Raw genomic sequence first — 55,470 nt, 5'->3', positions numbered from 1 at the left:
CAAGTCTATAGCTTGCCATGCGCCTTCAGGTCGTTGAGCAATTCTTCGTAGGTCATTGTGGGCTCGGCCACACGCTCCTGAAAGGCCGCCAGGTCCTCCTGATCCTCGAGCAGCGCCGCTCGCACCGCGTCGTTGACGATTTCGGAGATGGATTGATGTGTATGCGCAGCCTTCAGGCGCAGAGCCTCGTGGAGCTGCTCGTCGAAATAGATGGTGGAGCGCTTGGTTGCACTATTCATGGCATGGTACCTCTTGCCGATGAATATAACGCCGTGACGTCATGACATCAAGGCGTCGCGACGTCTTTCACTCCACCGTCACCGACTTCGCCAGATTCCTCGGCTGATCGACATCCGTGCCCTTGAGCACGGCCGTGTGGTACGCCAGCAGCTGCAGCGGGATGGTGTAGACGATGGGCGCGGTGCTGGGGCAGATGTCGGCCAGGGTCAGGCTGTGGTAGTGGTCCAGGTTGATCCTGATGCGCTCGTCGCTGAACAGGAACAGCTCACCACCGCGGGCGCGGACCTCCTGGAGGTTGGAGAGCACCTTCTCCAGCAACGGGTCGTTGGGCAGGGCGCAGATCACGGGCATGTCCGCGTCCACCAGGGCCAGGGGGCCGTGCTTGAGTTCTCCGGCGGGATAGGCCTCGGCGTGGATGTAGGAGATCTCTTTGAGCTTCAGCGCTCCCTCCATGGCCACGGGATAGAAGGTGCCACGGCCCAGGAACAGGGCATGGGTCTTCTCGGCGAAGGCGTTGGCCATCTCTTCGATGGCCTCGCTCAGGGACAGGGCCACTTCCACCTGGCGGGGCAGGGACTCCAGTTCCTCCACCAGGGTCTTTTCCTTTTCCCGGTCCATGCCATGGCGTCGCGCCAGGGCCAGGGCCAGCAGGCGCAGGGCCACCAGCTGGGTGGTGAAGGCCTTGGTGGAGGCCACACCGATCTCGGGGCCGGCGCGGGTCATCACGGCCACGTCTGATTCGCGCACTAGCGAACTCTCGGGCACGTTGCAGACGGAGAGGCTGCCGAGATATCCCATCTTCTTTGATTCGCGCAGGGCCGCCAGGGTGTCTGCGGTCTCACCGGACTGGGAGATGGTGACGAACAGGGTGTCCTTCGGCACCACCACGTGGCGGTAGCGGAATTCGCTGGCCACTTCCACGCTGCAGGGCACGCCCACCTCTTCCAGCCAGTAACGGGCCACCAGGCCGGCGTGGTAGCTGGTGCCGCAGGCGATGATGTGCACGCCTTTCGCGGCATCCAGCAGCCGCTTGGCCTCGTGGCCGAAACTCTCCTCCAGCAACCTGCCCTTGTAGATGCGCCCCTCCAGGGTCTCGGCGATCACGGCGGGCTGCTCGAAGATCTCCTTGAGCATGTAATGCCGGTACGGGCCCTTGTCGGCGGTGGCGGCCGTGAGCTGGGAGATGCGTATCGGGCGCTCGACTTCATGGCCCTGGGCGTCCAGCACCCGCACCGAACCCCTGCGGATCTCTGCGATGTCGCCTTCCTCCAGAAAGATGAACCGCTGGGTCACCGGCAGCAGGGCGAAGACGTCGGAGGCGATGAAGTTTTCCTCCACGCCGATGCCGATCACCAGCGGGCTGCCCAGGCGCGCGACGATCAGCCGCTCGGCCTCGTCGGGGCATGCGACGGCCAGCGCATAGGCGCCGACCATTCTGCTGGTCGAGGACCTGACTGCGCTGAGCAGGTCCTCGCCTTCACCCAGGTGATGGGCAAGCAGGTGGGCGATCACCTCGGTGTCGGTCTCGGAGGTGAAGCTGAAGCCTTGTGCGCTCAGCTCGGCGCGCAGGTCCGCGTGGTTCTCGATGATGCCGTTGTGCACCACCGCGACCCGCTCGCCGCTCATGTGCGGATGGGCATTGCGCTCGGCCGGGATGCCGTGGGTGGCCCAGCGGGTGTGGGCGATGCCCAGACGGCCCACCAGGGGCTGTGCGTCCAGCCGGTGCTGCAGTTCACCCACCTTGCCCACGGAGCGGATGCGCTGGATGTGGCCATCGTCCGCGCGCACGGCGATGCCGGCGGAGTCGTAGCCGCGATACTCCAGTCGTCGCAGGCCCTCCATCAGGATGGGGACCACGTTGCGTTCAGCGATGGCTCCGACAATTCCGCACATAGGAAGGCTCTAGATACAAGTGGAAAGAGACAAAATACAAGTGGAACGGAAAAGCCAATGGACAGGATTTACAGGATTAACATGGCCATCAAGACCAACGGCTTATGATAAGTCTCGCTTTCGCCTTTTCATCATGTAAATCCTGTTAATCCTGTCCAAGCTTTTCATTCCTTCGGTTTCTTCACCGGGCGCTTCCAGCCCGGGATGGTGATGGCCTTGGCGCGGGCGACGGTCAGTTCACCCGGGGGGGCGTCCTTGTTCAGTGTCGTCCCGGCGCCGATGGTGGCGCCCTCGCCCACGGTGAGCGGTGCCACCAGCGCGGTGTTCGAGCCGATGAAGGCGCGGTCACCGATGATGGTCTTGTGCTTGTTGGCGCCATCGTAGTTGCAGGTGATGGTGCCGGCGCCGATGTTCACGTCGCGGCCCAATTCGCTATCGCCCACGTAGCTCAGGTGATTGATCTTCGAGCCCTCGCCCACCCGGGCGTTCTTCACTTCCACGAAGTTGCCGATCTTGGCGTTGCTGTCCGTGTGCGTGCCGGGCCGGATGCGCGCGAAGGGACCCACGCTGGCACCGGCGCCGATGACCGCGCCTTCGATGACCGTGTGCGGCAGGATTTGCACCCCGGGGCCGATCTCGGAATCGATGATGACGCAGCCGGCGCCCACCTGGGCGCCCTCACCGAGCTTCACGCGACCCTGCAGGATCACGTTCACATCGAGGCACACGTCCCGTCCTGCCTCCACCTCGCCGCGGACATCCAGGCGCGACGGATCGATGACGGTCACACCCTGGACCATGAGGCGCTCCGCCTCACGCCTTTGATAGGCGCGCTCCTGCTCGGCGAGCTGGCGCTTGTCGTTCACGCCCATCAGTTCAATGGCCTCGTGTCCGACCACTGCTTCCACGCGCCTGCCTTCCGTGTTTGCCAGCGCGACGCAGTCCGTCAGGTAAAACTCGCCCTGGGCATTGTCGTTCGTCACCTTCGACAGCCAGCGGGTGAAGTCCCTGGACCGCGCGGCCATGATGCCGGTGTTCACCTCGTTGACGCGCCTTTCGGAATCGCTGGCGTCCTTCTCTTCCACGATGCGCTGCACCCGTCCGCTGTCATCGCGCAGGATGCGTCCGTAGCCGGTGGGGGATTTGAGCGCTGCCGTGAGGATCACCAGGTCGGCCCCTTCATCCAGTTGCGTCAGCAGGCGCCTGACCGTCTCGCCACGGACCAGGGGCACATCCCCGTAGAGGATCAGGACCCGGTCATCCGCATCGGTCTCCGGCAGGGCCACCTGCACGGCGTGGCCGGTGCCGCGCTGCTCGGCCTGGTGCACCCAGCGGATGTCGGTTTCGGGGAAGGCCTCGCGCACCCGGTCACCGCCATGGCCGTAGACCACGACGAGGCGATGGGGATCGAGGGTTCGGGCGGTCTCCAGTACATGGGAGAGCAGCGGACGTCCGGCCAGGGGCTGCAGCACCTTGGGCAGGGATGAGCGCATCCGGGTGCCCTGGCCCGCGGCGAGGATGAGGATACTGGTGGGGGTCGTCATACCTGACAGTCTACGTGTTCCTGATGAAGCTATGTAGTGCGGGGTGATGTCCGCTGGGATCTGTGATGGGGGGAGTTTACCGCCTTTGCATCCGACTGGTCCGGGTGGCGGCGACAGGCATCGTTGTCGGGCTGAAGCCCGACCGAACGGACATGGCGCGTGCGGCATCCTGCATCATTAAAGGCGCGCCATGTCCGCCCCTCACCCCAACCCTCTCCCACTGGGAGAGGGAGATGATATAAGGTGTCGCTGCGCGACTTACACGTTAAGGGACGCCCGTACCCCGACTCGGATCAGGCTGCCATGCCAGGCGGACACAAAAAAGGGGCGTATCCACCGGCAGCGGATGGTTCCGTGCGGGTGGGACACGCCCCCGGGTCCTGCAACGTCTGCGCGCGTCAGCGGGTGTGGCGGCGCAGCTTCTCGATCATGCGCAGGCGCGCGGCGGCCTCGATCAGCTCGGCCTGGGCCTTGGCGTAGTCGAAGTCGGCCTTGCGGTCCGACAGGGCTTCCTCGGCGCGGCGCATGGCCTCCTTGGCCTCGGCCTCGTCCAGGTCCTTGGCGCGCACGGCGGTGTCGGCCAGCACGGTCACCACATGGGGCTGCACCTCCAGCAGGCCCCCGGAGATGAAGATGCTGTGCTCCTCGCCGGAGTCGCTGACCTTCACCCGCACCTCGCCCGGCTTGAGCTGGGCGATGTACTGGGAATGCCGGGGCAGGATGCCCACCTCGCCGCCCTCGGCGGGTGCGACCACCATCTGGGCGGTGCCGGAGTAGATGGACTCCTCGGCACTGACGATATCCACGTGAAAAGTCATGGCCATGGGTTACCCCTGATTACTTGAGCTTGCCGGCCTTTTCGACAGCTTCGTCAATGGTGCCGACCATGTAGAAGGCCTGCTCGGGCAGATGGTCGTACTCGCCGGCCACGATCGCCTGGAACCCGCGGATGGTGTCCTTGAGGGACACGTACTTGCCGGGGGCGCCGGTGAACACTTCCGCCACGAAGAACGGCTGGGACAGGAAGCGCTGGATCTTACGGGCGCGGGCCACGATCAGCTTGTCGTCCTCGGACAGTTCGTCCATGCCCAGGATGGCGATGATGTCCTTCAGCTCCTTGTAGCGCTGCAGGGTGTTCTGCACGGCACGGGCGGTGTCGTAGTGCTCGTTGCCGATCACCTGGGGATCCAGCTGACGGGAGGTGGAGTCCAGCGGGTCCACGGCCGGGTAGATACCCAGCTCGGCGATCTGTCGGGACAGCACCACGGTGGCGTCCAGGTGAGCGAAGGTGGTGGCCGGAGACGGGTCGGTGAGGTCGTCCGCGGGCACGTACACGGCCTGGATGGAGGTGATGGAACCCTTCTTGGTGGAGGTGATGCGCTCCTGGAGCACACCCATCTCTTCGGCCAGGGTCGGCTGGTAACCCACCGCGGAGGGCATACGGCCCAGCAGTGCGGACACCTCGGTACCGGCCAGGGTGTAACGGTAGATGTTGTCGATGAACATCAGCACGTCGCGGCCTTCGTCGCGGAAGAACTCGGCCATGGTCAGACCGGTCAGCGCCACGCGCAGACGGTTGCCCGGGGGCTCGTTCATCTGGCCGTACACCAGGGCCACCTTATCGAGCACGTTGGAGTCCTTCATCTCGTGGTAGAAGTCGTTACCCTCACGGGTACGCTCACCCACGCCTGCGAACACGGAGTAACCGCTGTGCTCGATGGCGATGTTGCGGATCAGCTCCATCATGTTCACGGTCTTGCCCACGCCAGCGCCGCCGAACAGGCCGACCTTACCGCCCTTGGCGAACGGGCAGAGCAGGTCGATCACCTTGATGCCGGTCTCGAGCAGCTCGGTGGAACCGGCCTGCTCGTCGAAGCTGGGGGCGGGGCGGTGGATGGACCAGCGCTCTTCGGTCTGCACGTCACCGGCGTTGTCCACCGGGTTGCCGAGCACGTCCATGACCCGGCCCAGGGTGCCCTTGCCGACGGGAACGGAGATCGGGGCGCCGGTGTTGGACACCTTCACGCCGCGACGCATGCCGTCGGTGGAACCCATGGCGATGGTACGCACCACGCCGTCACCCAGCTGCTGCTGCACCTCAAGGGTCAGGCCGCTGTCATCGACGCGCAGGGCATCGTAGACATTGGGCACGGCGTCACGCGGGAATTCCACGTCCACCACCGCGCCGATGATTTCAACGATGTTTCCAGCACTCATGATGTTGATCCTCTAAGTCTGCAATTCTGTCGGGTTCGGGCCAGGGTCAGACGGCGGCCGCGCCGCTCACGATCTCGGAGATTTCCTGGGTGATGGCTGCCTGGCGGGCCTTGTTGTAGACCAGCTGAAGTTCCTTGATCAGGTCACCCGCGTTGTCGGACGCGGACTTCATGGCCACCATGCGCGCGGCCATCTCGCAGGCCACGTTTTCCACCACGCCCTGGTACACCACGGATTCGATGTAGCGGGTCAGGAGGGTATCCAGCACCGGCTTGGTATCGGGCTCGTAGATGTAGTCCCAGTGGTGTTTGAGCTCGTCTTCCTCGCTCGGCACCAGGGGCAGCAGGGTGGTCACCCGCGGCTTCTGGGTCATGGTGTTGACGAACTCGTTCTCCACCAGGACCAGGCGGTCGATCCTGCCCTCGTCGTAGGCGTCGAGCATGACCTTGATGGTGCCGATCAGGTCGTTCATGCGGGGCTGGTCACCCAGATGGTTGACCTTGCCCACCACGTTGCCACCCAGGCGCTTGAAGAAACCCAGCGCCTTGTTGCCCACCAGGCAGAGATCCACATCCACACCCTTGTCGTGCCACTCGCGCATGGCAAGGACGGCCTTCTTGAACAGGTTGATGTTCAGGCCGCCGCACAGACCGCGGTCGGTGGAGATGATGATCATGCCGACCCGCTTGACCTCACGCTCTTCGAGGTAAGGATGCTTGTACTCGGCCTTGGCCATCGCCACGTGACCGATCACCTGGCGGATCTTCTCCGCATAAGGGCGGGTCGCCAGCATGCGATCCTGCGCCTTGCGCATCTTGCTGGCGGCCACCATCTCCATGGCCTTGGTGATCTTCTGAGTATTCTTGATACTCTTGATCTGGGTGCGGATCTCTTTTGCGCCTGCCATGAGTGACCCCGCTTACCAGCTGTGCTTGGCTTTGAACTCGTCCAGAGCGGCCTTCATACCGGCCTGGATTTCGTCGTTGTAGTCACCCTTCTCGTTGATCTTGGCCAGCAGATCCGTCTTGCTGGAGCGCAGGAAATCGAGCATGGCCTTTTCGAAGTCCACCACCTTCTTGGCATCCACGTCGTCCAGGTAGCCTTCGTTGGCGGCGAACAGGGAGAACGCCATCTCGGCCACGGACATGGGCGAGAACTGGCCCTGCTTCATCAGCTCGGTGACGCGCTTGCCGCGCTCCAGCTGCTTGCGGGTCAGTTCATCCAGGTCGGAGGCGAACTGGGAGAAGGCCGCCAGCTCGCGGTACTGGGCCAGGGCCAGACGCACGCCGCCGCCGAGCTTCTTGATGATCTTGGTCTGGGCCGCGCCACCCACTCGGGACACGGACAGACCGGCGTTGATGGCCGGACGGATACCCGCGTTGAACAGGTCAGTTTCCAGGAAGATCTGACCGTCGGTGATGGAGATCACGTTGGTGGGCACGAACGCGGACACGTCGCCAGCCTGGGTCTCGATGATCGGCAGGGCGGTCAGAGAACCGGTCTTGCCCTTCACTTCACCGTTGGTGAACTTCTCGACGTACTCGGCGTTCACGCGGGAGGCGCGCTCCAGCAGACGGGAGTGCAGGTAGAACACGTCACCGGGATAGGCTTCACGGCCCGGGGGACGACGCAGCAGCAGGGACACCTGGCGATAGGCCCAGGCCTGCTTGGTGAGGTCGTCATAGATGATCAGGGCGTCCTGGCCGCGGTCACGGAAGTACTCGCCCATGGCACAACCGGCGTAGGGGGCGATGAACTGCATGGCCGCGGATTCGGAGGCGGTGGCCGCCACGATGATGGTGTGCTCCAGCGCGCCGTGTTGTTCCAGCTTGGTCACCACGTTGGCGATGGAGGAGGCCTTTTGGCCCACCGCCACGTAGATGCATTTCACACCGGTGCCCTTCTGGTTGATGATGGCGTCCACGGCCACGGCGGTCTTGCCGGTCTGGCGGTCGCCGATGATCAGCTCACGCTGGCCGCGGCCGATCGGCACCATGGCGTCGATGGCCTTCAGACCGGTCTGCACCGGCTGGTCCACCGACTGACGCTCGATCACGCCGGGGGCGATCTTCTCGATGGGGGAAGTCAGGCTGGTGTCGATGGCACCCTTGCCGTCCACCGCCATGCCCAGGGAGTTCACCACGCGACCCAGCAGGGCCTCGCCCACGGGCACTTCCAGGATGCGGCCGGTGCAGCGCGCCGTGTCTCCTTCCTTGATGTGCTTGTAGTCACCCAGCACCACCGCGCCCACGGAGTCGCGCTCCAGGTTGAGCGCCAGGCCGTAGGTGTTGCCGGGGAATTCGATCATCTCACCCTGCATCACGTCGGCCAGGCCGTGCAGACGCACGATGCCGTCGGAGAGGCTCACCACGGTACCCTCGGTGCGCGCCTGAGCCGCCGCATCGTAACTGGCGATGCGCTTCTTGATCAGTTCACTGATTTCGGTCGGATTGAGTTGCATTGGATAAATCCTCTTAGCGGCTCAGGTTGGCGGCCATGCGTTCCAGACGCCCGCGCACTGAACCATCGATGACCAGGTCGCCCGCTCGGATCACGGCACCGCCGATGAGACTCTCGTCCACCTCGCAGACCAGCTCCACCTCGCGCCCGAGGCGCTTGGCGAGGGACTGGGCAATGGCGGACTTCTGCGCATCGCTGACGGGCTGCGCGGAGACGACCAGCGCCTCCACCTTGCCTTCCGCTTCGGCGCGCATCACTTCATAGATGGCGGCGATCTCGGGGAGCAGGGTCAGGCGGCCGTTCTCGGCCAGCAGGCGAACGAAGTTCTTACCCTGGTCGTCGATGCGGCCTTCGCAGACACCGATGATGGTATCGGCTGCGGCTTCGCGGGTGAGCTTCGGGCTGTCCAGGAAGGCCTTCATGGTGGGGTCGCGGACGACGGCGGCCATGAAGCCCAGCTGGTCGGACCAGCGGGCCAGGTCACCGGCGCCCTGCGCCACTTCGAAGACCGCCTTGGCGTAAGGCCGAGCAAGCGTGGTGAGTTCAGACATATGGAATCACCTAGATCTGTGCCACCAGGTCCTGAATCACCTGGTCGTGGGCCTTGGGATCGATTTCCTTCTTCAGGATACGCTCGGCCCCGACGACTGCGATGGCACCCACCTGCTTGCGCAGTTCTTCGCGCGCGCGGTGGACTTCCTGCTCGATCTCGGACTGCGCGGTTGCCTTGATACGCTCGCCTTCGATGCGGGCGGTATCCTTCGAGGCCTCGACGATCTCGTTGGCGCGTTTCTGCGCCTGGGCGATGATCTCCGCGGCCTGCTGCTTGGCTTCCTGCAGGACCTGCTTGGCTTTTTCCTCGGCGAGCTGCTGTTCGTGCTTGCCACGCTCGGCGGCGGCAAGGCCGTCAGCGATCTTCTTCTGACGTTCCTGCATCGCCTGGATGATGGGGGGCCACACGAACTTCATCGTGACCCACACCAGCAAACCGAAGGTGATCATCTGGCCGAGCAGCGTGAGATTGATGTTCACGTTGCTACCCCCTGGTATGACGGTTCATAACGGATGAATGACTGGAGTTCTGTCAGTTCCGTTAGCCGGTGATGACGCCCAGGAAGGGGTTGGCGAAGGTGAAGAACAGGGCCAGACCCACACCGATCATGGTCACGGCGTCGAGCAGACCGGCGACGATGAACATCTTCACCTGCAGCATCGGCACCATTTCGGGCTGACGGGCAGCGCCTTCCAGGAAGCGGCCACCCAGCAGACCGAAGCCGATAGCGGTACCCAGGGCACCCATGCCGAGGATCAGACCCACAGCGATCGCGGTCATGCCCTGAACGTTAGCGAGAGCGAGTTCCATAACTTCCTCCAGTGTATCGAGACAAGGTTGTTAAAACAGTTTGCAAAAATGCCTGCCCCGGCGAACCAGGGCTGGCGCCAAATCAATGATCTTCGTGGGCCATGCTCAGGTAGACGATGGTCAGCACCATGAAGATGAACGCCTGCAGGGTGATGATCAGCAGCTTGAACAGGGACCAGGACAGGCCGAGCGTCCACTGGATCCACCAGGGCAGCAGCGCGATCAGGGTGAAGATCAGGCCGCCGGCGTACATGTTGCCGAACAGTCGCAGTGCGAGAGACACGGGCTTGGCGATCTCTTCCACCACCTTCAGCACGAAGTTGAAGGGCAGGAACCAGATGCCGAAGGGCTTGAGGAAGATCTCCTTGGAGAATCCGGTCACGCCCTTGATGTAGAAGCTGTAGAAGATGATCAGGAAGAACACGGCGATGGACATGCCGAGCGTCGCGTTCACGTCCGAGGTCGGGTTGATGCGCAGGTATTCAAGACCAGCCATGTGAGCCAGGTAGGGCAGAAGATCGTATGGCAGCAGCTTGACGATGTTCATGAGGAAGATCCACACGAACAGGGTCAGGGCCAGGGGGGCAATCACCTTGCTGCGGCCGTGGAAGGAGTCTTTGACCTGCTGGTCGACGAACTCCACCAGGATCTCGACGAAATTCTGCAGGCCTCCGGGTACGCCGGTGGTCATGCGCCGGGCGGCGCGGATGAAGATGAACAGGAACACGGCGCCGAGCAGGATGGAGAAGAACATGGTGTCCACGTGAATGGCCCAGAACGTCTCCTTGTCACCCAGGGTCAGGTGGCCCAGGTGGTGCTTGATGTATTCCGAAGCGTTCGCGTATTCCGCTGCCATGTGTGCTCGAGCCTCTAGTCTTGCGTGCCGGAGAGTGCCGGTAACAGGACGATCCAGAATGCCATCAGGCTAACCATGTACGTGACGAACATAGGCAGGAAGCTGACCTCCAGCCACAGGATTGCCACCACGAACAAAGCCACCGTCAGCAGGATCTTCTGGGATTCGCCGACATAAAATGTTCTTACTATGACCTTCGCCGGGCGCTTGGCGCCTCCGGCAAAGACCCGCAGGGCGAAAAAGGCGGTCGTGATGAAGCCAATGCCTCCCCCGGCCAGCGCTGACCATGCTGCGTAGGGACCTGACAACCAGCTGAACGCCAGGAAGCCGGCTGCCGCCACGCAGGCCTGAATGACGAGAAGTCGCCGGGTCGTGCTGTTGATCAAGGCCACGGGCGTTCTCTATGTCTTCGGGCAAATTCGCTGTTCCCCCCCGGTTATGACCCCCCCCCGGGAGCGTCGCCAGGGCACTAATCGCGTGTCCATTCGCGAAATACCGCTGGCGGTCTGAAGGCGCCGGATTATAAGAGAACGCTGATCATGCGGTCAAATGCGGTCTAGCGGATGTGCTCCAGGATGCCGTCCAGTTCATCCAGAGAGTTGTACTGGATCACCAGCTTGCCCTTGCCCTTGTTGTTGTACTGGATGTTCACGGGCGCGCCCAGGCGCTCGGACAGGGATTCCTCCAGGCGGCGCACGTCCGGGTTGCCCGCCGGGGACTTTACCTCGGTCTTGTGACGATCCTGTTTCAGGAGGTTCTGCACCAGGCGCTCGGTCTCGCGCACCGACAGGCCCTTGGCCACCACCTTGCGGGCGGTCTCGTCCTGCAGCTCGGCGGGCAGTACCAGCAGGGCGCGGGCATGCCCCATCTCCATCTGGCCCTCGTCCAGCAGTCGGCTGGCCACCTCGCCCAGCTCCAGCAGGCGCAGCAGGTTGGTCACGCCGGTGCGGGAGCGGCCCACGGATTCCGCCGCCTGCTGGTGGGTCATCTCGAATTCCTGGATGAGCCGGTGCAGGGCGCGGGCCTCCTCGATGGGGTTGAGGTTCTCCCGCTGGATGTTCTCGATCAGGGCCATGGCGGCGGCGGCCTGGTCGGGGATGTCGCGCACCACCGCCGGGACCTCGTGCAGGCCCGCCAGCTGGGCGGCGCGCCAGCGCCGTTCGCCGGCGATCAGCTCGTAGCCCTGGCCCATGGGCCGCACCACCACCGGCTGCACCACGCCCTGGGCGCGGATGGAGGCGGCCAGATCCTCGAGGGCCTCTTGCTTGATGTGGATGCGGGGCTGGTACTTGCCGCGGCGGATCTGATCCACCGGGATCTGGCGCAGGTTGGAATCCTCCTGCTCACGCTGGGCGGCGCCGGCGCTGCTCAGCAGCACGTCCAGTCCGCGGCCCAGTCCGGTCTTCCTTCTAGCCATGGCTCTTCAGTCTCGGTTTTTCGGAGAAATTCGCGCGGGTGGCGATGCGTGATGCTCAGGCGCTGGCGGCGGGGGCCGGCGTGGTGCCGCGCTCCCGTCGCAGGATCTCGCCGGCCAGGGCCAGGTAGGCCATGGCGCCGCGGGACGGCTTATCATACAGGAGGATCGGCAGCCCGTAGCTGGGCGCCTCGGCCAGACGCACGTTGCGCGGGATGATGGTGCGGTAGACCCGCTCGCCGAAGTGCTGCTCGAGCTGCGCGGAGACATCGGTGGCCAGGTTGTTGCGCGGGTCGTACATGGTGCGCAGCACGCCTTCCACCTGCAGGTCCGGATTCACGGACTGGCGGATGCTCTCGATGGTGCGGGTCAGGGCCGAGAGGCCTTCCAGGGCGTAGTACTCGCACTGCATGGGGATCAGCACGCCGGTGGCCGCCACCAGGGCGTTGACCGTGAGCATGTTCAGGGACGGCGGGCAGTCGATGATGATGTAGTCGAACTCGGCGACCACCGGCGCGAGGGCCTCCTTGAGCCGGAACTCGCGGCGCTCCGCCTGCATCAGGCTCACCTCCGCCTCGGTGAGGTCGGCATTGGCCGGCAGGATGCTGTAGCCCACCGCCTCCACGTACTGGATGGCCTCGCGTATCGGCGTGCGGCCCATGAGTACGTCACCGCTGGTGAATTCCAGGTCGTGCTTGTCCACGGCGCTGCCCATGGTGGCATTGCCCTGGGGATCCAGATCGATCATCAGCACCCGGCGCTTGGTGGCCGCGAGTGAAGCCGCCAGGTTGACGCTGGTGGTGGTCTTGCCCACCCCGCCCTTCTGGTTGGCGATGGTCAGGATCTTGGCCATGGGTGTACCCTCATCGTGATCTTCATTCGGACACCTGCACGGCATCCGTAGGTCGGGCTTCAGCCCGATATGCTGCCTGTCAAAACCACTGCTGTCGGGCTGAAGCCCGACCTGCGGGTCAGTTTCGGCGCAGTTCCACCAGGTGTCGTTCGGCTGTCAGACCCGGCACCCGGATCTGGTGGACGTCCACCACCACCCAGGGTTCGGGCAGCGCCTTCAGTTCGTCGCCCGGATCGCGGCCCTTCATGGCGAGCATCCTTCCCCCGGCGCTCACCAGGTGTCCGGCCAGGGCCACGAAATCCGCCGTGGCCGCAAAGGCACGGCTGATGACTGTATCAAAGGGCTCATCCGGGCGATAGTTTTCCACCCGGGCGTGCACCGCGCTCGCATTCGCCAGACCCAGTTCCAGGATGGCCTGTTTCTGGAAACGCACCTTCTTGCCCACGGTGTCCACCAGCACCACCGTCAGATCCGGCCGGGCGATGGCCAGCGGGATGCCCGGAAGGCCAGCCCCGCTGCCGATATCCGCGATGCGCGAACCGTGTATCCAGGGCAGGACTGCCAGACTGTCGAGGAGATGGTGGGTGACCATCCGGCGGGGCTCGGTCACCGCCGTGAGGTTGTAGGCCTTGTTCCAGCGCAACAGCAGTTCCAGGTAGGCACCCAGCAGCTGGCCCAGGTTCGCTGGCAGGCCCAGTGCCTCCATTCCGCGCACCAGGTCCGCGCGGGCGGTCTCGTCGAGTGCGGTCACGCCCGGGCGCGGCCGTCATCGGGCCGGGGTGACTGCGGCCCGTTGGCCCCCTGGCGCTTGATGTGCACCAGCAGCAGGGATACGGCCGCCGGGGTCACGCCGGGGATGCGCGCCGCCTGGCCCAGGGTGTGGGGCCGGTGGGCGGCGAGCTTCTGGCGCACCTCCATGGACAGGCCGGTGATGGCGGCATAGTCCAGGCCCTCCGGCAGGGCCAGATGCTCGTGGCGCTGCTGGCGGGCCACCTCGTCCTGCTGGCGCTGGATGTAGCCGGCGTACTTGGCGCCGATCTCCACCTGCTCCGCCACCAGGGGGTCCTCCACCCCGGGACCTGCCCCTGCCAGGCCCATGAGCGCGGCATAGTCCACTTCCGGCCGGCGCAGCAGATCCAGCAGGTTCTGCTCGCGGCTGAGAGGTCCGCCGATGACCCGCTCGGCGGCCTCCCGGTCCACGCGCTCCGGATCCAGGCGGGTGGCGGCGAGCCGCTGCGTCTCCCGCTCCACCGCCTCGCGCTTGGTGCAGAAGGCGGCCCAGCGCGCGTCGTCCACCAGGCCCAGGTCCCGGCCCAGGGGGGTAAGGCGCAGGTCCGCGTTGTCCTCGCGCAGCATGAGCCGGTACTCGGCGCGGCTGGTGAACATGCGGTAGGGCTCGGCGGTGCCCCGGGTGATCAGGTCGTCGATGAGCACGCCGATGTAGGCCTCGTCCCGGCGCGGGCACCAGGGGGCCAGCTCGCGCACGCTGCGCGCCGCGTTGAGCCCCGCCACCAGACCCTGGGCGGCTGCCTCCTCGTAACCGGTGGTGCCGTTGATCTGGCCGGCGAAGAAGAGGCCGGCGAGGCATCGGGTCTCGAGACTGGGCTTTAAGTCCCGGGGATCGAAGTAGTCGTACTCGATGGCATAGCCGGGGCGCGTGATGTGCGCCTGCTCGAAGCCGGGGATGGAGCGCACCAGCTCGAACTGCACGTCGAAGGGCAGGCTGGTGGAGATGCCGTTGGGGTAGACCTCGTGGGTGTCCAGGCCCTCGGGCTCGATGAACACCTGGTGGCTGTCCTTGTCGGCAAAGCGCACCACCTTGTCCTCGATGGACGGGCAGTAGCGCGGCCCCACCCCCTCGATGGCGCCGCTGTACATGGGCGAACGATGCAGGGCGCCGCGGATGATGCCGTGGGTGCGGTCGGTGGTGCGCGCGATCCAGCAGCTCACCTGGGGCGGGTGTTCGTCCCGGGAGCCGACGAAAGAGAACACCGGGCGTGGATCGTCGCCGGGCTGTTCGGTGAGCTGTGCATAATCGATGCTGCGCCCGTCGATGCGCGGCGGGGTGCCGGTCTTGAGCCGGCCCACCCGGGGGGCCAGTTCCCGCAGGCGCGCAGCCAGGGCGATGGACGGCGGATCGCCGGCCCGTCCCCCGGCATGCTGGGCCTCGCCCACATGGATGCGTCCGCCCAGGAAGGTGCCCACGGTGAGCACCACGGCCGGGGCGCGAAAGCGCAGACCGGTCTGGGTGATGACGCCCGCGACCCGTTCGCCTTCCACGATCAGGTCATCCACCGCCTGCTGGAACAGGAACAGGTGCGGCGTGTTCTCCACCACGGATCGAACCGCGGCCTTGTAGCGCACCCGGTCCGCCTGGGCGCGGGTGGCGCGCACCGCCGGCCCCTTGCGGCTGTTGAGGGTGCGGAAATGGATGCCGCCCCGGTCCGCCGCCCGGGCCATGAGTCCGCCCAGGGCATCGATCTCCTTGACCAGGTGTCCCTTGCCGATGCCGCCGATGGCCGGGTTGCAGCTCATCTGGCCGATGGTCTCGATGTTGTGGGTGAGCAGCAGGGTGCGCGCGCCCGTGCGCGCCGAGGCGAGCGCCGCCTCGGTCCCGGCGTGGCCGCCGCCGACCACGATCACGTCATAGCTTGCTTCGAATCCCATACATCCGGACCTTATTCGCAGGAAAAGTCTTGGAATTTTACGCCCGGGGGGCCGTCTGCACCAAGGACCGGCTATTTGCCGATGCAGAAGGTGGAGAAGATCCGACCCAGCAGGTCGTCGGAGGAGAAGCGTCCGGTGATCTCGCCCAGGGTCTCCTGGGCCAGGCGCAGGTCCTCGGCCACTAGCTCCGGTCCGGCACCGGCGGCCAGGGCATCCCGGGCGGTGGCCACGTGACCGACGGTGCGGCTCAGGGCATCCAGGTGCCGGCGCCGGGCCAGGAACAGGCCTTCGCCGCCGGAGAATCCTGCCCGTGCCTTGAGATGCTCGCGCAGGCTGTCCACCCCCTGCCCGTCCTGGGCGCTGAGGTAGAGGATGCCACCCTGCTCGCCCGGCGCCCGGGCGGTGAGGTCGATCTTGTTGTGCACGCAGATCACCGGTAGATGGGCGGGCAGGCGCGCGCGGATGGCGGCCTCCTCCTCGCCCTCCCCCAAGGCGTCGTCCACCACCAGCAGCACCGCGTCGGCGGCCTCGATCTCGGCCCAGGCGCGGCGGATGCCTTCCTGTTCCACCGGGTCGTCGGAGTCGCGCAGGCCTGCGGTGTCCACCAGGTGCAGGGGCAGGCCGTCCAGGCTCACGGTCTCGCGCAACACGTCCCGGGTGGTGCCGGGGATGTGGGTGACGATGGCCGCCTCGCGGCGCACCAGGCGGTTGAGCAGGCTGGACTTGCCGGCGTTGGGCCGCCCGGCGATCACCAGGCGCAGGCCCTCGCGCAGCAGCGCGCCCTGGGCGGCGCCCCGGATGAGCCGATCGATTCTCCCGGACAGATCTTCAAGACGCGCCTGCACCTGCGCCTCGCGCAGGATGTCCACGTCCTCGTCGGGAAAATCCAGGGCCGCCTCCACCGAGACCCGCAGGCCGGTCAGGGCATCCAGCAGGTCATTCACCTCGTGGGAGAGCGCACCTTCCAGGGCGCGTCTTGCCGAGCGCGCCGCCTGGGCGGAGCCGGCCTCGATGAGATCGGCGACCGCTTCCGCCTGGGCCAGGTCCAGGCGACCGTTCAGAAACGCCCGTTCGGTGAATTCCCCGGGCCGGGCCGCGCGGCAGCCCAGGGACAGGCAGCGGGTGAGCAGCAGGTCGAGCACCACCGGGCCGCCATGGCCCTGGAGTTCCAGGGTGTCCTCTCCGGTGTAGGAACGGGGGCCGGGGAAGAACAGCGCGATGCCGTCGTCCAGAGTCTCGCCCTGTTCGCCCAGGAAAGGTGCGTAGGTGGCATGACGGGGGGCGGGGACTCGGCCCAGGAGGGCCTTGGCGACGGCGGTGACCCTCGGACCGGAGACCCGCACCACCCCCACCCCGCCGAAGCCCGGGGGCGTGGCGATGGCGGCGATGGTGTCCTCGGGGGAATCGGCCATGGAAGATCCGGATACCGTGGGTCGGCCTTCAGGCCGACTTGCGGGGCCAGGCGCACATCGCTGTCGGCCTGAAGGCCGACCTACGGGGAACCAGGCCCATCAGCCCTTCTTGCCGGCCTTCTCGATGTTGCGCGTGATGTACCACTGCTGGGCGATGGACAGCAGGTTGTTCACGAACCAGTACAGCACCAGGCCCGCCGGGAAGAAGGCGAAGAACACGGTGAACACGAACGGCAGGGCCATCATCAGTTTCTGCTGGATCGGGTCCATAGGCGCCGGGTTGAGCTTGTACTGGGCGATCATGGTCAGGCCCATGAGGATGGGCAGGATGAAGTAGGGGTCACGCACGGAGAGATCCTGGATCCACAGGATCCACGGCGCCTGGCGCAGCTCCACGCTTTCCAGCAGCACCCAGTACAGGGCGATGAACACCGGGATCTGCACCAGAATCGGCAGGCAGCCGCCCAGTGGGTTGATCTTCTCCTTCTTGTACAGCTCCATGAGCGCCTGGTTCATGCGCTGCTTGTCGTCGCCGTAACGGTCCTTGAGCTGCATCATCTTGGGCTGCACGGCGCGCATCTTCGCCATGGAGCGGTAGCTGGTCTCGGAGAGCTTGTAGAACACCAGCTTGATGAGGATGGTCAGGATGATGATGGCCCAGCCCCAGTTGCCCACCACGTTGTGGATCCAGTCCAGCACCCAGAACAGCGGCTTCGCCAGGAAGGACAGCATGCCGTAGTCCACGGTCAGTTCCAGCCCCGGCTGGATGGCCTTCAGTGCCGCCTGCTCCTTGGGACCCACCCAGAATCGGCTGGTGAACACCGTCTCCTCGCCGGGGGCCGCCGTCTGGGGTTCGGAGCGCATGCCGATGATATGCTCGGGGCGCGCCGGTGTGCCCAGCACCCGGGTGTAGAACTGGTTGATCTCGTGCTCGAAGGGCACCCAGGCGGTCAGGAAGTAGTGCTGGATGATGGAGATCCAGCCACCCTGCACATCCTTGTCCAGGGACCTGCCGGCCATGTCCTCCAGGGACAGCTTCTCGTAGCGGCCGTCGTGATAGGCCACGCCGGTGAAGGTGTACAGGAACCAGGATTCACGGCTCGGGGTACTGCCGTGGCGGATCTGCCGGTACTGGCGACCCACCCAGGGCTGGTCGCTGTTGTTACGCACCGCGTGGTCCACATGGATGAGGAAGTCGCCGCGACGGAAGGTGTAGGTCTTGGTCACCTGCACACCATCCTCGCTGGTCCAGGTCAGGGGCACGCGCAGCTCGTTCTGGCCATCGGCCAGGCGGTACTCATCACGTTCGGCCTGGAATATGGCGTGGTGGCTGGGCGCGCGGCCCTCACCGGAGATCCCGGGCACCCGGTCGTGGATCAGACCGGACTGGGCCACGTACTGGCGAATGCGTTCATCCAGCAGGCGAATCGGCTGGTCGGGAGTGCGCAGGCTCACCGGATAGGTGGGCAGGTCGGCCCGCACCAGGTCACCGCCGCGGGTGTCGATCTCGATATCCAGCACGTCGGTCACCACCCGGATGCGGCGGCGGTCCGGTTCCGCGGGCGCCACTTCAATGGGCGCGTCCATGGCCTCGGAGACCGGTGCATCGGGCACGTCCGCCGGCGGTGCCGGAACACCATCGCGCTCCATCACCTGTTCCTGGGCACCGGGGGCGGCCACCGGCTGGGGGCCGTAATCGCGGTTCCAGGCCTGCCAGATCAGGAACAGCACCAACAGCATCGACAGGTAGAGTACGGGGCGAAGGTTATCCATGGCCGGCCTAGTTCTTTGTGTGGGTCTTTGAAGGGGAGGTGTCGGTATCGGGTACGGGATCATACCCGCCTTCGCACCAGGGATGGCAACGTCCCAGGCGCGTGACGGTCAGCCAGGTGCCGCGCAGGGCACCGTGGCGCTCGATGGCCTCGATGGCGTAGCAGGAACAGCTGGGCGTGAATCGGCAGTGCTGACCCAGGAAGGGGCTCAGCAGGAGACGGTAGGCCTGTATCAGCAGGATTAGGGGTTTGCGCATGGGGTGCTCAACCTTGCCCAGAATCGCTCCAGGGAGGCGCGGATCCGGGCGTTGTCCCAGCCGGTGACCGTCGGCCGGCACATGACCACCACGTCCACCGGGGCCAGGTGTTGTCTGTGCTGCCTGAATGTTTCCCGCACCAGGCGCTTGATGCGTTGCCGGTCCACGGCGCGCCGGGCGCACTTCTTGGAGATGGCCAGCCCGAGGCGGGCGCTGTCTCCACCGTTGTCCCGCACCAGCAGGGTGAAACCTGCGTCGCTGAGCTTGCGCGCGTCGCCGAAGACCTGCTTGTACTGCTCAGGTCGTGTCAACCGGACGGACCGGGGAAAGCCCTGGTCCACGGTCGCGATCAGGATGGAGCTTTCAGACTTTTGCAGCGATCAGGCGTCAGGGGCAGAGCCGGACGCGACCCTTGGCACGACGGGCGGCCAGGACCTTGCGGCCGCCGCGGGTAGCCATGCGGGCACGGAAACCATGGGTGCGCTTGCGCTTGAGAGTACTGGGCTGGAATGTTCTTTTCATGACGTTCGACCGTGTCTGCGGCGCCGGCAGGACACCCCCGCCAGGCCAAAGCCGGCTAAAGTAACCAGTCGGGGGCCCCGTGTCAATGCTGACGCGGCTTTCAGGACTTTTCAGGGGTGTGGATAAGTCTTCGGGTCGGGGGTAGACTCTTGCCCTCACCCGAAGTCCACGAATCCTCCCCGGAGACCCCAGATCTTGGCCGTCAGTCCACTTTGGCAACAGTGCGTGGCGAGGCTCGAGAGCGAGCTCTCCGAACAGCAGCTCAACACCTGGATCCGGCCCCTCCAGGCGGTGGAGGACGACCACGCCCTGCGTCTGCTGGCCCCCAACCGCTTCGTCATGGACTGGGTGCGGGACCATTTCTTCCAGCGCATCGACGCCATGGTCACGGACCTGGGCACCCAGCGGCGGGTGATGCTGGAGGTCGGTTCCGGCCGCCCGCCGGCCCCGGCCATGGAACCGGAACCCCGTCCGGCCCCGGCGCCAGTGACCGCCGCGGTGAACGTGCAGCCGGTCTCGCACCGGCCCGCCGCCAGCTCCGCGCAGTTCACCAACAACCTGAATCCCAATTTCACCTTCGACAACTTCGTCGAGGGCAAGTCCAACCAGCTGGCCCGTGCCGCGAGCCTGCAGGTGGCCGCGAACGTGGGGCTGGCTTACAACCCGCTGTTCCTGTACGGCGGCGTCGGCCTGGGCAAGACCCACCTGATGCATGCCATCGGCAACGCCATCCTGGCCCACCGGCCCGGTGCCAAGGTGGTGTACCTGCATTCCGAGCGCTTCGTGGCCGACATGATCAAGGCCCTGCAGCACAACGCCATCGACGAGTTCAAGGGCTACTACCGTTCCGTGGACGCGCTGCTGATCGACGACATCCAGTTCTTCGCCGGCAAGGAGCGTTCCCAGGAGGAGTTCTTCCACACCTTCAATGCACTGCTGGAGAGCCAGCAGCAGGTGATCCTGACCTGCGACCGTTACCCCAAGGAGGTGGACGGTCTGGAGGAGCGGCTCAAGTCCCGTTTCGGCTGGGGTCTCACGGTGGCCATCGAGCCGCCGGAACTGGAGACCCGGGTGGCGATCCTGCAGCGCAAGGCGGAGCAGGCCAACACGGAGCTGCCCAGCGAGGTGGCCTTCTTCATGGCCAAGCGCATCCGCTCCAACATTCGTGAACTGGAGGGCGCCCTGCGCCGCGTAGTCGCCAATGCCCATTTCACCGGACGGCCCATCACCCTGGACTTCGCCAAGGAGGCCCTGCGGGACCTGCTGGCGCTGCAGGACAAGCTGATCACCATCGACAACATCCAGAAGACCGTGGCGGAGTACTACAAGATCCGGGTCTCGGACCTGCACTCCACGCGGCGCAGCCGTTCCATCACCCGGCCGCGCCAGCTCGCCATGGCGCTCGCCAAGGAGCTGACGAACCACAGCCTGCCGGAGATCGGTGATGCCTTCGGCGGCCGGGACCACACCACCGTACTGCACGCCTGCCGCAAGGTGGTGGAGCTGCGCGAGGCCGACCCGCGCATCAACGAGGACTATGTGAACCTGCTGCGTACCCTGAGCAGCTGAGTCTCGTAGCAAGATAAACGATCGCGAACAAAGCTGTGGACAAGCTGTGTGGAAACCGGGGACAGCGCGCTCGTCGAGAGTTATCCACAATTCATGCACAGGCTGTTGAGCAGGATAATCACCCTCGGCCCACAGCCGGAACATCAGCAAGGCATTGATACCAAAAGAATAAAACGACTTATACCTGTCAATCAGCCGTGCTTATTACTATCATCATCCTATAAACACTTAATAACTATTCGGGACCCAGCCATGAGATTCAGCATCCAGCGAGAAGACCTGCTCAAACCCCTTCAGCAGGTCATCGGTGCGGTGGAGCGCCGTCAGACCATGCCCATTCTTGCCAATGTGCTGATCAAGGCTGACTCGGGAAGTTTGAGCGTGACAGGTACTGACCTGGAAGTGGAGCTGGTCGCCGAGGCCAGCGAGGTCAATGCCACGCCCGGCGAGGCCACGGTCCCCGCGAGGAAACTGCTGGACATCTGCCGGGCACTGCCGGACGAGGCAAGCCTGGATGTCCAGGCAGAGGGCGACCGGGTGGTGATTACTTCCGGTCGGGCACGTTTCACCCTGAGTTCCCTGCCCGCAGGTGACTTCCCTGCCCTGGACGAGATCTCCAGCAGCAAGGAGCTCACCCTCACGGAGCGGGAACTGCGCCACCTGATCCTGCGCACCAGCTTTGCCATGGCCAACCAGGATGTGCGCTACTACCTGAACGGCCTGATGCTGGAGGTGGGTCAGAACGTGATCCGTACCGTGGCCACCGACGGTCATCGCCTGGCCCTGTGTGAGCTGAATACCACGGTGGACACCGCCTCCTCCCAGCAGGTGATCATCCCGCGTAAGGGCGTGCAGGAACTGCTACGTCTGCTGGAGGACAGTGATGATCCGGTGCGCCTGCAGATCGGTGCCAATCACATCCGGGCCACCCTGCCCCGGCTGCGCTTCACCTCGAAGCTGATTGATGGCCGCTTCCCCGACTACGACCGGGTGATCCCCAAGGATGGCGACCAGGTCATGAAGGTCGAGCGGGAAGCCCTGCGCAAGGCCCTGGCCCGCGCCTCGATCCTCTCCAACGAGAAATACCGGGGCATCCGGCTGGTACTCGGTGACGGACTGCTGCGCATCCAGGCGCACAACCCGGAGCAGGAAGAGGCCGAGGACGAGATCGAGGCCCAGTACTCCGGCACTGCCATGGAGATCGGCTTCAACGTGACCTATTTGCTGGATGTGCTCAACACCGTCGAAGGTGATGTGATCGAGGCCACCTTCAAGGATGCCAACTCCAGCGTGCTGATGCGTGACCCGGGCGCCACGGATGCGCTCTACGTGGTCATGCCCATGCGCCTTTGATCGCTGATCCGGGCCACCTGCCCGGATACCCATGACCCTCAGCCGGCTGGAAGTCCGAGGCCTGCGGATCCTGCGTCACGTGCGCATGGATCCCGTGCCCGGGCTAAACCTCGTCCATGGTCTGAACGGTGCCGGCAAGACCAGCCTGCTGGAAGCCATCCATCTCCTCTCCACCGGCCATTCATTCCGTACCCGGCAGTTGTCTCCCCTTCTCGCGCCCGATGGCGATGCCGTCGAAGTGGTCGCCCGCATCCAATCTACTGGCGGCGGCGAACCCTGGCCGGTGGGCATCCGCAAAACCAGGGACTCCACGACCGCGCGCATCCGTGGCGAGAACGTGCGCAGTCTCGCGGACCTGGCCCGCCTGCTCCCGCTCCAGGTCATGCACCCGGAAAGCCATCTGCTGGTCAGCGGCGGGCCCGGTTACCGCCGTGCCTTCCTGGATTGGGGCTGCTTCCATACTGATCCGGCCTACCACGATCACTGGCGACGTTACCGTCACCTGCTGAGCCAGCGAAATGCCGCGCTCCGGGACCGGTCCTCAGCCAGCTTGCTGTCGGCCTGGGACACGGCCCTGGGCGAGGCGGGCTGTGCACTGGATCTGGCGCGTGCCAGGCACCTCAAGGTACTCCTGCCCTACCTGGATTCGCTCAAGCAGGCGCTGCCCGAGACTTCAGGTCTCGTCCTTGAGTACCGCAGGGGCTGGAGTCCCGATATCTCGCTAGCGGAGGCCTTAGCGCAGTCCGTTCAACGGGACCGTTCGGCAGGATTCACCCAGGTCGGCCCCCATCGTGCAGAACTACAGTGCCGCCTCGATGGACGGCCTGTGGCACAGGTGGCGTCCCGCGGGCAGCAGAAATCCGTGGTGCTGCTGCTCAAGATGGCCCAATCCCTCTGGCTGAGGGACACACAGGGACTACCACCGGTAGTCCTGGTGGATGACCTGCCGGCGGAACTGGATGCAAGACACCGGGGCTGGTTGATGGAGTGCCTGCAGGGTCTGGGCGCGCAGGTCTTCGTCACGGCCATCGAGTCGGATCAGGTTCCCCTGTCAGGCTGGGATTCCTGGCAGATGTTTCACGTGGAACATGGAACCCTTCGGGTCGGGGATTGAAGAGCGGTCGGTGGTATAATGGGCGACTGTATGACCAGAGGATAAGGTATGACTGATCCGCAGCAGGCCAAGACTTACGATTCTTCCAACATCAAGGTGCTCAAGGGGCTGGACGCCGTCCGCAAGCGCCCGGGCATGTACATCGGTGACACGGATGACGGCACCGGTCTGCACCACATGGTGTTCGAGGTGGTGGACAACGCCATCGACGAGGCCCTGGCCGGCTACTGCAGCAAGATCCAGGTGATCATCCATTCCGACGGCTCCGTGAGTGTGCAGGATGATGGCCGAGGTATCCCGGTGGATATCCACCCGGAAGAAGGTCGGTCCGCCGCGGAAGTCATCATGACCGTACTCCACGCAGGCGGCAAGTTCGACGACAATTCCTACAAGGTCTCCGGTGGTCTCCATGGTGTGGGCGTTTCCGTGGTCAACGCCCTGTCCGAATGGCTGGAATTGACCATCTTCCGCAACAACCGTGTGCATCGCCAGGTCTATCGCCTGGGTGTCCCCGACGCCCCGCTTACCGAAGTGGGTGACACGGAACTGACCGGCACCCGGGTGCATTTCCGGCCCAGCACCGAGATCTTCTCAGACACCGAATTCCACTATGACATCCTGTCCAAGCGCCTGCGGGAGCTTTCCTTCCTGAACTCGGGTGTGCGCATCGAGTTGAGCGACGAGCGCAGTGGCAAGGAAGATGTGTTCGAGTACCAGGGTGGTATCCGTGCCTTCGTGGAGCATCTGAACCGCAACAAGACCCCCCTGCACCAGAACGTGATCTATTGCGAGGCGGAACGGGACGGCATCACCGTGGAAGTGGCCCTGCAATGGAACGATTCCTACCAGGAGAACATCTTCTGCTTCACCAACAACATCCCCCAGCGTGATGGCGGTACACACATGGCGGGCTTCCGCGCAGCCCTGACCCGTTGCCTCAACCAGTATATGGAGGCCGAGGGGATTCTGAAGAAGCACAAGGTGGCCACCACCGGCGATGATGCCCGGGAAGGTCTGACCGCGGTCCTGTCGGTGAAGGTGCCCGACCCCAAGTTCTCGTCCCAGACCAAGGACAAACTGGTGTCCTCCGAGGTGAAGGCCGTGGTGGAAGGGGTGCTCTTCGACCACCTGCAGAGCTTCCTGCTGGAGAACCCGGGTGATGCCAAGGTCATCACCGCCAAGATCATCGATGCCGCGCGTGCCCGCGACGCCGCCCGCCGTGCCCGGGAAATGACCCGGCGCAAGGGTGCCCTGGACGTGGCGGGCCTGCCCGGCAAGCTGGCGGACTGTCAGGAAAAGGATCCCGCCCTGTCCGAACTGTTCCTGGTGGAGGGTGATTCCGCCGGAGGTTCCGCCAAGCAGGGTCGCGACCGTCGCACCCAGGCGATCCTGCCCCTGAAGGGCAAGATCCTGAACGTGGAGAAGGCCCGTTTCGACAAGATGCTCTCCTCCGCCGAGGTGGGCACCCTGATCACGGCCCTGGGCTGTGGCATTGGCAAGGACGAATTCAATCCGGACAAGCTGCGTTACCACCGCATCATCATCATGACCGACGCGGACGTGGACGGCTCCCACATCCGTACCCTGCTGCTGACCTTCTTCTACCGCCAGATGCCGGTGCTGATCGAGCGCGGTCATGTCTACATCGCACAGCCGCCCCTCTACAAGGTGAAGAAGGGCAAGCAGGAGCAGTACGTCAAGGACGAGCTGGAGCTGAACAACCTGCTGCTGCAGATGGCCCTGGAGGATGCCCGGCTCATGATCCATCCCGAGGCCCCGCCGGTGAGCGGCGAGGCCCTGGAGGACCTGGCGCGCCGTTACATCGGTGTCATGGGGGCCGTGGAGCGCCTGTCCCGCCGTCATGACCGGGATCTGCTGGAACGCATGATCTTCTCCACCCCCATGGATCCCGCCAAGATCGAGGATGCCCAGGCGATCCGTGCCTGGTTCGATGGGCTGGTGGAGGGTCTGCGCAGCGATGCCGCCGGCGCCGCCCGCTACACCGTGGATGCGGCACCCGATGGCGAAGGTGGCACCGAGGTGCGCGTCACCCGCCTGATCCATGGCGCCGAGCAGGTGGAGCGCTTTGGACGGGATTTCTTCACCTCCCCGGAATACCGGGCCATCAGGGACCTGGCCGAGCGCCTGGACGGTCTCCTGGACCAGGGTGCCGCCGTGCACCGGGGCGAGCGCCGTCAGCCGGTGAGCAACTTCCGGCAGGTGATGGACTGGCTGCTGGGCGAGGCCCGCCGGGGCCTGAACGTGCAACGGTACAAGGGTCTGGGCGAGATGAACCCGGAACAGCTCTGGGAGACCACCATGAATGCCGAGACCCGACGCCTGCTGCAGGTGAAGATCGAGGATGCGGTGCGCGCCGACGAGGTGTTCACTACCCTGATGGGCGACCAGGTGGAGCCGCGGCGCGAGTTCATCGAGGCCAACGCCCTCACTGCTTCCAACATAGATATCTGATTTTGAAGATATTATCAGGAAAACGCCCGGTTGCCGGGCACAAAAAAGCCCGGGAGATCCGGGCTTTTTTGTGGGCTTGTGTGGCTCAGACAATCAGTTGTACAGACCCATGTCGCGGGCGCGGCGTTCCTGGTCCAGCTGCTTCATGATCAGGGCCAGGGCGTCGGTGTAGGGCACGCAGCCGTTGGAGCGGAGCACATCGCGACCCTGGCGGGTACCCACGAAGCGGATGAACTGCTGCACCTCGGCGTTTTTGGGGTTGTTGGGGTTGGATACCACGTAGAGCGGGCGGTAGAGGGTATAGGCGCCGGTGCGGATGTTGTCGTAGCTCGGCTCGAGACCGTCGAGCTTGAGGATCTTCACGTCACGGCGCTGGGCTGAGCTGATGCCGGTGACACCGATGGACCAGGGGGTCGCCTCGATGGCGCGCTCCAGGGGACCGCTGGAGGCGAAGAACTGGGTGGCGGTGAATTCCTGGTCCAGGTTTGCATAGATCAGGCGGCGCTTGGCAAAACCGACACCGGAGGTCTTGCCCTGACGCGCATAGACCAGCATGGGTTGATCGGGACCGCCCAGCTGGCTCCAGTTGGTGATCCGGCCCAGGAACAGGTCACGCAGCTGTTCAATGGTGATGTTGTCCACGGGGACATCTTTGTGGGTCATCACTACCAGGGCATCCCAAGCGACCGGTTCAAGGTTTACGCCCACCTCGGCATCGTTGCCATCCAGGGGCAGACGGCAGGTGCCGCCCATGTCGGCGCCCATGGAGACCGTTTCGCGGATGCCGCGGGTGGCGCCGCCACCGACCAGGTCGATGGAGATGCCGGTCTGTTCCTTGAAGGCGACCGACAGTTCTTCCATGAAGGCGTGGCGGGAAATACCGCAACCGGCCCAGGAGAGCGTGGTTTCGGCGTAGGCCAGGTTGGCAGTCAGGCCCAGCAGGCCTGCAAGAACGATTTTGCGCATCATGTTCATCACCCTTTGGTAGTGTGGCGCAGTTCGCGCTTTTAATGTGATTTATGTCTCTATTTAAAGTATTTGTCTTGGCTGTTGACAATGTGTCCATGTCCAGACGGTAGCAAACAGCCGCTGATCGTCACATTTCTGGGAAATATGTGAGGAAAATCACAGCATTGGTTTTGGTGCCGAAAAGATAAGATGCATCCCGACCATGTCTTATTCCATCGCTGCGCACATATCAGTCCAGGGAGCAGGGACATTACGGCGCTGGAAAGCCGCGTGTTAAAGTGGACGGTCGTTCACATCCGTCTGATCGAGATCCCAAGACCCGCCATGGAAAACCCCTTGCTCAAGCAGGAAGGCCTGCCGGCCTTCAGCCAAATCCGACCCGAACACGTGGAACCGGCCATCGATACCCTGCTGGCCGAGAACCGGGCCGCCATCGCCAGGCTCCTGGAGCGGGACGGTGACTTTACCTGGAAGAACCTGGTGCACCCCCTGTCCCTGCTGGAGGATCGGCTCAACCGGGCCTGGTCACCGGTGCGGCACATGAACTCGGTGGTCAACAGCGAGGAGCTGCGTGCCGCCTATAATGCCTGCCTGCCCAAGCTCTCCGATTACGGCACCGAGATCGGCCAGAACACGGCCCTCTACGCGGCCTACAAGTCCCTGAACGAGGGTCCAGGCGCCGAGGGCCTGGACGAGGCCCAGCGCAAGGTGGTGCGTGATGCACTGCGGGATTTCCACCTAAGCGGCGTGGATCTGCCGGCCGACAAGAAGACCCGCTACAAGGCCATTGCCCAGGAGCTGTCCAACCTGCAGTCCCGGTTCGAGGAGAACATCCTGGACAGTACCCACGCCTGGAAGAAACCGGTGATGGACCGAGCGGCCCTTGCCGGACTACCCGATTCCGCCCTGGACATGCTGGCCCAGGCCGCCCGCCACGCCGAGCAGGAAGGCTGGCTGATCACCCTGGACTTCCCCGCCTACCACGCGGTGATGACCCATGCCGAGGACCGTGAGCTGCGCAAGGAGCTCTACACCGCCTACGTGACCCGGGCCTCCGACCAGGGGCCCCATGATGGCAAGTACGACAACAGCGCCCTCATGGAACAGATCATGGCCCTGCGCCATGAACAGGCCCAGTTGCTCGGCTACAGGAACTACGCGGAACTGTCCCTGGCCACCAAGATGGCCGAATCACCCGAAGCGGTGGTGCATTTCCTCAGGGACCTGGCGGCACGGGCAAAGCCCCGCGCCGAGCAGGAACTGGACGAGCTGCGCCGCTTTGCCGCCGAGAAGCTCGCCCTCGACGACCTGCAGGCCTGGGACATCGCCTATGCCAGCGAGCAGCTACGCCAGCATGCCTATGCCTTGTCCCAGGAGGACCTCAAGCCCTACTTCCCCGTGAACCGGGTGGTGCCCGGCCTGTTCCGGCTGGTGGAGCGTCTCTATCAGGTGAGCATCGTGGAAGTGGACGGGGTGGACGTGTGGCACCCGGACGTGCGCTTCTACGAGATCCGTGATCCCGACGGCACACCGCGGGCACAGTTCTACCTGGATCTCTACGCCCGTCCCAAGAAGCGCGGCGGGGCCTGGATGGACGAGTGCATGAACCGGGTGCGCGACGGCGACCGGGTACAGATCCCCGTGGCCTTTATGACCTGCAACTCCACCCCGCCGGTGGGCGACAAGCCGGCGCTGTTCACCCATGACGAGGTGATCACCCTGTTCCACGAGTTCGGCCACGGCCTGCATCACATGCTCACCCGGGTGGACTATCCGGACATCGCCGGCATCAACGGCGTGGAGTGGGACGCGGTGGAACTGCCCAGCCAATTCATGGAGAACTGGTGCTGGGAGAAGGAAGCCATCGATCTGTTCGCCGGACACTATGAAACCGGAGAACCGCTGCCGCAGGCGTTGTTCGACAAGCTGATTGCGACCCGGCACTTCCAGGCGGCCATGCAGATGGTGCGCCAGCTGGAATTCTCCCTATTCGACATGCGCATCCACGGGGAGTACGACCCTGCGCGCGGTGCGCGGATCCAGGAGATCCTGGACCAGGTGCGCGCCGAGGTCTCGGTGGTGAAACCGCCGGCCTTCAACCGCTTCCAGCACAGCTTTTCCCACATCTTCGCCGGCGGTTATGCCGCCGGGTATTACAGCTACAAGTGGGCCGAGGTGCTGTCCGCGGACGCCTTCGCCCGCTTCGAGGAGGAAGGCCTGTTCAGCCCGGAGGTGGGCCGGGCGTTCCTGGAGAACGTACTGGAGAAGGGCGGCTCCGCGCCCGCCATCGAACTGTTCAAGGCATTCCGGGGGCGCGAGCCTCAGATCGATGCCCTGCTGAGGCATTCGGGCCTGATCGAGGAGACCAGGGGCGCGGCGGCATGAAAGCGGCTTTTGAAGTCTCTTGCCTCTTGAATCTTGTCTCTTGCCTCTAGAGCTTCAGATGAAAATCGCCACCTGGAACGTCAACTCCCTCAAGGTGCGCCTGCCCCAGGTGCTCGACTGGATTGCCGCGCAGCAGCCGGATGTGCTGGCGCTCCAGGAGACCAAGCTCACCGATGATGCCTTCCCCGTGGAGGCCATCCGCGAGGCGGGCTATCACTGCGTGTACTCGGGTCAGAAGACCTACAACGGTGTGGCCATCCTGGCCAGGCATGAGCTGCTCGATCCGGTCACGGACATCGACGGGCTGGACGATCCCCAGCGGCGCATCCTCGCCGCCACCGTGGACGGCGTGCGGGTGATCAACCTCTACGTGGTCAATGGCTCGGAAGTGGGTTCGGAGAAATACGCCTACAAGCTGGACTGGCTGGACAAGGTGACCGGTTTCATCGCCGGGGAGATGAAGCGCCACGAAAAACTGGTGGTGCTGGGCGACTTCAACATCGCCCCCGAGGACCGGGACGTGCACGACCCCGAGGCCTGGCACGAGAAGATCCTCTGCTCCACCCCCGAGCGCGAGGCCCTGAAAAAGATCCTCGATCTGGGCCTGAGCGACTGCTTTCGCCGCTTCGAGCAACCGGAGCAGAGCTTCTCCTGGTGGGACTATCGTGCGGCGGGCTTCCGTCGCAACCTGGGCCTGCGCATCGACCTGATCCTCTCAAGCCCGGCGCTCACCGAGGCCTGCACCGCCTGCATGATCGATGTGGAACCGAGACGATGGGAACGCCCCTCCGATCATGCACCCGTGGTGGCGGAGTTCGCGCTATGAAATACCGAGACCTGAGAGACTTCATTGCCCAGCTCGAAGCCCTGGGTGAACTCAAACGCATCGGCGTGGAGGTGGATCCGCATCTCGAGATGACCGAGATCTGCGATCGCACCCTGCGCGCCGGCGGCCCCGCCCTGCTGTTCGAGAATCCCAAGGGACACACCATGCCGGTGCTGGGCAACCTGTTCGGCACGCCCCGTCGTGTGGCCCTGGGGATGGGCGAGGATTCCGTGGAGGCCCTGCGTGAGGTGGGCAAGCTGCTGGCCTTCCTCAAGGAACCGGATCCGCCCAAGGGCCTGAAGGAGGCCTGGAAGACCCTGCCCATCTTCAAGAAGGTGCTGGACATGGCGCCCAAGAAGGTGGGCAGCGCGCCCTGCCAGGATCTGGTAAGGGAAGGCACCCAGGTGGATCTCTCGAGCATCCCCGTGCAGACCTGCTGGCCCGGCGATGCCGGACCGCTGATCACCTGGGGACTGGTGGTCACCAAGGGGCCCCACAAGGAACGCCAGAACATGGGCATCTACCGCCAGCAGGTGATCGGACCCAACCGGGTGATCATGCGCTGGCTGTCCCACCGGGGCGGCGCCCTGGATTTTCGCGACTGGTGTGAGAAGCATCCCGGTGAGCCCTTCCCCGTGGCCGTGGCCCTGGGCGCCGATCCGGCCACCATCCTGGGCGCGGTGACCCCGGTGCCCGACAGCCTCTCGGAACACGCCTTCGCCGGGCTGCTGCGCGGTTCGCGCACCGAACTGGTCAAGTGCCTGGGCTCGGACCTGCTGGTGCCCGCCTCCGCCGAGATCGTCCTGGAAGGGGTGATCCATCCGGGAGATACCGCACCGGAAGGGCCCTTCGGCGACCACACCGGCTACTACAACGAGGTGGACCAGTTCCCGGTGTTCACCATCGAGCGCATCACCTCGCGCAGGGATCCCATCTACCACAGCACCTACACCGGCCGTCCACCGGACGAGCCGGCCATCCTGGGTGTGGCCCTCAACGAGGTGTTTATCCCCATCCTGCAGAAACAGTTTCCCGAGATCGTGGACTTCTACCTGCCGCCCGAGGGTTGTTCCTACCGACTCGCCGTGGTGACCATGCGCAAGCAGTATCCGGGACATGCCAAGCGGGTGATGATGGGCGTCTGGTCCTTCCTGCGCCAGTTCATGTACACCAAGTTCGTGATCGTCACCGACGCGGACGTGAACGCCCGGGACTGGCAGGACGTGATCTGGGCCATGACCACGCGCATGGACCCCGCCCGTGACACGGTGATGATCGAGAACACGCCCATCGACTACCTGGACTTTGCCTCCCCCGTCTCCGGCCTCGGTTCCAAGATCGGCTTCGACGCCACCAACAAGTGGCCCGGCGAAACCACCCGCGAATGGGGCACGCCCATCGTCATGGACGAGGCAGTCAAGCGGCGCGTCGACGAGATGTGGGAAAAGCTGGGGATATAAGTGGCCAGTGGCAAGTCTCAAGTGGCAAGGACAGACGTGTTTTCCTTGCCACTAACCACTTGAGACTTGCCACTGCGCTTATATCGTCCACACTCTTGGATCGGGCCTGAAGCCGAATCGAACAAGAGGGGAATCCGCATGCGTCACATCATGGTGCTCAACGCCAAGGGTGGTTCAGGCAAGACCACGCTGGCGACCAATCTTGCAGCCTATTACGCGAGTACCGGCAAGGACGTGGTGCTGGCCGATTTCGACCCCCAGGGTTCAAGTCTCGCCTGGCTGGAGGCGCGCGGGGCGGGACGGCCCAGGATCCATGGCATTGCCGCGGCCGATGACGGGCTCAAGGGCGTGCGCAAGGCGGACGTGATGATCATGGATTCCCCGGCGGCGGTGCACGGCAAGGAGCTGAGCGGGCTGCTGCGTCGTGCGGAGACCGTGCTCATCCCGGTGCTGCCCTCGCCCATCGACATGCGCGCGGTGGCGAAATTCATCCACGAGGTGAAGGACTCCGCGCCGGTCTCCGGGAAGAAGGTCAAGCTCGCCCTGGTGGCCAACCGGGCGCGCGAGGTGACCAACATCTACTGGGAACTGGAGGCATTCCTAGGCACCCTCAAGATACCCTTCCTCACCCACCTGAGGGATTCCATGAACTACATCCGCGCCGCCGAGCGCGGCATCGGCATCCACGAGATGGCCCCCTATGCCACCGCCCTGGACCGCGAGCAGTGGAAGCCCCTCATCAGCTGGCTCAACAGCAAACGTAGCCAGCCCTGACGCCATGCTGATCACCTTCAAGACCCCAGCCCACGGCGACCTTACCTTCTTCGGTGATGTGGCCCAGGAGTTCATCCGTATCATGGGCCACAGCGGCAGCGTGCCCGGTGCCCTGGATGCGCAGGATGTGCCAGCGGCGCTGCAGAGCCTGCGTGCCGCGCTGGAACGCGGCGAACTTTCCGCACACCGGGACACACGTGGTGAAGAAGAGGCCGAGCAGGATGAGGACGAGATTCCCGTGCCGCTTCAACATCGCGCCCTGCCGCTGATCGAGCTCTTGGAGGCCGCCGCCGCGTCCCGCCAGTACGTCATGTGGGAATCGAAGTAGTTAAACCCAGGAGGTTTTCAGCCCATGCCCTACGTGAACATCAAGATCACCCGCGAGGGTGCCACCCGTGAACAGAAACAGGCCCTGATCCAGGGCGCGACGCAGTTGCTGGTGGATGTGCTGGGCAAGAACCCCAAGACCACCGTGGTGGTGATCGAGGAGGTGGACACGGACAACTGGGGCGTGGGCGGCGAGAGCATCAGCGTGCGACGCGCCCGGGGAGAATAGCCAGTCCGGACTGGCCGTTAAAACGCACAGGGGGTGAACGAACCGCTGTAGTTCACCCCCTGTGATCTATCTTCGGGGACAGGGTAGGGTCAGGGACTCTACCCCTTCCCTGTCAGCCCGCGCTCTGGGTCGGGGTCTTCTTCTTCACGCGGCGACGCTTGGGCCGTGCAGCGGCGCGCAGCTTCTTCGCCAGGGCGGTTTCCATCTTGCCCAGTTCGCGCTCGGCGGCCTTCTCCAGGCGCGTGGCGCGAGCCATGAGCTGCGACATCCAGTTGCTGAGCTGCTTGTGCTCGGCGATCGCGCCCTTGACGGCTTCCTTGGCCTTGCGCACTTCATCATTGGCCTTCGCCAGAGCATTGCGGGCGGCTTCCTTGGCCTTGCCGCTGGTGGCGGCGACGCGGGCCTTGGCCTTCTCGACGCGCTCGGCCAACTTCGCATGCTTGCTGTTGGCGGAAGCGATCTTCGCCTCGGCGCGTTCGACGTCCTTACCGGCGCGTTCGATGGCGCGGCCGAAAACGGTACCGGGGGCGACGTTCCTCTGGGGCTTCTTGCGGGCTTTCTTTTTGACGGCCATGTAGGACTCCAGACGTGTGAATTTGGATGTTTTTTCAACGCCGGTGAGGGCGTGGTCAACAGGAGTCTATAACACGTTGAGGAAAACCGCTAAAAACTCACGCAACAGAATGCATGATCAGCGCGGCCCACAGCGCGCATCGGTGTGGAAAAAAGGATCGAAACGGGATTCTTCGGTGAACTCATCGAGCATCACGACTGCGTGCAAGAGGGACGGAAGCGGCGGACTGGAAACATCACGACGAACATGCGCTCTGCACAAATACAGTGTGCCGAGGCGACAGGGCACAGGCATGGTTAGGAAGTCGTGCAATGAAAGCCTGCCTGTAGGAGGCCCGACCCCGGGCCGAATGACTCAAGACACAATAGCGAACCGCGAAGGACGCGAAGGCATGCGCCAAGGGCACGAGGACGATCTTTCAATGTCAGACGCTTGGCGACCTTCGCGCATACCTTGGCGTCCTTCGCGGTTCGCTTGTTTTCTGCATGCGCCACCATTCGGCCCTGGGTCGGGCCTCCTACAGGGAACAGATGGTCAGCCGTAGAGGCACAGGTAGGCGGTGTCCACCGCCACCTTGAGCTGGAACTTCTCCTTGGCCTGCACCTGGAAACTGTCGCCCTGGGCAAAGGTAATCCAGTCATCATGGCCAGGCAGCTTCACGGTCAGCGCGCCGCTCACCACGGTCATGGTCTCCCGTTCGGCGGTGCCGAATTCATACTCGCCCGGGGCCATCACGCCCACGGTGGCGGGCAGGCTCTCGGTCTGGAAGGCGATGGACATCACCTTGCCGTCGAAATACTGGTTGGTCTTGAACATGGATTAGGCTCCACAGGGTTGGCGGTGCGAAAGTATGCCATGAGCCCATGAAACCCGCTGCCCTATTCGGGGTCAGTGAAACAACGGACACACGATAGATGAGGATGCCATCCATGAGCTTTAAGACCGAACATCAGCCCGGCATGACCGAAACCCCCGCCCCCGAGACCCGCGGCTTTCGCCTCAACCACAGCATGTTGCGGGTGAAGGATCCCGAGCGCTCACTGGCCTTCTACAGCCGGGTGTTCGGCATGCGACTGCTGCGCAAGCTGGACTTTCCGGAACTGGATTTCTCCCTATACTTCCTCGCCGCCCTGGACGAGGGCGAGACCGTGCCCGAGGAGGTGGGCGAGCGTACCCGCTGGACCTTCTCCCAGCGGGGCATCCTGGAGCTGACCCACAACTACGGCACCGAGAACGACCCGGACTTCCATTACCACGACGGCAACGCCGAGCCCCAGGGTTTCGGCCACATCTGCTTCGCCGTGCCGGACCTGGATGCCGCCGTGAAATGGCTGGACCAGAACCAGGTGAAATTCGTGAAGCGCCCCGAGGACGGCGCCCTCAAGGACGTGGCCTTCGTCACCGACCCGGACGGTTACTGGATCGAGATCCTGGAGCCGGCGCGGCTGGGCAAGCTGGGTCTGTGAAAGCAGTCTCAAGTGGCAAGTCTCAAGTGGCAAGGATGGAAAGCGGGCCTGCTGGCGGGGGTCCTGGTCATGCTCGCCGCCTGCGTGCCGGTGCGGGTGGCGCCGGGTGAGGCGGTGAAGACGCCGGTGATCGAGGACGGTGCGCTGATCGCCCGGGACGGTGCGCGGCTGCCGGTGAGCCGCTTCGTGGCCGAGACGCCCCGGGCGGTGATCGTCGCCCTGCACAGCTTCCGGGACTACCGCGGCGCCTACGATCAGCTGGGGCCCTGGTTCGCTTCGCGCGGCATAGATCTCGTGGCCATGGACCAGCGGGGTTTCGGCGAGGCACCGCACCGGGGTTACTGGGCCGGCGAGCAGGCCATGCTCGATGACGTGCGCGATCTCGTCGCGGTGATCAACCGTGAACAACCGGGCCTGCCCGTGTACCTGATGGGCGAGAGCATGGGCGGATCCGTGGCCCTGGCGCTGATGGGCGATGGGCAGGCGCCGGCGGTGGCGGGGTTGATCCTCGCCGCCCCCGGGGTGCGCGAGGGGATCCCCGCCAAGCCCTTCTGGGACGGGGCGCTGTGGCTGTCCGAGCGACTCGCGCCGGGACTCACGGTGCCCATCCGCCAGGACTACGACGGCGTGCTGGCACCGGAGGCGGTGGCCCGTTTCCGGGACGATCCGAAGGTGCTGCGTCGCATCCGTACCGATACCTATGTGGGACTGGTGTGGCTGGCGGAGACCGCCTCCCGGCGTGCGGACCGGGTGCGGGTGCCCATGCTAGTGCTCTACGGCAAGCCGGACCGCACCATCCGCCAGGAGGCCATCTGTCACCTGGTGCGGCGTCACGCCACCGGCGAGGTGGACCTGCGTATCCGCGACCACTGGCCGTACTTGCTGCTGCACGGCCCGGACCGGGAGGCCGTGGCCGGGGAGATCCTCGCCTGGCTGGATGGCGAGCGAAGTGAATACGCCGTGAACCGTCACTGCCCCGCCTGATCCCGTACAATTCCCCGCCATGCATCCCCGACGCACGCTTCTGCCCCTGTTGTTGCTGCTGGCCCTGGTCCTCTCCGGCTGCGGCCGGGAGTTGCCGCCGCCGGAGGAGCGCATCCGTGCCCTGGTCAGTGAGGCCCGGGAGGCCGCCGAGGCCCGGGATCTCTCCGCCCTGCGCAATCTGATCGCTGACGATTACCGGGATGCCCAGGGCCGGGAGAAGGGCGACCTGGTGAACGTCCTGCGGGTGCTGTTCCTGCGTCACCAGTCGGTGCACCTGTTCACCCGGGTGGGCGAGATCGGTTTCCCCGAACCGGGCCTGGCCACGGTGACCGTGTACGTGGCCATGGCCGGGCGGCCCTTCCCGGAACAGGACATCGGCCTGCTGCGCGCCGACCTGCACCGCTTCGACTTCACCCTGCGCGAGACCCGCGGTGGTGACTGGCAGGCGGTGGACATCGTCTGGCGCCGCCCCGACCGGGCCGACTGGCCCTTCTGAACCAGGAGTTTCCATGGGCAACGAGTCCCGAACCGTGCTGGTGCTGGGGGCGAGCCCCAAGCCGGAACGCTTCGCCCACAAGGCCATCCTGGCGCTGACCCGCCATGGCCACCGGGTCATCCCGGTGGGTCCGCGTCCCGGGGAGATCGGCGGCTGGCCGGTGCGCCAGCGGCTCGACGAGGTGGACGAGCCGGTGCACACGCTGGCCCTGTACCTGGGACCGGCCAGAAGCGCGCAGGAGATCAACGCCATCCTGGCCCTGGCGCCACAGCGGGTGATCCTCAACCCGGGCACCGAGTCCGCCGAGCTGGAAGACGCCCTGGACGGGGCAGGCATCGCCTGGGTGCACGACTGCACCCTGCTGATGCTGGACGGCGGGCGGTTCTGAGGCGCACGGCCCGGTGGGCGACTGGTGGCGACCCGAGCACTGGTGGAACGAGGACAACGCCCTGTGGGTGCTGTTCGCCAGCGCCTTCGTCTCCAGCACCCTGCTGCCGGGTTCCTCGGAAGGGGTGCTGGCCGCCTCGCGCCTGAGCGGCTTCGATCCCTGGAACCTGCTGTGGGTGGCGACCCTGGGCAACACTCTGGGCGGCCTGACCAACTGGTGGCTGGGCCGGTGGATCGCCACCCGCTACCCGGCCCGGCGGCTGGTCAGGGCGGAGCAGGAAAAGGCCCTCGAGCGGGTGCGCCGCTTCGGCTGGCCGGTGTTGCTGCTGTCCTGGCTGCCGGTCATCGGTGACCCCCTGTGCCTGGCCGCCGGCTGGCTGCGGGTGAACTTCTGGCTCAGCGCCCTGGCCATCGCCATCGGCAAGGCGGCCCGTTATGCCCTGCTGCTGTGGCTGATCCCGGTGGCGGGGTGAGCGGCGTCCGGTCAAAAAGCATTCAACGCAAAGGCGCGAAGACGCAAAGAACGCAAAGCTTTTAATCAGAAGATCTTTTTTGCGTCTTTGCGCCTTTGCGTTGAGGCCTTTCAACAGAGGCCCCTTTCGAAGCCCAAAATGCCAGTGTGCTAAAATGGCACACCCATGCATTCCAGGGGACCGCTTCTCATGGGTCTGCCTTCCGTTTCTCCCGTCAGTCTTCGCACCGCCCTGCTCGCCTTCGTGCTACTGCCCCTGCTGGGGGTGATGTTGCTGGTGGGCGCCTCCGGACTGCGCGCCGTGGAGGCGCGCCTGGAGGCGCGCATGCAGCAGGACATCGAGCTGGTGGCCCGGGCCATCCAGCTGCCCCTGAGCCATGCCCTGGAACGGGATAGGCGGGGCAGCGTGCAGCAGTCCCTGGATTCCGCCTTTCGCATCGACCAGGTCTACGGCGCCTATGTCTACGACGCCGCCGGGGAGCTGGTGGCCGCCAGCGGTCCGCGCAGCCCCTCCATGGCCATCCGCCAGCAGGCCCGGGACCTGACCATCGGCGGCAGCCAGGGGCTCTACCAGGAACAGCCCGGCGGCCCGGTGTATTCCTTCTTCCTGCCGCTCACCGATGCCGGCGGGCGCATCAACGGCCTGCTCCAGGTGACCCGCCACGGGGCGGACTTCCGGGAGGACCTGGCACAGTTGCGCGGCCAGGCCCTGGCCCTGCTGGCGGGGCTCACCCTGCTGTTCCTGGGTGTGGTCGTGCTGGGCCACCAGCGCGCCGTGGGCCGGCACGTGGACCAGATGGTCAAGGCCATGGCCCGGGTGACCGCCGGTGAGCGGCGCTGCCGGGTCACGCCCGCCGGGCCCCAGGAACTGCGCGGTCTCGCCAAGGCCATGAACGCCATGCTGGACAGCACCGAGCGTTCCGAGGCGGCCCTGGCCCGGCAGCAGGACGAACAACGGGCCCTGGAGGCGCGGCTGCGGGAATCGGAGAAGCTCGCCGCCATCGGCCAGCTGGCCGCCGGCGTGGCCCACGAGCTGGGCTCACCCCTGGGGGTGATCGATGGCAAGGCGCAACGCGGCCTGCGCCGGCTGACGGACGACGACCCCCTCAAGGCCGACCTGGGCGAGATTCGCGCCGAGGTGGCACGCATGGGTGGCATCGTGCGCCAGCTGATGGACTTCGGTCGGCGCAATCCCCTGCATCGGCGCCCGGAATCCCTGCCGGCGCTGGTGCGCGCCGAGGCGCGACGTGTGACCCAGGGGGGCGGCCGGGTGGCGGTGGAGGTGCAGGACGGCGGCGAGATGCCGCCCCTGCCCCTGGACCGGCCTCGCCTGGAGCAGGCCCTGGGCAACCTGCTGCGCAATGCCGTTCAGGCGGCCCGTTCCCGGGTGCGCGTGGCCTGGTCCCATGATGACCGGCAGGCCCGGGTGGTGGTGGAAGACGACGGACCGGGCATCGAACCGTCGGTGCGTGCGCGGCTGTTCGAGCCCTTTTTCACCACCAAGGCGGTGGGCGAGGGCACGGGCCTGGGCCTGTCCGTGGCCCTCGGGGCGGTGAGTGAGCACGGCGGCATGCTTGTCGTGGACCGAAGCCCCCTGGGCGGCGCCCGCTTCACCCTCAGCCTGCCCCGGGAGGCCGACCATGACTGAGGCGAAGGCACGCATCCTTGTGGTGGAGGATGACACCGGCCACCGCGGCCTGCTGCGCGACGAGCTGACGGACGCCGGTCACCAGGTCACCGCCGTGGCCGATGCAGAGGCCGCCCTGGCGCAGCTGGATGCGGACAGCTTCGACCTGGTGCTGAGCGACCTGCGCCTGCCCGGGGCGAGCGGCCTGGAGCTGCTGGCCCGCTGCCGGCGCATGGCCGCCGCCCCGGGTTTCATCATCATCACCGCCTTCGGCACCATCCCCCAGGCGGTGCAGGCCCTGCGGGAAGGTGCGGACGACTTCCTCACCAAGCCCGTGGACCTGGAGCACCTGGTGCTGGCGGTGGGGCGGGTGTTGCGCCACCGTGCCCTGCAGGCGGAGGTATCCCGTTACCGGGCGCTGCTGAACGGCGGCGATTTCCACGGCCTGATCGGATCGAGCCCGCCCATGCTGGAACTGTTCGAGGCCATCCGGCGCATCGCCCGGGCCCCGGGGCCGGTGCTGATCACCGGCGAGTCCGGCACCGGCAAGGAGCTGGTGGCCCGGGCGGTGCACGCCGAAAGCGAGCGCGCCGAGGGACCCTTCGTGGCCATCAACTGCGCCGGCATCCCCATGGAGTTGCTGGAGTCGGAGCTGTTCGGCCATGTGGCTGGCGCCTTCAGCGGCGCCACCGGTGCCCGCAAGGGCCTGTTCGCCGAGGCGCATGGCGGCAGCCTGCTGCTGGACGAGATCGGCGAGATGCCCGTGACCATGCAGGCCAAGCTGCTGCGCCTGCTCCAGGACGGGCGGGTGCGCCCGGTGGGCAGCAATCGGGAGCAGCCCGCGGACGTGCGCATCCTGGCCGCCACCCACCGGGACCTGGCGTCCCTGATCCGGGACGGCGATTTCCGCGAGGATCTGTTCTATCGCCTGGAGACCTTCCATCTCGCGGTCCCGCCCCTGCGGGCGCGGGGCGAGGACGTGGAGCGCCTGGCCCTGGCCTTCCTGCGCCGGGCCGCCGCCGCCCAGGGCCGGGCCATCCGCGGCATCACCCCCGAGGCCCTGCGCGCCCTGCGCCGCTACCCCTACCCGGGCAACGTGCGCGAACTGGCGAGCATCCTGGAGCGGGCGGTCACCTTCTGCCGGGGCGAGGAGATCACCGAGGCAGACCTGCCCGAGCGCGTGCTTGAAGATGCCGCGCGTTCAGCGGGGTCTGAGGCCCTGTGGGGGGATGCGGAGTCCCTGCCCACCCTGGCCCAGGTGGAGGAGCGCTACATCCGCCACGTGCTGGAGCGGGTGGGCGGCAACAAGCGGCAGGCGGCCAGGCTGCTGGGTATCGGACGGCGCACCCTGTACCGGCGCCTGGGGGAGGGCTGACACGGTCCGGGCTGACCCATGTGTCAGGATGACACGGCTTTCGGGCCAAGCTGCCCGCCAGAGACCCGGGCGAGAAAGCATTGATAAACATGAAGTTGTACGGGATGCCGTGGCTCGGGAAAGGGCTGGCATGGTGTCTGCAACGTATACGGTGAACATTCACAGCAACGATCCGGAGGATCCATGCCCAAGACATTCCGCAAGCTTCCCCTCGCCATTGCCCTCGCCGCCGCCTTCGGTTTCTCCGCCGCCGCCCATGCCCAGGGCCAGCCCCAGCAGGGTGACCCGAGCTACGGCGCCCAGCCGCCGGCCGGCATGGAGCAGCAGGGTGCGCAGATCGACCCCCAGACCCTGGACCGCTTCGTGGACGCCTTCGTGGCCGTGCAGGAGATCCGCCAGGACTTCTCAGAGCGCCTGCAGGGCGTGGAGGACGAGGCCGAGGCCCAGGCCATGCAGCAGGAGGCCCAGGAGGAAATGATCAGCGCCGTGGAGGACAAGGGCCTGAACGTGGAGGAGTACAACCAGGTGGCCATGGCCCTGCAGTCCGACCCGGCCATGATGCAGCGGGTCCAGCAGATGGCCGAAGAGCGCATGTAAGCCGCACAAAAAAGCCCCGCCCCTCAAAGGAGGGGCGGGGCTTTTTTGTGGGCAGAGACAAGAGGCAAGTTGCTAGAGGCAAGAAAAAGCAGCGGCGTGGGTCGGGCTTCAGCCCGACGACCGATGCGTATGGAGACCGCCGTTGTCGGCCTGAAGGCCGACCTACAGGTCAGGCTCCTCCCGCAGGGCATCCCGGATGCCGGATTCGATGTCGGGGTAGCGCAACTGGACGCCCAGGGCCTGGAGGCCCTTTTCCGCCTTGATGATTCTGGATTCGCGGATAAAGGACATCATGGCCGGGGAGATGTGTTTGTCCGCTTCGGAGAGCGGCACGCAGGGGGGGCGTTCAAGGCCCGCCAGGTCGGCCACGGTGTAGATGAAGTCGGTCATGGAGGCGTGCTGGCCGTCGCCCACGTTGAACACGTCGCCGGGTTCGCCCCGCTCCAGGGCGGCGATGCACAGGCTGGCCAGGTCCTCGGCGTGGATGCGGTTGCCGGGCGGCGCCTCGTCGGGGCAGACCACCGGGGTGCGGTTGCGGATGCGCTCCAGGGGCAGGCGGCCGGGGCCGTAGATGCCCGGCACCCGCAGGATCACCACCGGCGTGCCGTGCGCGGCCATGAAGGCGCGTAGCTGGTTCTCGGCATCCATGCGCCGGCGGGCCCGGTCGGTCTGGGGTTGCGTGGGGGTCTCCTCGGTGACCTCGGCGCCCCGCTGGTCGCCGTACACGCCCGTGGTGCTCACGTAGACGATACGCGCCGGGGGCTGCGCCGCGCAGGTGGCGAGGAAGCCGCCCATGCGCGGATCGCTGATGCCCGGCTCCGGGGGCTGGGCCAGGTAGATCACCGGCCTGCCTGCCAGGGGGATGTCGGCCGCCTGTTCCGGGATGTCCAGGTCGGCACGGTGCACGGGGATACCCTCGGCCGCCAGGCGCTCGGCGCGCTCGGCGCGCTCGGTGCTGCGCACCACTGCCAGGACCTCGCGGCCGCGGGCCATGAGTTGCCGGGCGGCGCGCAGGCCCACGTCGCCACAGCCGATGATCACTACAGGTTCCAAGGTTTTTCCCCTTGCGCAGATGGGCGAGAATAGCGGGCTTTGATTCTACACTCCCCGGCCGCCCGGCCGGGCGCATCAAGGAACCCCCCCATGAGCTTTGAGATCACCATCCGGCCCAGCGGTCACGTGTTCGAGGCCGAGGACGACGAGACCATCCTGGAGGCGGCCCTGCGCCAGGGCTTCGCCCTGCCCTACGGCTGCCGCAACGGGGCCTGCGGTTCCTGCCTGGGCAGGGTGCTGTCCGGCGAGGTGGACCACGGCCCGAAGCGCCCGCCGGCGCTCAGCGAGAAGGACGAGGCCGAGGGCAAGGCCCTGTTCTGCCAGGCCATCGCCATGAGTGACCTGGAGATCGAGGTGCGCGAGATCGGCGCGGCCCGGGACATCGTCATCAAGACCCTGCCCTGCCGGGTGGTGAAGCTCAACCGGCTGAACCACGACGTGATGGAGATGCAGCTCAAGCTGCCGGCCACCGAGCGCCTGCAGTTCCTGGCGGGACAGTACATCGACGTGCTGCTCAAGGACGGCCGCCGGCGCAGCTTCTCCCTGGCCAACGCCCCGCACCGGGACGAGTTCCTGGTGCTGCACGTGCGCCACGTGCCCGGCGGCGTGTTCACCGACCAGGTGTTCGGCGAGATGAAGGAAAAGGCCCTGATGCGTATCGAGGGCCCCCTGGGCAGCTTCTTCCTGAGGGAAGAGTCCGAGCGCCCTGTCCTGCTGATGGGCGGCGGCACCGGTTTCGGCCCGCTCAAGGCCATCCTGGAACACGCCTTCGAGATCGGCGTGGCGCGCCCCCTGCACCTGTTCTGGGGTGTGCGCGCGAAGCGGGATCTGTACATGGATGCCCTGCCCCGGCAGTGGGCCGAGGCCCACGATAATTTCCGCTACACCCCGGTGCTCTCCGAGCCCCAGGCCGAGGATGCCTGGACGGGCGAGACCGGCTTCGTGCACGAGGCCCTGCTGCGCCAGTATCCGGACCTCGCCGGCTTCGACGTCTACATGAGCGGCCCGCCGCCCATGATCCAGGCCGCCCGGGCCGCGTTCGCCGCCGCCGGCCTGCCGGAGGAGCAGCTGTATTTCGATTCCTTCGAGTACGGGGAGAAAGGAAGTGGCTAGTGGCTAGTCTCAAGTGGCAAGGGAAAGCCTTAACGGTCTACCTTGCCACTTGAGACTTGCCACTGCCTTTATTCGGCCAGGCGCAGGCCATCCCGATAGCAGGCCTGGGCACGCTCGTTCTCGCCCATCTCTTCCAGCAGTTCCGCCAGTTCCCGGTAGGTCTCAGGAAGCGGGCGCAGGCCGGTGCTGGCCTCCAGGTAGGCCCGGGCCTTGCCCCAGAGCTTCGCCCGTCGGGCCAGGCGGCCCAGGGTCAGCAGCAGGGCGGCGTCCCGGCCGTGCTGCTTCGACCAGCCCTCGGCGGTCTCCAGGGCCCGGGCAGGGTCTTCCACCGGCAGGGTGCCGTAGAGATGCACCAGGCCCTCGTCCCAGCCGGACTTGAGCGCGCTGCGCAGCAGGTGCTCGGCCTGGTTGATCTCCTTGAGGCGGATCAGGGCCCGGGCATGGGCCTCCACCAGCCGCGGACGGTGGCGGGCATCCCGAGGCAGCCGCTCCCAGAGGCGGCGCACGGCGTCGGCATCGGCGGCCTTGGCGAGCAGTTCCCGGGTGGCGCGGTTTTCCATGTCCGCCAGGTCCGTCTCCGGGAGGACCTTGGCGCGGCGCAGTTCCGGCAGCAGCTCGAACAGGGCGGCACAGTCGTTGAGTCGTTCGTGCAGCCGGGCGCGCAGCTTGAGCAGGTAGCGGTGCCGGGGCACCAGCTCGTTCAGGTGGTTGAGGGTGGCCAGGGCCTGTTCATGCTGGCCGTGGGCGATCTGCAGCTCCGCCTGGGTCAGCTCCACAGCCACGTCGGAGCCGGACTCGCAGCGGCTGGCCTCGGCCAGGTAGTGATCCCGGCGGGTGTAGGCGCCCAGCATCTGGGCGGCGCGGGCGGCGCTCAGCCAGTGGATCAGCGGGGTCTGGGAACGGCGCGCGGAGCGCACCAGGAGCTTCTCGGCCCGTTCCCAGCGGCCCTCGGCCATCTCGATGAGGCCCTGGTTGAGACCGCGCCGGGCGGCCTCGGCCTGATGGCGTCGGCGCATATCACGCACCCCGCCGGGCAGGCCCCAGAGACGGGTGAGCAGGCGCAGCAGCAGGTACAGGCCGAAGAACAGCAGCACCAGCGCCACCAGGAAGACCGCCAGGGAGGTCTCCACGCTCAGGTTGCCGTAGGCCAGCAGGGCGTAGCCCGGCTCGGTGAGGAAGAAGTGGGTCACCCCGGCGGTGACCAGCAGGGCGATGAGCAGGAGGAACAGCAGGCGCAGCATGGGGGCTTATCCTTCCAGCTCGTCCAGCAGGGTGAAGGAGCCGCTGATGTCCGGCGGCTCGGGGCGCAGGGTCACCCCTTTGAGGGCCTGCAGGCGCTCCCGCAGGCCGGCCCCTGCCGCGGCGTCGAAATGCTCGTCCAGCAGGGCGGTGGCCCCGTCCAGATGGCGCTGGAATTCGGCGTCGTCGCGACGCAGCACGGCGATGCGCGCGGCCTCCAGGCGCAGGGTCAGGAGCTGGCGCAGGAACAGTTCCACCTCGGCATCGGGCAGGCCGCGGATGGGCTCCGCATGGCGTCGGATGGAGATGTGCTCGGACAGGGCGGCGCGGATCTCGCTGTAGGCCTGCACCCACCAGGGGGCCTCCGCGTCGGCGCCTTCGCCGGCGATCAGGCCCCGGTCCTCGGCGCCCAGGCCGACGTCCTGAGGGACCTGACCCTTGAGCGGGATCGGGCGAAGCTCCGAGGCCAGGCGCTCCAGGCGCAGCGCAATGCCGGGGATGTCCGGGCGGGCCATGTCCTCCAGGGCCTGGACCTCGGCGGCGATGGCCTCGCGCACCGGCAGCAGGCGCGGATCGCCCAGCTCGGCCAGGATCTCGTCGGCGGCCGCCAGGGCGCGCAGGGCGCCGTCCGGGTCGTCCATCAGGCGCAGGCGATGGGCGGCCATGCGCTGCAGGTGCTTGACCTCCATGAGCTGCCAGCCCCGCTCCTGGCGGGTGGTGCGATCCTGCAGCCGGGTCAGGCCCTGCTCCACCGTGCCGAGGCGGGTGTCGATGCGCGCGGACAATTCCTCGCGGCTGGCGGTCTCGCGCCCCAGCCCCGCATCGAGCCGGCCCAGGCGCTCATCCCGGGCCTGCAGCTCGGCGGAGAGCCGTTCCAGCTGGCGGGCCTGGTCCGTGCGCACGTCTTCGCCCTGTTGCCAGAGGTAGAACAGGGCGGCGCCCACGCCCAGGGACAGCAGGAAGGCCAGGCTGGCGATCAGCAGGGCGGCGAACTGGCCGCGGGCGGGGGAAGCGGCGCGGGCCGGTGTGTCGGCGGGTTTCGCCGGCGTGGGGGTGGACTTGCTCACCGTGGGTTCTTCCTTGCCGCCGGCTACAGCGGAGGCGGTGCGCTCGGGCTTGGGTTCGCCCTTCCTGGCGCCGCCCTTGCGGCCGGGCCTGGATTCGGCGGCGGGGGACGCGCCAGGCTTGGCGCTGGAGGATTCGGTCGTGGCGGACTCGCTGCCGGTGACGGCGGCCTCGGCCTTGTCCTCGGCGCCTGCGCCCTTGTCCTTGTCCTTGTCCTTGTCATTGCTCATGCTGCGGCTCCCGGGCCTTTGCCCATTGCAACACTGCCTGCATCATCGATTCATCGCTGGGGTCCTCGGCCACCCAGGGGTCGCCTTTGAAGCCCAGTTCCCGTGCCGTCTCCACCATGCGCGGCGCGCCCACCAGCAGGGGCGTCTTGCGCAGCCACATGCGGCCCAGCTTGCCCACCATGTCGAACAGGTTGCGCAGGCCCTCGCTGCTGGTGCTGGTCACCAGGTGCAGTTCGCCCCGGGACCAGTGGATCATGAGTTTGCCCGTGTCCGCATCGGGGCGGCCGCGCCGGTAGGCCTCGGCATATTCCACCACTGCTCCCCGTTCTTTTAGCGTATCCCCCAGCAGTTCGCGTCCGCCGTCGCCGCGAAAGATCACAATGCGCTTGCCGGCCACGTCCTGCAATTCGGGTTCTTCCAGCAGGGCCTCGCTGTCGAAGCGCCGGGGCGGACAGATGTGGGCCGGATGGCCGGCCCGGGCCAGTTCCTGGGCGGATTTCTGGCCCACGGCGCCAATGCGCAGATGCTCCGGCCAGGGGCGCCGGGCATGGATGCGGTTCACGGCCATGGACACGGCGTTGGGGCTGATGAAGATGGCGATGTCGAACGCGTCCAGCCGGTCGATCAGGGCGTCCAGCCGGCCGCTGTCCCGGGGCTCCAGGATCTCCAGCACCGGGAAGCGCAGGGGCACGCCTCCGGCCTGCTCGATCATGCGGCAGAAGGCCTCGGCCTGGTGGGCCGGGCGGGTCACCAGCACGCCGGCACCCTTGAGCGGTCCGATGACGGCTTGCTGCTGCGGCTGGCTCATGACCGGTCCGCGTCCGGGCCCAGGCCCAGTTCGGCCAGGATCGGGCCGGCGCCCTCGTGGAGCAGGAGATCCGCCACGGCCCGGCCCAGGGCCTCGGCCTCGGCGCGGGGGCCGGACAGCTCGGCGCGCAGGATCAGGCTGCCGTCCGGCTCACCCACCAGGCCACGCAGGCGCAGGGTGTCGGCGTCGGTGAGTTCCGCGTAGCCGGCGATGGGCACCTGGCAGCCGCCGTTGAGGCGTGCGTTCATGGCCCGCTCGGCGGCCACGCGCACGTGGGTGTCCGGGTCGTCCAGATTGCCGATCAGGGCCATGACATCCGGGTCGTTCTCCCGGCACTCGATGCCGATGGCCCCCTGGCCGATGGCGGGCAGGCTCTGCTCCGGGGTGATCTCCGAGGCGATGCGCGCCTCGAAACCCAGGCGCTTGAGACCCGCGGCGGCCAGGATGATGGCGTCGAACTCGCCGGCGTCGAGCTTCGCCAGGCGGGTGTTGACGTTGCCGCGCAGGTCGAGGATCTGGAAATGGGGATGGTCGTGGCGCAGCTGGCACTGGCGGCGCAGGCTGGAGGTGCCTACCCGGGCGTCCCGGGGCAGCTCGTCCAGGCTCTGGTAGGTGTTGGAGACGAACGCGTCCCGGGGGTCCTCCCGGTCCAGGATCACCGGCAGGCACAGGCCATCGGGCAGTTCCATGGGCACGTCCTTCATGGAGTGCACGGCGATATCGGCGCGACCCTCCAGCAGGCCGTTCTCCAGCTCCTTCACGAACAGGCCCTTGCCGCCCACCTTCGCGAGCGGGGTGTCCAGGATGCGGTCACCCTGGGTGGTCATGCCCACCAGCTCGACCCGCACTCCGGGATGGTGGGCCTTCACCAGGGCGGCGACGTGTTCCGCTTGCCAGACGGCCAGCGGGCTCTTGCGGGTGGCGATGCGAAGGGTGTCCAGGGGCATGAATGTGGGCGTCCAGGTTGAAGAGCGGATTGAACTTAAGGCTGCCCCATGGCGTCCTACGAGGCAAATAGGCGATTATATCCATTTATGCCTGACCACGGGATTGACTGATGAAGAACCTGTTCCGCGCACTGATCGTCTTGGCCGCCCTGCTGGGCGTGGTGACCTGGGCCCAGTCGGGCAGCCGGGACGCCGAGGGCGAACTGCTGCGCGAGATCACCGACCTGCGCGAGGAGGCGGCCCATGGCCTGCCGATCCTGGTGGAGTTCGCCCTGCACGCCTGCCCCTACTGCCGGGTGGCGGAGGAGGAATTCCTCAAGCCCATGATCCGCAGTGGCGCCTACGAAGACCGGGTGCTGATCCGCAAGCTGTCCATGGACCGCAGAACGGTGATCGATTTCGACGGTCAGGAGATCCGCACCCATGAACTGGCCGCCCGCTACGGCGCCCGCCTGGCCCCCACGGTGGTGGTGCTGAGCCCCGAGGGCGAACTGCTGTCCCGCCCGGTGGTGGGTCTGAAGACCGTGGATTTCTACGGCGGCTACCTGGACCGGGCCATCGATGAGGCCGAACAGGCCATGGCCGAGCGCGGCCATGGGGAACTGGCCGCAGCCCAGTAAACGTGATTCCATGGCCGGCGATGGTCGGCCCATTCAGGTGCTTGTGCAGATCCGACGGCACCACCCCGTAGCAGACCCGAGCCTGAGTCTGCGCCCATCCGGGCCTGCCAGTTCGCGGCGGGGTCGCCGCTCCTACCGGACACGCGCTGCCGCCCAGCAACGGGGTTGCCCCGCGTAGTAGCGGCGACCCCGCCGCGAACGCCGCAGCCAGTCATACCGCCGCGCTTAGGCCCGGGGTCTGCCGACTACAGGGACTTGAGGAACTTGCGCACCTCGGCCACGTGACGGCGGCTCACCTCCAGGCGCTCTCCGGTGCCCTTGAGCACCACCTCGAAACACCCCTGCGCGTTCTTCTCCATGCCGCCGAAGCTGTGCTTTGCCACCAGGGCGTTGCGGTGGATGCGCAGGAAGTTGTCGGCGAACTCCTCTTCCAGTGATTTGAGCGGTTCCTCGATGAGCACCTCGCCGCCCGTGTGGCGTACGGTGACGTATTTCTGGTCCGCCTGGAAAAAGTGGATGTCCTCCACCGGGATCAGCTCCAGGTTGCCGCGCACCCGGGCGCAGATGTGGCTGCGACTGGATTGACCCACGGTTCCGCCCAGCGCACCCATCTGCGCCTTGTTGGGCCGGCTGGCCGCCTCAAGGGCCGCCTTGAGCCGCTCGCCGCGCACGGGCTTGAGCAGGTAGCCCACGGCGTGGGTCTCGAAGGCCTCGATGGCGTGTTCCTCGTAGGCGGTGACGAAGATGACGGCGGGCGGCGTGTCCATCTGGGAGATGTGGCGCGCCGCCTCGAGGCCGTCCATGCCGGGCATGCGGATGTCCATGAGCACGATGTCCGGCTGGGTCTCCTGGGCCAGGCGAACGGCCTGCACGCCGTTGGCGGCGGTGCCGCAGACCTCGTATTGGCTGAGGGATTCCAGCAGGGAGACCAGGCGCTCCCTGGCCGGGGCCTCGTCATCGACGACCAGTACTTTCATCAACATTCCTCCTTGGCAGGACCAGGATGACCCGGTAACGGTCGGCCTCTTCGTTCACTTCCATCAGTGCCTGGCCGCGGAAGGCCAGATCCAGGCGCTGGCGGATGTTGTCCTGGGCGATGCGGTTGCCCGGTTTGCGCCGGTTGCGGGGCGGCGCCAGCGGGTTGACCACCTCAATCTTCAGGTTCTTGTCGGAAAGACTCAAGCCGATGGTAATCTCGCCGCCCTCGGTGAGGGGCTCGACGCCGTGGTAGATGGCATTCTCCACCAGCGGCTGTAGCACCAATCCCGGCATGGGATAGTCCATGGGCAGGGCTTCGTCCAGCTGCCAGTGGACGTTCAGGCGATCGCCCAGGCGCAGGGCCTCGATGCGTATGTAGCGGCGCGCCAGCTCCAGTTCCTCGCCCAGGGTCAGGGTGTCCTTGTCGGTCAGGGTGGCGCGGAACAGGTCGGCCAGGTCCTCCACGGCCATCTCGGCCGCCTCGGGGCGCGAGCGGGTAAGGCTCGCGATGGTGTTCATGCTGTTGAACAGGAAGTGGGGACGAATACGCGCCTGCAGGGCCTGGATACGGGAGCGCGCCTCGGCCTCCACGTTCTGCTTCCACTGGTGCTGCACGTACAGATAGCGCAGGGCCACGGCGCTGACGATGGCGCTGATGGAGACCGTGCGACCCAGGAAACCCAGGTGGTCGGAGACCGGCATGTGGGGCGTCAGACCCAGGGAGCCGCCGGTCCACAGCGCCAGCAGGGAGAAGATCACCGTCACCACCAGCACGATCAGCCAGGCGGCGCCGGCGGCTTGCAGGGGCGGCAGGGGGATCAGACTACGACGGGCCAAGCACAGCACCAGCACGGTACCAAGCGCCACCCACTGCACGAACAGCGAGGTGAACGCGAGCGCCACCCAGAAACCCTCCGGCGCGGGCCCTCGCGCCAGCGCCAGGATGAAGGCCAGCAGCTGGGCGATGAGCACCACCAGGAACAGGGTGTGACTGGAGCAGAAGTTGGGCAGGAACGCACCCGCGTCCGCACCGTTGCCTGTCCCCTGGGCCGACTGCTTTTCCTCGGTCATTCGGTATCCTCCCCATCGGCTAGTGTGAAGCGCGCGGGGACGCTTGGGAAGTGTCGGTGTTCTTGCCGGCGCGAGAGTCCAAGGGACTGGGTATAATGTTGGGTTCAGACCAGCGAGGATCATCCATGAGTACCCAGCACTCCGGCGACAAGCTCTGGGGCGGTCGCTTTTCCGAGCCCACCGATGCCTTCGTCGAGGCCTTCACCGCCTCCGTGAGCTTCGACCAGCGCCTCTACCGTCACGACATCCAGGGCTCCAAGGCCCATGCGCGCATGCTCGCGCGGGTGGGTGTGCTGACCGAGGAGGAATGCGACAAGATCCACGACGGGCTGGATGCCATCCTGGCGGACATCGAGCGCGGCGACTTCGCCTGGTCCGTGGAACTGGAAGACGTGCACATGAACGTGGAGGCGCGGCTCATCGAGCGCATCGGCGACGTGGGCAAGAAGCTGCACACCGGACGTTCACGCAACGACCAGGTGGCCACCGACATCCGCCTCTACCTGCGTGAGGCCATCGACGGCCTGATGCAGGAGATCCGTCGCCTGCAGGTTGGGCTGGTGGATCTCGCCGAGCGCGAGGCGGAGACCATCATGCCCGGCTTCACGCATCTTCAGACCGCCCAGCCTGTCACCTTCGGACATCACATGATGGCCTGGTTCGAGATGCTGGAGCGCGACCACGGTCGCCTGGCCGACTGCCGCAAGCGGGTCAACGTGCTGCCCCTGGGCGCCGCCGCCCTGGCCGGCACCCCCTACCCGCTTGACCGCCACTACACTGCCGAGCTGCTGGGTTTCGATGCCGTGACCGACAACTCCCTGGATGCGGTCAGCGACCGGGATTTCGCCATCGAGTTCTGCGCCGCCGGCGCGCTGATCATGACCCACCTGTCGCGCTTCTCCGAGGAACTGATCCTCTGGGCCAGCGCCCAGTTCGGCTTCGTGGACCTGCCGGACCGCTTCTGCACCGGCTCCTCCATCATGCCCCAGAAGAAAAACCCGGACGTGCCCGAGCTGGTGCGCGGCAAGACCGGTCGGGCCAACGGCAACCTGATCGCCCTGCTCACCCTGATGAAGGGCCAGCCGCTGGCCTACAACAAGGACAATCAGGAAGACAAGGAACCCCTGTTCGACACCGTGGACACCCTGGCCGGCAGCCTGCGCGCCTTCGCCGACATGGTGCCCCACATCCAGGTGCGGCCCGAGGTCATGCGCGCCGCCGCCAGCCGAGGTTTTGCCACCGCCACGGACCTGGCCGACTACCTGGTGCGTCGCGGCATGCCGTTTCGCGACGCCCATGAGGTGGTGGGCCGCGCCGTGCGCCACGGTGTGGAGACCGGAAAAGATCTCGCCGAGATGAGCCTGGATGAGCTGCGCAAGTTCTCCAAGACCATCGAGCAGGACGTGTTCGAGGTGTTGACCCTGGAAGGCTCCGTGGCCGCCCGCAACGTGCACGGCGGCACGGCGCCGGCGCAGGTGCGCGCGCGCATCCGCGCCGCCCGGGCGAAGCTGATGCCGTTAAAGGGCTGAAGGGTGCGGTGAGGACGGCCGGGGTCTTGTCAGGCCCCGGCCTTTTTTGTGTTCAGGGGAATGACATTGTCGGCGTGCCCGGGCAGGGCCGCAGGTTCCAGGGGCGCGGGCATGTGCAGGCCGAAGCCCTGGCCGTAGTTCACGCCGATGGCCTTGAGGTGGTCCATCACCGCCTCGTGGGCCACGCATTCCGCGATGGTCTGGATGCCCATGATATGGCCGATGTGGTTGATGCTTTCCACCATGGCCCGGTTGATGGGGTCCTCGTTCATGTCGCGCACGAAGCTGCCGTCGATCTTGAGAAAGTCCACCTTGAGCTGTTTCAGGTAGCCGAAGGAGGACATGCCGGCGCCGAAGTCGTCCAGGGCGAAGCGGCAGCCCAGGTTTCTCAGTGCCGACATGAAACGCTCGGCCTGAGTCAGGTTGGCGATGGCGGTGGTCTCGGTGATCTCGAAGCAGACCCGGGCGGGTTCCACGCCGGTGCGCGCCAGCATGTCGAGGATGTAGTCCAGCATCTGGTTGTCGCACAGGGACTGCCCCGAGAGATTGATGGCGTAGAGCCCGTGCGGGCGCGGACCCGGGATGCGCAGGTGGTTCAGGACCCGCGCGATGACCCAGCGATCGATGGCCGGCATCAGGCCGTAGCGTTCCGCCGCGGGGATGAAGGCCATGGGCGCGATGATGGCGCCGTCCTCATCCAGCATGCGCACCAGCACCTCCGTGTGGGGCGGCTCGTTCCCGGACACCGGCACGATGTGCTGGTGATACAGGCAGAAGCGATCCCGCTCCAGGGCCTCGTTGATGCGCTGGGCCCAGTTCATCTCTCCCTGGCGCCGGCTCAGGGCCTGGTCGCCGTGCTGGATGATGTGGATGCGGTTGCGGCCCTGTTCCTTGGCCAGGTAGCAGGCGGCATCCGCGTCGCTCATCAGGCTGGCCACGCTCTTGATATGCTCATCGATGGGCGCCACGCCGATGCACACCCCCACGGTGTAGATCTTCTCCTGCCACTGGAAGCGGAACTCGGCGACCGTGGCGCGCAGGGTCTCCGCGATCTGCCCGGCCCGCTCCATGGGGCAGCCCTCGAGCAGCACGCCGAACTCGTCTCCGCCCAGGCGTGCCAGGGTATCGTTGTCCCGCAGCTGCCCCTGGAGGCGGCGGGTGAGCTGGCGCAGCAGCTCGTCGCCTGCGGCGTGGCCGCAGGTGTCGTTGACCAGCTTGAACTGATCCAGGTCCATGAACAGCACCGCATGGCCGCGCCCTTCCTGGCGGGCGGTGGTGACCATGAGGTCCAGGCGGCGCTCGAATTCGGCGCGGTTGACCAGGCCCGTGAGGCTGTCATGGGTGGCGGCCCAGGAGAGCTTGCGCGCCATTTCCCGGGCCTGGGTGACATCCCGGAACACCAGGGCCGCGCCGATCACATGGCCGTCGCGGTCGCGAATGGGTGCGGAGACCTCTTCGACCGCAAACTCACGGCCATCGCGGGAAACCAGCACCACGCCCTGGTGCAGGCTGGAGGCGGTGGCATCGGGAACCGCATGGATGAGCGGATGGGGGACGGGTTCGCCGCTGCCCTCGTGGAAGGTGCGAAACACCTCCGCCAGGGAACGGCCACGGGCCAGGTGATTGCGCCAGCCGGTGAGGTGTTCGGCCACCGGGTTCAGGTAATCCACCAGGCCCTGGGTGTCGGTGGTGATCACCGCGTCGCCGATGGCGTGCAGGGTCACCTGGGCCCGTTCCTTCTCCCGATAGAGATCGGCTTCCACCCTGGCCGTGCGCAGGCCCACCGTTCGGCCTACCAGTGCGCCCAGGAGCAGCGCCGCCAGTCCCAGCAGGCTCATGAGGATCACGGCGGAGCGGTAGCGCGCGGCAGCCTCCTCGACCATGGCTTCGCCCGCTTCCCGCTGCAGCGCCAGCAGGGCGTCGAGGTTAGTGAGCACGGCACCCTGCAAGGGGATGGCCTGTTCCAGCAGGACCCGATTGGCGTGCTCGGCCTCGCCATTCAGGATGTGCTCGAGCACCGTCTCCTGGGCCAGGACTGCGCGGCTGGTCAGGCCTCGGGAATCCTCCAGCAGGGCCTCTTCCCGTGCACTCAGGCTCATCTGGGTCAGGCGGCCGCGGTTGACCATGAATTCCGAGGCCTCCTGGCGGAAGTCCATGATGCCCGCATCCAGATCGAAGGGGTCCGTGGTGATGGCCAGGCGCAGGAGGGTCACGGAGCGTTCCCGGGCGGCATTGCGCATGTTGCCCAGCAGCTCGGTCTTGACGTTGTGCTCGTGGACGATGCGTTCCAGCCGGTCCTGCACGTGGGCCATGCGGCTGAGACCCAATACGATCATGATCGCCATGAGGCACAGCACGATGCCGAAACCGACCAGGATGGTGCTGTGGGAACGGGCCGTGAAGACCGGCGACTGCGGTCTTTCGGCGAATGGCACCTGATTGTCCTTCACCCCGGTGTCTCCTCCAGAAGGGTGTTTGCCCGGTCAGAAACCGGGTTTCCCTGCGTCAAAGGCAGGGAAAACACGCTCATATTCTCGATACGTCCCTGATCAGGCGTACTTTTTATATTTTCTATCGTCCTACCGACTCACTATGCCCTGAAGACCTGAAATCGCCAACACCGCCCGTCAGGGATAACGGGCATTCGGGGCCGAAACCGGTGTTTTTCTGGCCGGAAGAAAGGGATCAGTCGGAGAGGCGCGCAAGAAACCAGGCGCGCAGATCGGAGATCTCCGCCTCGCAGACCTGGTGCGCCATGGGGTACTCGTGGGATTCCACCGAAAGTCCCAGGTCATCGAGGGCCCGGGTCGCCGCCCTGGCTGCGGTCAGGGGGATGATGGGGTCCGCGTGGCCGTGGGCCTGGAAGATGGCGCAGGTGCGCGGACCGGCCAGGGGCTCGAGGCCGGCATGGGTGAGGTTCGGCAGGTAAGCGGAGAGGGCGAACACCCCCTCCGGCCGCAGCTCGGTGCACAGGGCCGTGGCCAGGGCCACGGCGCCCCCCTGGGAAAAGCCGCCCAGCAGCAGCCGGGGGCAGCTCGCGCGCAACTGTCGACCCAGGGCCTCGATGGCGGACACGGATTCACGCAGGTCCGGCCCGGATTCCCTGAGCGGCGAGAGGCTCAGCAGGTCATACCAGGCGCGCATGGTCATGCCACCGTTGACGGTCACGGGCCGCACCGGGGCATGGGGAAACACGAAGCGCACCGGCGTGGCCTGCGGGATGCGCAGCACGGGGACCAGGGGTTCGAAGTCATGGCCGTCGGCACCCAGGCCGTGCAGCCAGAGGATGGCGGTGCGGGGCTCGGGACCGGTGTCGATCTGGAGGGTTTCGAGGCGGCGTGGTGAATCCATGGTGTTGGATGATAACCCGATACGATGAAACATGATTCTCTCGCCGGGACGCGGAGACGCGGGGAGTAGTCCTGACGCTTTGGATTTCCCAGCGCCTCTGCGAGAGCATGGGGTTCGGTATGTTCCAGCAGGCACAAAAAAGCCGGGTCCCTTTCGGGACCCGGCCTTTAGGCTTTGAGACTTAGCCCACCTGGACTTCGGTGGAATCGGTCTCGCCCTTGTTGTCGACCCAGGAGATCTTGAGGGTGTCGCCGGCGGCGGCGCCGGTGAACTGGAACGACAGGTAGGGGTTGCGGGAGATGGCCGGACCCCAGTAGGCGGTCAGCACGTTCTTGCCCTTGACCTCGGCGACCACTTCCTTGATGTAGTGGGCGGGGATGGGCTCACCGGCCTTGTTCTTGCGCTGGCCGGTCTCCATGGGGTGGCTCATCAGGGCACGCACGGTGGTGGTGTCGCCGGCGAGCTGAGCACGTACACGAATGCTGGACATGGTATGTCTCCTTCAAATAGTCGTTAGGCAATCAAGGTGTCGGTGGGGGG

General features: G+C 66.0%; 56 protein-coding genes (1 of these 56 only partly in view). 21 read left to right on the top strand and 35 right to left on the bottom strand.

The genetic code is table 11. From position 1 onward, the window contains the following. The 22 genes from D580_RS0105620 to rpmH all read right to left on the bottom strand — a co-directional run. A protein-coding gene (locus D580_RS0105620; protein WP_018953451.1) for a type II toxin-antitoxin system RelE family toxin crosses the window boundary here: on the bottom strand, window positions 1–19 show its start. The gene continues 245 nt to the left of window position 1, outside the view; only the first 19 of its 264 coding nucleotides appear in the window; it begins with the start codon at window positions 17–19; its stop codon lies off the left edge, out of view. Beyond that, window positions 6–239 carry a glucose-6-phosphate isomerase gene (locus tag D580_RS0105615; RefSeq protein ID WP_018953450.1) on the bottom strand — a complete coding sequence of 78 codons (234 nt, stop codon included), beginning with the start codon at window positions 237–239 and terminating at the stop codon, window positions 6–8. Before D580_RS0105615 ends, D580_RS0105620 begins: the two co-directional genes overlap by 14 nt. Before the next feature lie 67 nt (window positions 240–306). Then, complete coding sequence (glmS, locus tag D580_RS0105610) at window positions 307–2,133, bottom strand: glutamine--fructose-6-phosphate transaminase (isomerizing) (protein ID WP_026289741.1); 1,827 nt, start codon at window positions 2,131–2,133, stop codon at window positions 307–309. Between the two features lie 164 nt (window positions 2,134–2,297). Continuing rightward, on the bottom strand, window positions 2,298–3,677 hold the full coding sequence (gene glmU / locus D580_RS0105605; protein WP_018953448.1) for a bifunctional UDP-N-acetylglucosamine diphosphorylase/glucosamine-1-phosphate N-acetyltransferase GlmU: 1,380 nt from the start codon (window positions 3,675–3,677) through the stop codon (window positions 2,298–2,300). A 398-nt stretch (window positions 3,678–4,075) separates the two neighbouring features. Next, window positions 4,076–4,501 (bottom strand): F0F1 ATP synthase subunit epsilon, encoded by a 426-nt coding sequence (locus D580_RS0105600; RefSeq protein ID WP_012639833.1) that lies wholly within the window; start codon window positions 4,499–4,501, stop codon window positions 4,076–4,078. A gap of 13 nt (window positions 4,502–4,514) precedes the next feature. Next, window positions 4,515–5,894 carry a F0F1 ATP synthase subunit beta gene (gene atpD, locus D580_RS0105595; RefSeq protein WP_018953447.1) on the bottom strand — a complete coding sequence of 460 codons (1,380 nt, stop codon included), beginning with the start codon at window positions 5,892–5,894 and terminating at the stop codon, window positions 4,515–4,517. Window positions 5,895–5,940: 46 nt separating this feature from the next. Then, complete coding sequence (atpG, locus tag D580_RS0105590) at window positions 5,941–6,801, bottom strand: F0F1 ATP synthase subunit gamma (protein WP_018953446.1); 861 nt, start codon at window positions 6,799–6,801, stop codon at window positions 5,941–5,943. A gap of 12 nt (window positions 6,802–6,813) precedes the next feature. Beyond that, window positions 6,814–8,355 carry a F0F1 ATP synthase subunit alpha gene (atpA, locus tag D580_RS0105585; protein WP_018953445.1) on the bottom strand — a complete coding sequence of 514 codons (1,542 nt, stop codon included), beginning with the start codon at window positions 8,353–8,355 and terminating at the stop codon, window positions 6,814–6,816. A 13-nt stretch (window positions 8,356–8,368) separates the two neighbouring features. Then, window positions 8,369–8,905: a F0F1 ATP synthase subunit delta gene (locus D580_RS0105580; protein WP_018953444.1), complete on the bottom strand. Its 537-nt coding sequence runs from the start codon at window positions 8,903–8,905 to the stop codon at window positions 8,369–8,371. A gap of 10 nt (window positions 8,906–8,915) precedes the next feature. Continuing rightward, window positions 8,916–9,386, bottom strand: a complete 471-nt coding sequence (locus tag D580_RS0105575; RefSeq protein WP_018953443.1) for a F0F1 ATP synthase subunit B — start codon at window positions 9,384–9,386, stop codon at window positions 8,916–8,918. A gap of 61 nt (window positions 9,387–9,447) precedes the next feature. Beyond that, window positions 9,448–9,717: a F0F1 ATP synthase subunit C gene (gene atpE, locus D580_RS0105570; protein WP_012639839.1), complete on the bottom strand. Its 270-nt coding sequence runs from the start codon at window positions 9,715–9,717 to the stop codon at window positions 9,448–9,450. 82 nt (window positions 9,718–9,799) lie between these two features. Then, window positions 9,800–10,573 carry a F0F1 ATP synthase subunit A gene (gene atpB, locus D580_RS0105565; protein ID WP_018953442.1) on the bottom strand — a complete coding sequence of 258 codons (774 nt, stop codon included), beginning with the start codon at window positions 10,571–10,573 and terminating at the stop codon, window positions 9,800–9,802. A gap of 14 nt (window positions 10,574–10,587) precedes the next feature. Then, on the bottom strand, window positions 10,588–10,965 hold the full coding sequence (locus D580_RS0105560) for an ATP synthase subunit I (RefSeq protein ID WP_018953441.1): 378 nt from the start codon (window positions 10,963–10,965) through the stop codon (window positions 10,588–10,590). A 164-nt stretch (window positions 10,966–11,129) separates the two neighbouring features. Continuing rightward, on the bottom strand, window positions 11,130–11,990 hold the full coding sequence (locus D580_RS0105555; RefSeq protein ID WP_012639842.1) for a ParB/RepB/Spo0J family partition protein: 861 nt from the start codon (window positions 11,988–11,990) through the stop codon (window positions 11,130–11,132). A gap of 55 nt (window positions 11,991–12,045) precedes the next feature. Beyond that, the gene (locus D580_RS0105550) at window positions 12,046–12,840 is read right to left on the bottom strand and encodes a ParA family protein (RefSeq protein WP_018953439.1); all 795 of its coding nucleotides are present in this window, start codon (window positions 12,838–12,840) and stop codon (window positions 12,046–12,048) included. A 118-nt stretch (window positions 12,841–12,958) separates the two neighbouring features. Then, window positions 12,959–13,546 (bottom strand): 16S rRNA (guanine(527)-N(7))-methyltransferase RsmG, encoded by a 588-nt coding sequence (gene rsmG / locus D580_RS0105545; RefSeq protein ID WP_231363502.1) that lies wholly within the window; start codon window positions 13,544–13,546, stop codon window positions 12,959–12,961. Window positions 13,547–13,587: 41 nt separating this feature from the next. Then, the gene (mnmG, locus tag D580_RS0105540) at window positions 13,588–15,507 is read right to left on the bottom strand and encodes a tRNA uridine-5-carboxymethylaminomethyl(34) synthesis enzyme MnmG (RefSeq protein ID WP_018953437.1); all 1,920 of its coding nucleotides are present in this window, start codon (window positions 15,505–15,507) and stop codon (window positions 13,588–13,590) included. Between the two features lie 71 nt (window positions 15,508–15,578). Then, on the bottom strand, window positions 15,579–16,919 hold the full coding sequence (mnmE, locus tag D580_RS0105535; protein WP_018953436.1) for a tRNA uridine-5-carboxymethylaminomethyl(34) synthesis GTPase MnmE: 1,341 nt from the start codon (window positions 16,917–16,919) through the stop codon (window positions 15,579–15,581). A gap of 99 nt (window positions 16,920–17,018) precedes the next feature. Beyond that, the gene (gene yidC / locus D580_RS0105530) at window positions 17,019–18,692 is read right to left on the bottom strand and encodes a membrane protein insertase YidC (protein ID WP_026289739.1); all 1,674 of its coding nucleotides are present in this window, start codon (window positions 18,690–18,692) and stop codon (window positions 17,019–17,021) included. A 7-nt stretch (window positions 18,693–18,699) separates the two neighbouring features. Continuing rightward, window positions 18,700–18,948 (bottom strand): membrane protein insertion efficiency factor YidD, encoded by a 249-nt coding sequence (gene yidD, locus D580_RS0105525; RefSeq protein ID WP_018953434.1) that lies wholly within the window; start codon window positions 18,946–18,948, stop codon window positions 18,700–18,702. Further along, the gene (rnpA, locus tag D580_RS0105520) at window positions 18,933–19,289 is read right to left on the bottom strand and encodes a ribonuclease P protein component (protein ID WP_026289738.1); all 357 of its coding nucleotides are present in this window, start codon (window positions 19,287–19,289) and stop codon (window positions 18,933–18,935) included. Before rnpA ends, yidD begins: the two co-directional genes overlap by 16 nt. 46 nt (window positions 19,290–19,335) lie before the next feature. Next, window positions 19,336–19,470, bottom strand: coding sequence for a 50S ribosomal protein L34 (gene rpmH, locus D580_RS16085; RefSeq protein ID WP_012639850.1), 135 nt, complete (start codon window positions 19,468–19,470; stop codon window positions 19,336–19,338). Window positions 19,471–19,665: 195 nt separating this feature from the next. On the opposite strand from rpmH, the gene dnaA reads away from it, so the two are divergent. The 4 genes from dnaA to gyrB all read left to right on the top strand — a co-directional run bounded on the left by dnaA (window position 19,666) and on the right by gyrB (window position 25,978). Next, window positions 19,666–21,039: a chromosomal replication initiator protein DnaA gene (gene dnaA, locus D580_RS0105515; protein ID WP_026289737.1), complete on the top strand. Its 1,374-nt coding sequence runs from the start codon at window positions 19,666–19,668 to the stop codon at window positions 21,037–21,039. A 252-nt stretch (window positions 21,040–21,291) separates the two neighbouring features. After that, complete coding sequence (gene dnaN, locus D580_RS0105510; protein WP_018953431.1) at window positions 21,292–22,392, top strand: DNA polymerase III subunit beta; 1,101 nt, start codon at window positions 21,292–21,294, stop codon at window positions 22,390–22,392. 31 nt (window positions 22,393–22,423) lie between these two features. Further along, entirely contained in the window at window positions 22,424–23,506 is a 1,083-nt protein-coding gene (gene recF, locus D580_RS0105505) for a DNA replication/repair protein RecF (RefSeq protein ID WP_018953430.1), read from the top strand. 48 nt (window positions 23,507–23,554) lie between these two features. Beyond that, window positions 23,555–25,978: a DNA topoisomerase (ATP-hydrolyzing) subunit B gene (gene gyrB / locus D580_RS0105500; RefSeq protein ID WP_018953429.1), complete on the top strand. Its 2,424-nt coding sequence runs from the start codon at window positions 23,555–23,557 to the stop codon at window positions 25,976–25,978. A gap of 93 nt (window positions 25,979–26,071) precedes the next feature. Here the strand turns inward: gyrB and D580_RS0105495 are convergent, their stop codons facing one another. Continuing rightward, entirely contained in the window at window positions 26,072–26,947 is an 876-nt protein-coding gene (locus D580_RS0105495; RefSeq protein WP_026289736.1) for a substrate-binding domain-containing protein, read from the bottom strand. A gap of 324 nt (window positions 26,948–27,271) precedes the next feature. Between D580_RS0105495 and prlC the strand changes: the two genes are divergently transcribed. The 6 genes from prlC to D580_RS0105465 all read left to right on the top strand — a co-directional run bounded on the left by prlC (window position 27,272) and on the right by D580_RS0105465 (window position 32,948). Continuing rightward, window positions 27,272–29,332, top strand: coding sequence for an oligopeptidase A (prlC, locus tag D580_RS0105490; protein WP_026289735.1), 2,061 nt, complete (start codon window positions 27,272–27,274; stop codon window positions 29,330–29,332). 58 nt (window positions 29,333–29,390) lie between these two features. After that, a complete protein-coding gene (gene xth, locus D580_RS0105485) occupies window positions 29,391–30,158 on the top strand; it encodes an exodeoxyribonuclease III (protein WP_018953426.1) in 768 nt (255 codons plus the stop codon). Further along, window positions 30,155–31,618 (top strand): 4-hydroxy-3-polyprenylbenzoate decarboxylase, encoded by a 1,464-nt coding sequence (gene ubiD / locus D580_RS0105480; RefSeq protein WP_018953425.1) that lies wholly within the window; start codon window positions 30,155–30,157, stop codon window positions 31,616–31,618. The genes xth and ubiD overlap by 4 nt, the downstream gene beginning before the upstream one ends. Window positions 31,619–31,756: 138 nt before the next feature. Continuing rightward, window positions 31,757–32,392, top strand: a complete 636-nt coding sequence (locus D580_RS0105475) for a ParA family protein (protein ID WP_018953424.1) — start codon at window positions 31,757–31,759, stop codon at window positions 32,390–32,392. 4 nt (window positions 32,393–32,396) lie between these two features. Then, the gene (locus tag D580_RS0105470) at window positions 32,397–32,720 is read left to right on the top strand and encodes a DUF1840 domain-containing protein (RefSeq protein WP_018953423.1); all 324 of its coding nucleotides are present in this window, start codon (window positions 32,397–32,399) and stop codon (window positions 32,718–32,720) included. A 24-nt stretch (window positions 32,721–32,744) separates the two neighbouring features. Further along, entirely contained in the window at window positions 32,745–32,948 is a 204-nt protein-coding gene (locus D580_RS0105465; RefSeq protein WP_018953422.1) for a tautomerase family protein, read from the top strand. Window positions 32,949–33,060: 112 nt separating this feature from the next. On the opposite strand, the gene D580_RS0105460 is transcribed toward D580_RS0105465, so the two are convergent. Beyond that, a complete protein-coding gene (locus D580_RS0105460; protein ID WP_018953421.1) occupies window positions 33,061–33,522 on the bottom strand; it encodes a hypothetical protein in 462 nt (153 codons plus the stop codon). A 534-nt stretch (window positions 33,523–34,056) separates the two neighbouring features. Then, entirely contained in the window at window positions 34,057–34,338 is a 282-nt protein-coding gene (locus tag D580_RS0105455) for a pyrimidine/purine nucleoside phosphorylase (protein WP_018953420.1), read from the bottom strand. Between the two features lie 113 nt (window positions 34,339–34,451). Here D580_RS0105455 and gloA point away from each other — a divergent pair, with 113 nt between their 5' ends. From gloA to D580_RS0105415, 8 genes are all read left to right on the top strand, one after another. Next, entirely contained in the window at window positions 34,452–34,988 is a 537-nt protein-coding gene (gene gloA, locus D580_RS0105450) for a lactoylglutathione lyase (RefSeq protein ID WP_018953419.1), read from the top strand. A 12-nt stretch (window positions 34,989–35,000) separates the two neighbouring features. Next, the gene (locus tag D580_RS0105445; RefSeq protein WP_026289734.1) at window positions 35,001–35,972 is read left to right on the top strand and encodes an alpha/beta fold hydrolase; all 972 of its coding nucleotides are present in this window, start codon (window positions 35,001–35,003) and stop codon (window positions 35,970–35,972) included. Window positions 35,973–35,991: 19 nt separating this feature from the next. Then, window positions 35,992–36,468 carry a hypothetical protein gene (locus D580_RS0105440; protein ID WP_018953417.1) on the top strand — a complete coding sequence of 159 codons (477 nt, stop codon included), beginning with the start codon at window positions 35,992–35,994 and terminating at the stop codon, window positions 36,466–36,468. A 13-nt stretch (window positions 36,469–36,481) separates the two neighbouring features. Further along, entirely contained in the window at window positions 36,482–36,856 is a 375-nt protein-coding gene (locus D580_RS0105435; RefSeq protein WP_018953416.1) for a CoA-binding protein, read from the top strand. 13 nt (window positions 36,857–36,869) lie between these two features. After that, entirely contained in the window at window positions 36,870–37,328 is a 459-nt protein-coding gene (locus D580_RS0105430) for a YqaA family protein (RefSeq protein WP_018953415.1), read from the top strand. 189 nt (window positions 37,329–37,517) lie between these two features. Next, a complete protein-coding gene (locus D580_RS0105425; RefSeq protein WP_018953414.1) occupies window positions 37,518–38,975 on the top strand; it encodes a sensor histidine kinase in 1,458 nt (485 codons plus the stop codon). Further along, complete coding sequence (locus tag D580_RS0105420) at window positions 38,968–40,329, top strand: sigma-54-dependent transcriptional regulator (RefSeq protein WP_018953413.1); 1,362 nt, start codon at window positions 38,968–38,970, stop codon at window positions 40,327–40,329. The genes D580_RS0105425 and D580_RS0105420 overlap by 8 nt, the downstream gene beginning before the upstream one ends. A gap of 183 nt (window positions 40,330–40,512) precedes the next feature. Then, the gene (locus D580_RS0105415; RefSeq protein ID WP_018953412.1) at window positions 40,513–40,926 is read left to right on the top strand and encodes a DUF4168 domain-containing protein; all 414 of its coding nucleotides are present in this window, start codon (window positions 40,513–40,515) and stop codon (window positions 40,924–40,926) included. Window positions 40,927–41,088: 162 nt separating this feature from the next. Here D580_RS0105415 and D580_RS0105410 read toward each other — a convergent pair whose 3' ends face one another. Continuing rightward, window positions 41,089–41,979, bottom strand: coding sequence for an SDR family oxidoreductase (locus tag D580_RS0105410; protein ID WP_026289733.1), 891 nt, complete (start codon window positions 41,977–41,979; stop codon window positions 41,089–41,091). A gap of 90 nt (window positions 41,980–42,069) precedes the next feature. Here D580_RS0105410 and D580_RS0105405 point away from each other — a divergent pair, with 90 nt between their 5' ends. Then, on the top strand, window positions 42,070–43,092 hold the full coding sequence (locus D580_RS0105405; protein WP_018953410.1) for a CDP-6-deoxy-delta-3,4-glucoseen reductase: 1,023 nt from the start codon (window positions 42,070–42,072) through the stop codon (window positions 43,090–43,092). Between the two features lie 68 nt (window positions 43,093–43,160). Here the strand turns inward: D580_RS0105405 and D580_RS0105400 are convergent, their stop codons facing one another. Genes D580_RS0105400 through hemC form a run of 4 tightly spaced genes read right to left on the bottom strand, consistent with a single transcriptional unit; the run spans window position 43,161 to window position 47,381 of the window. Next, window positions 43,161–44,333, bottom strand: a complete 1,173-nt coding sequence (locus D580_RS0105400; protein WP_018953409.1) for a heme biosynthesis HemY N-terminal domain-containing protein — start codon at window positions 44,331–44,333, stop codon at window positions 43,161–43,163. Window positions 44,334–44,339: 6 nt separating this feature from the next. Further along, window positions 44,340–45,626 carry a uroporphyrinogen-III C-methyltransferase gene (locus D580_RS0105395; RefSeq protein ID WP_018953408.1) on the bottom strand — a complete coding sequence of 429 codons (1,287 nt, stop codon included), beginning with the start codon at window positions 45,624–45,626 and terminating at the stop codon, window positions 44,340–44,342. Further along, the gene (locus D580_RS0105390) at window positions 45,616–46,434 is read right to left on the bottom strand and encodes a uroporphyrinogen-III synthase (RefSeq protein ID WP_018953407.1); all 819 of its coding nucleotides are present in this window, start codon (window positions 46,432–46,434) and stop codon (window positions 45,616–45,618) included. The genes D580_RS0105395 and D580_RS0105390 overlap by 11 nt, the downstream gene beginning before the upstream one ends. Then, window positions 46,431–47,381 carry a hydroxymethylbilane synthase gene (hemC, locus tag D580_RS0105385; RefSeq protein WP_018953406.1) on the bottom strand — a complete coding sequence of 317 codons (951 nt, stop codon included), beginning with the start codon at window positions 47,379–47,381 and terminating at the stop codon, window positions 46,431–46,433. Before hemC ends, D580_RS0105390 begins: the two co-directional genes overlap by 4 nt. A 110-nt stretch (window positions 47,382–47,491) precedes the next feature. Here hemC and D580_RS0105380 point away from each other — a divergent pair, with 110 nt between their 5' ends. Further along, window positions 47,492–48,001 carry a thioredoxin family protein gene (locus D580_RS0105380; RefSeq protein ID WP_018953405.1) on the top strand — a complete coding sequence of 170 codons (510 nt, stop codon included), beginning with the start codon at window positions 47,492–47,494 and terminating at the stop codon, window positions 47,999–48,001. 245 nt (window positions 48,002–48,246) lie between these two features. Here D580_RS0105380 and D580_RS0105375 read toward each other — a convergent pair whose 3' ends face one another. Beyond that, window positions 48,247–48,978: a LytR/AlgR family response regulator transcription factor gene (locus D580_RS0105375; protein WP_018953404.1), complete on the bottom strand. Its 732-nt coding sequence runs from the start codon at window positions 48,976–48,978 to the stop codon at window positions 48,247–48,249. Continuing rightward, entirely contained in the window at window positions 48,956–50,050 is a 1,095-nt protein-coding gene (locus tag D580_RS0105370) for a sensor histidine kinase (protein ID WP_018953403.1), read from the bottom strand. The genes D580_RS0105375 and D580_RS0105370 overlap by 23 nt, the downstream gene beginning before the upstream one ends. 125 nt (window positions 50,051–50,175) lie before the next feature. On the opposite strand from D580_RS0105370, the gene argH reads away from it, so the two are divergent. Then, a complete protein-coding gene (argH, locus tag D580_RS0105365; RefSeq protein WP_018953402.1) occupies window positions 50,176–51,579 on the top strand; it encodes an argininosuccinate lyase in 1,404 nt (467 codons plus the stop codon). 29 nt (window positions 51,580–51,608) lie between these two features. Here the strand turns inward: argH and D580_RS0105360 are convergent, their stop codons facing one another. The 3 genes from D580_RS0105360 to soxZ form a co-directional block, all read right to left on the bottom strand. Continuing rightward, window positions 51,609–54,029, bottom strand: coding sequence for an EAL domain-containing protein (locus tag D580_RS0105360; protein ID WP_018953401.1), 2,421 nt, complete (start codon window positions 54,027–54,029; stop codon window positions 51,609–51,611). A 235-nt stretch (window positions 54,030–54,264) separates the two neighbouring features. Then, the gene (locus tag D580_RS0105355) at window positions 54,265–54,963 is read right to left on the bottom strand and encodes an alpha/beta hydrolase (RefSeq protein ID WP_231363500.1); all 699 of its coding nucleotides are present in this window, start codon (window positions 54,961–54,963) and stop codon (window positions 54,265–54,267) included. 148 nt (window positions 54,964–55,111) lie between these two features. After that, on the bottom strand, window positions 55,112–55,420 hold the full coding sequence (soxZ, locus tag D580_RS0105350) for a thiosulfate oxidation carrier complex protein SoxZ (protein WP_018953399.1): 309 nt from the start codon (window positions 55,418–55,420) through the stop codon (window positions 55,112–55,114). Between the last annotated feature and the right edge of the window lie 50 nt (window positions 55,421–55,470).

It is taken from the genome of Thioalkalivibrio sulfidiphilus, from assembly GCF_000377945.1.
Lineage (GTDB): Bacteria > Pseudomonadota > Gammaproteobacteria > Ectothiorhodospirales > Ectothiorhodospiraceae > Thioalkalivibrio_A > Thioalkalivibrio_A sulfidiphilus_A.
This window is presented reverse-complemented; position numbering and strand designations above follow the sequence as displayed.

Excerpts from the sequence above, each read along its gene's own strand:
- D580_RS0105615 (WP_018953450.1), bottom strand. The coding sequence starts at position 239 with ATGAATAGTGCAACCAAGCGCTCCACCATCTATTTCGACGAGCAGCTC.
- glmS (WP_026289741.1), bottom strand. The coding sequence starts at position 2,133 with ATGTGCGGAATTGTCGGAGCCATCGCTGAACGCAACGTGGTCCCCATC.
- glmU (WP_018953448.1), bottom strand. The coding sequence starts at position 3,677 with ATGACGACCCCCACCAGTATCCTCATCCTCGCCGCGGGCCAGGGCACC.
- D580_RS0105600 (WP_012639833.1), bottom strand. The coding sequence starts at position 4,501 with ATGGCCATGACTTTTCACGTGGATATCGTCAGTGCCGAGGAGTCCATC.
- atpD (WP_018953447.1), bottom strand. The coding sequence starts at position 5,894 with ATGAGTGCTGGAAACATCGTTGAAATCATCGGCGCGGTGGTGGACGTG.
- atpG (WP_018953446.1), bottom strand. The coding sequence starts at position 6,801 with ATGGCAGGCGCAAAAGAGATCCGCACCCAGATCAAGAGTATCAAGAAT.
- atpA (WP_018953445.1), bottom strand. The coding sequence starts at position 8,355 with ATGCAACTCAATCCGACCGAAATCAGTGAACTGATCAAGAAGCGCATC.
- D580_RS0105580 (WP_018953444.1), bottom strand. The coding sequence starts at position 8,905 with ATGTCTGAACTCACCACGCTTGCTCGGCCTTACGCCAAGGCGGTCTTC.
- atpE (WP_012639839.1), bottom strand. The coding sequence starts at position 9,717 with ATGGAACTCGCTCTCGCTAACGTTCAGGGCATGACCGCGATCGCTGTG.
- atpB (WP_018953442.1), bottom strand. The coding sequence starts at position 10,573 with ATGGCAGCGGAATACGCGAACGCTTCGGAATACATCAAGCACCACCTG.
- D580_RS0105555 (WP_012639842.1), bottom strand. The coding sequence starts at position 11,990 with ATGGCTAGAAGGAAGACCGGACTGGGCCGCGGACTGGACGTGCTGCTG.
- D580_RS0105550 (WP_018953439.1), bottom strand. The coding sequence starts at position 12,840 with ATGGCCAAGATCCTGACCATCGCCAACCAGAAGGGCGGGGTGGGCAAG.
- rsmG (WP_231363502.1), bottom strand. The coding sequence starts at position 13,546 with ATGGAGGCACTGGGCCTGCCAGCGAACCTGGGCCAGCTGCTGGGTGCC.
- mnmG (WP_018953437.1), bottom strand. The coding sequence starts at position 15,507 with ATGGGATTCGAAGCAAGCTATGACGTGATCGTGGTCGGCGGCGGCCAC.
- mnmE (WP_018953436.1), bottom strand. The coding sequence starts at position 16,919 with ATGGCCGATTCCCCCGAGGACACCATCGCCGCCATCGCCACGCCCCCG.
- yidC (WP_026289739.1), bottom strand. The coding sequence starts at position 18,692 with ATGGATAACCTTCGCCCCGTACTCTACCTGTCGATGCTGTTGGTGCTG.
- yidD (WP_018953434.1), bottom strand. The coding sequence starts at position 18,948 with ATGCGCAAACCCCTAATCCTGCTGATACAGGCCTACCGTCTCCTGCTG.
- rpmH (WP_012639850.1), bottom strand. The coding sequence starts at position 19,470 with ATGAAAAGAACATTCCAGCCCAGTACTCTCAAGCGCAAGCGCACCCAT.
- dnaN (WP_018953431.1), top strand. The coding sequence starts at position 21,292 with ATGAGATTCAGCATCCAGCGAGAAGACCTGCTCAAACCCCTTCAGCAG.
- recF (WP_018953430.1), top strand. The coding sequence starts at position 22,424 with ATGACCCTCAGCCGGCTGGAAGTCCGAGGCCTGCGGATCCTGCGTCAC.
- gyrB (WP_018953429.1), top strand. The coding sequence starts at position 23,555 with ATGACTGATCCGCAGCAGGCCAAGACTTACGATTCTTCCAACATCAAG.
- D580_RS0105495 (WP_026289736.1), bottom strand. The coding sequence starts at position 26,947 with ATGATGCGCAAAATCGTTCTTGCAGGCCTGCTGGGCCTGACTGCCAAC.
- prlC (WP_026289735.1), top strand. The coding sequence starts at position 27,272 with ATGGAAAACCCCTTGCTCAAGCAGGAAGGCCTGCCGGCCTTCAGCCAA.
- xth (WP_018953426.1), top strand. The coding sequence starts at position 29,391 with ATGAAAATCGCCACCTGGAACGTCAACTCCCTCAAGGTGCGCCTGCCC.
- ubiD (WP_018953425.1), top strand. The coding sequence starts at position 30,155 with ATGAAATACCGAGACCTGAGAGACTTCATTGCCCAGCTCGAAGCCCTG.
- D580_RS0105475 (WP_018953424.1), top strand. The coding sequence starts at position 31,757 with ATGCGTCACATCATGGTGCTCAACGCCAAGGGTGGTTCAGGCAAGACC.
- D580_RS0105470 (WP_018953423.1), top strand. The coding sequence starts at position 32,397 with ATGCTGATCACCTTCAAGACCCCAGCCCACGGCGACCTTACCTTCTTC.
- D580_RS0105465 (WP_018953422.1), top strand. The coding sequence starts at position 32,745 with ATGCCCTACGTGAACATCAAGATCACCCGCGAGGGTGCCACCCGTGAA.
- D580_RS0105460 (WP_018953421.1), bottom strand. The coding sequence starts at position 33,522 with ATGGCCGTCAAAAAGAAAGCCCGCAAGAAGCCCCAGAGGAACGTCGCC.
- D580_RS0105455 (WP_018953420.1), bottom strand. The coding sequence starts at position 34,338 with ATGTTCAAGACCAACCAGTATTTCGACGGCAAGGTGATGTCCATCGCC.
- gloA (WP_018953419.1), top strand. The coding sequence starts at position 34,452 with ATGAGCTTTAAGACCGAACATCAGCCCGGCATGACCGAAACCCCCGCC.
- D580_RS0105440 (WP_018953417.1), top strand. The coding sequence starts at position 35,992 with ATGCATCCCCGACGCACGCTTCTGCCCCTGTTGTTGCTGCTGGCCCTG.
- D580_RS0105435 (WP_018953416.1), top strand. The coding sequence starts at position 36,482 with ATGGGCAACGAGTCCCGAACCGTGCTGGTGCTGGGGGCGAGCCCCAAG.
- D580_RS0105425 (WP_018953414.1), top strand. The coding sequence starts at position 37,518 with ATGGGTCTGCCTTCCGTTTCTCCCGTCAGTCTTCGCACCGCCCTGCTC.
- D580_RS0105420 (WP_018953413.1), top strand. The coding sequence starts at position 38,968 with ATGACTGAGGCGAAGGCACGCATCCTTGTGGTGGAGGATGACACCGGC.
- D580_RS0105415 (WP_018953412.1), top strand. The coding sequence starts at position 40,513 with ATGCCCAAGACATTCCGCAAGCTTCCCCTCGCCATTGCCCTCGCCGCC.
- D580_RS0105405 (WP_018953410.1), top strand. The coding sequence starts at position 42,070 with ATGAGCTTTGAGATCACCATCCGGCCCAGCGGTCACGTGTTCGAGGCC.
- D580_RS0105400 (WP_018953409.1), bottom strand. The coding sequence starts at position 44,333 with ATGCTGCGCCTGCTGTTCCTCCTGCTCATCGCCCTGCTGGTCACCGCC.
- D580_RS0105395 (WP_018953408.1), bottom strand. The coding sequence starts at position 45,626 with ATGAGCAATGACAAGGACAAGGACAAGGACAAGGGCGCAGGCGCCGAG.
- D580_RS0105390 (WP_018953407.1), bottom strand. The coding sequence starts at position 46,434 with ATGAGCCAGCCGCAGCAGCAAGCCGTCATCGGACCGCTCAAGGGTGCC.
- hemC (WP_018953406.1), bottom strand. The coding sequence starts at position 47,381 with ATGCCCCTGGACACCCTTCGCATCGCCACCCGCAAGAGCCCGCTGGCC.
- D580_RS0105380 (WP_018953405.1), top strand. The coding sequence starts at position 47,492 with ATGAAGAACCTGTTCCGCGCACTGATCGTCTTGGCCGCCCTGCTGGGC.
- D580_RS0105375 (WP_018953404.1), bottom strand. The coding sequence starts at position 48,978 with ATGAAAGTACTGGTCGTCGATGACGAGGCCCCGGCCAGGGAGCGCCTG.
- D580_RS0105370 (WP_018953403.1), bottom strand. The coding sequence starts at position 50,050 with ATGACCGAGGAAAAGCAGTCGGCCCAGGGGACAGGCAACGGTGCGGAC.
- argH (WP_018953402.1), top strand. The coding sequence starts at position 50,176 with ATGAGTACCCAGCACTCCGGCGACAAGCTCTGGGGCGGTCGCTTTTCC.
- D580_RS0105355 (WP_231363500.1), bottom strand. The coding sequence starts at position 54,963 with ATGTTTCATCGTATCGGGTTATCATCCAACACCATGGATTCACCACGC.
- soxZ (WP_018953399.1), bottom strand. The coding sequence starts at position 55,420 with ATGTCCAGCATTCGTGTACGTGCTCAGCTCGCCGGCGACACCACCACC.